Source organism: Nonomuraea sp. NPDC004354, from assembly GCF_053602555.1.
Map to the genome: position 1 here is coordinate 335,698 of NZ_JBSGDV010000004.1, position 54,703 is coordinate 390,400.

Annotated in this window: 54 protein-coding genes (2 of these 54 running past the window's edge); 18 read left to right on the plus strand and 36 right to left on the minus strand. The window is 71.7% G+C overall.

Annotated elements, in window-relative coordinates; all coding sequences use genetic code 11:
• From ACWENQ_RS16355 to ACWENQ_RS16370, 4 genes are all read right to left on the minus strand, one after another.
• Window positions 1-254, minus strand: partial view of an ABC transporter permease gene (locus tag ACWENQ_RS16355; protein ID WP_449919045.1) — the start only. The gene continues 697 nt to the left of window position 1, outside the view; the window shows 254 of its 951 coding nt (coding positions 1-254); it begins with the start codon at window positions 252-254; its stop codon lies beyond the left edge, outside the window.
• Window positions 251-2,251 carry an ABC transporter ATP-binding protein gene (locus ACWENQ_RS16360; RefSeq protein ID WP_452414828.1) on the minus strand — a complete coding sequence of 667 codons (2,001 nt, stop codon included), beginning with the start codon at window positions 2,249-2,251 and terminating at the stop codon, window positions 251-253. Before ACWENQ_RS16360 ends, ACWENQ_RS16355 begins: the two co-directional genes overlap by 4 nt.
• Before the next feature lie 262 nt (window positions 2,252-2,513).
• Window positions 2,514-3,899, minus strand: a complete 1,386-nt coding sequence (locus tag ACWENQ_RS16365) for a serine hydrolase domain-containing protein (protein WP_452414829.1) — start codon at window positions 3,897-3,899, stop codon at window positions 2,514-2,516.
• A 127-nt stretch (window positions 3,900-4,026) separates the two neighbouring features.
• A complete protein-coding gene (locus ACWENQ_RS16370; protein ID WP_452414831.1) occupies window positions 4,027-5,193 on the minus strand; it encodes an NAD(P)/FAD-dependent oxidoreductase in 1,167 nt (388 codons plus the stop codon).
• A gap of 151 nt (window positions 5,194-5,344) precedes the next feature.
• Here ACWENQ_RS16370 and ACWENQ_RS16375 point away from each other — a divergent pair, with 151 nt between their 5' ends.
• Window positions 5,345-5,554, plus strand: a complete 210-nt coding sequence (locus ACWENQ_RS16375) for a heavy-metal-associated domain-containing protein (protein WP_452414832.1) — start codon at window positions 5,345-5,347, stop codon at window positions 5,552-5,554.
• A gap of 307 nt (window positions 5,555-5,861) precedes the next feature.
• Window positions 5,862-6,833 (plus strand): C40 family peptidase, encoded by a 972-nt coding sequence (locus ACWENQ_RS16380; protein WP_452414833.1) that lies wholly within the window; start codon window positions 5,862-5,864, stop codon window positions 6,831-6,833.
• A gap of 138 nt (window positions 6,834-6,971) precedes the next feature.
• Here the strand turns inward: ACWENQ_RS16380 and ACWENQ_RS16385 are convergent, their stop codons facing one another.
• The 6 genes from ACWENQ_RS16385 to ACWENQ_RS16410 all read right to left on the minus strand — a co-directional run bounded on the left by ACWENQ_RS16385 (window position 6,972) and on the right by ACWENQ_RS16410 (window position 12,743).
• Entirely contained in the window at window positions 6,972-9,212 is a 2,241-nt protein-coding gene (locus ACWENQ_RS16385) for a heavy metal translocating P-type ATPase (RefSeq protein ID WP_354908221.1), read from the minus strand.
• A 28-nt stretch (window positions 9,213-9,240) separates the two neighbouring features.
• A complete protein-coding gene (locus ACWENQ_RS16390) occupies window positions 9,241-10,245 on the minus strand; it encodes a hypothetical protein (protein WP_449919032.1) in 1,005 nt (334 codons plus the stop codon).
• Window positions 10,242-10,451, minus strand: coding sequence for a heavy-metal-associated domain-containing protein (locus ACWENQ_RS16395; protein WP_354908218.1), 210 nt, complete (start codon window positions 10,449-10,451; stop codon window positions 10,242-10,244). The genes ACWENQ_RS16390 and ACWENQ_RS16395 overlap by 4 nt, the downstream gene beginning before the upstream one ends.
• Before the next feature lie 14 nt (window positions 10,452-10,465).
• Window positions 10,466-10,747, minus strand: coding sequence for a metal-sensitive transcriptional regulator (locus ACWENQ_RS16400; protein WP_449919027.1), 282 nt, complete (start codon window positions 10,745-10,747; stop codon window positions 10,466-10,468).
• A 61-nt stretch (window positions 10,748-10,808) separates the two neighbouring features.
• On the minus strand, window positions 10,809-12,197 hold the full coding sequence (locus tag ACWENQ_RS16405; protein WP_449919025.1) for an MFS transporter: 1,389 nt from the start codon (window positions 12,195-12,197) through the stop codon (window positions 10,809-10,811).
• A gap of 312 nt (window positions 12,198-12,509) precedes the next feature.
• Window positions 12,510-12,743 (minus strand): heavy-metal-associated domain-containing protein, encoded by a 234-nt coding sequence (locus ACWENQ_RS16410; protein WP_452414835.1) that lies wholly within the window; start codon window positions 12,741-12,743, stop codon window positions 12,510-12,512.
• 156 nt (window positions 12,744-12,899) lie between these two features.
• On the opposite strand from ACWENQ_RS16410, the gene ACWENQ_RS16415 reads away from it, so the two are divergent.
• Window positions 12,900-13,886, plus strand: coding sequence for a LuxR C-terminal-related transcriptional regulator (locus ACWENQ_RS16415; protein WP_452414837.1), 987 nt, complete (start codon window positions 12,900-12,902; stop codon window positions 13,884-13,886).
• 79 nt (window positions 13,887-13,965) lie between these two features.
• Here ACWENQ_RS16415 and ACWENQ_RS16420 read toward each other — a convergent pair whose 3' ends face one another.
• Window positions 13,966-15,825: a hypothetical protein gene (locus tag ACWENQ_RS16420; RefSeq protein ID WP_452414839.1), complete on the minus strand. Its 1,860-nt coding sequence runs from the start codon at window positions 15,823-15,825 to the stop codon at window positions 13,966-13,968.
• 214 nt (window positions 15,826-16,039) lie between these two features.
• On the opposite strand from ACWENQ_RS16420, the gene ACWENQ_RS16425 reads away from it, so the two are divergent.
• The 3 genes from ACWENQ_RS16425 (at window position 16,040) to ACWENQ_RS16435 (ending at window position 19,317) form a co-directional block, all read left to right on the plus strand.
• Window positions 16,040-17,038 (plus strand): hypothetical protein, encoded by a 999-nt coding sequence (locus ACWENQ_RS16425; protein WP_449919016.1) that lies wholly within the window; start codon window positions 16,040-16,042, stop codon window positions 17,036-17,038.
• Between the two features lie 180 nt (window positions 17,039-17,218).
• Complete coding sequence (locus ACWENQ_RS16430; RefSeq protein WP_449919013.1) at window positions 17,219-18,253, plus strand: hypothetical protein; 1,035 nt, start codon at window positions 17,219-17,221, stop codon at window positions 18,251-18,253.
• 476 nt (window positions 18,254-18,729) lie between these two features.
• Window positions 18,730-19,317: a hypothetical protein gene (locus tag ACWENQ_RS16435; RefSeq protein WP_452414840.1), complete on the plus strand. Its 588-nt coding sequence runs from the start codon at window positions 18,730-18,732 to the stop codon at window positions 19,315-19,317.
• A gap of 160 nt (window positions 19,318-19,477) precedes the next feature.
• On the opposite strand, the gene ACWENQ_RS16440 is transcribed toward ACWENQ_RS16435, so the two are convergent.
• Complete coding sequence (locus ACWENQ_RS16440; protein ID WP_452414841.1) at window positions 19,478-20,077, minus strand: PadR family transcriptional regulator; 600 nt, start codon at window positions 20,075-20,077, stop codon at window positions 19,478-19,480.
• Between the two features lie 58 nt (window positions 20,078-20,135).
• Between ACWENQ_RS16440 and ACWENQ_RS16445 the strand changes: the two genes are divergently transcribed.
• Entirely contained in the window at window positions 20,136-21,713 is a 1,578-nt protein-coding gene (locus ACWENQ_RS16445) for an FAD-dependent monooxygenase (protein WP_452414843.1), read from the plus strand.
• Between the two features lie 138 nt (window positions 21,714-21,851).
• The gene (locus ACWENQ_RS16450) at window positions 21,852-22,247 is read left to right on the plus strand and encodes a DUF4386 family protein (protein ID WP_452414845.1); all 396 of its coding nucleotides are present in this window, start codon (window positions 21,852-21,854) and stop codon (window positions 22,245-22,247) included.
• Window positions 22,248-22,292: 45 nt separating this feature from the next.
• Here ACWENQ_RS16450 and ACWENQ_RS16455 read toward each other — a convergent pair whose 3' ends face one another.
• A complete protein-coding gene (locus ACWENQ_RS16455; RefSeq protein ID WP_452414846.1) occupies window positions 22,293-22,496 on the minus strand; it encodes a hypothetical protein in 204 nt (67 codons plus the stop codon).
• A gap of 94 nt (window positions 22,497-22,590) precedes the next feature.
• Between ACWENQ_RS16455 and ACWENQ_RS16460 the strand changes: the two genes are divergently transcribed.
• The gene (locus tag ACWENQ_RS16460; RefSeq protein WP_452414848.1) at window positions 22,591-23,394 is read left to right on the plus strand and encodes a carbon-nitrogen hydrolase family protein; all 804 of its coding nucleotides are present in this window, start codon (window positions 22,591-22,593) and stop codon (window positions 23,392-23,394) included.
• A gap of 13 nt (window positions 23,395-23,407) precedes the next feature.
• On the opposite strand, the gene ACWENQ_RS16465 is transcribed toward ACWENQ_RS16460, so the two are convergent.
• The 3 genes from ACWENQ_RS16465 to ACWENQ_RS16475 form a co-directional block, all read right to left on the minus strand.
• Window positions 23,408-23,575, minus strand: a complete 168-nt coding sequence (locus tag ACWENQ_RS16465) for a hypothetical protein (protein ID WP_449918993.1) — start codon at window positions 23,573-23,575, stop codon at window positions 23,408-23,410.
• Between the two features lie 182 nt (window positions 23,576-23,757).
• Window positions 23,758-25,848, minus strand: a complete 2,091-nt coding sequence (locus ACWENQ_RS16470) for a hypothetical protein (protein ID WP_452414850.1) — start codon at window positions 25,846-25,848, stop codon at window positions 23,758-23,760.
• Between the two features lie 112 nt (window positions 25,849-25,960).
• A complete protein-coding gene (locus ACWENQ_RS16475; RefSeq protein WP_452414852.1) occupies window positions 25,961-26,659 on the minus strand; it encodes a hypothetical protein in 699 nt (232 codons plus the stop codon).
• Window positions 26,660-26,866: 207 nt separating this feature from the next.
• On the opposite strand from ACWENQ_RS16475, the gene ACWENQ_RS16480 reads away from it, so the two are divergent.
• Window positions 26,867-28,027: a sensor histidine kinase gene (locus tag ACWENQ_RS16480; RefSeq protein ID WP_449918985.1), complete on the plus strand. Its 1,161-nt coding sequence runs from the start codon at window positions 26,867-26,869 to the stop codon at window positions 28,025-28,027.
• A 38-nt stretch (window positions 28,028-28,065) separates the two neighbouring features.
• Here ACWENQ_RS16480 and ACWENQ_RS16485 read toward each other — a convergent pair whose 3' ends face one another.
• From ACWENQ_RS16485 to ACWENQ_RS16515, 7 genes are all read right to left on the minus strand, one after another.
• Window positions 28,066-29,184: an alcohol dehydrogenase catalytic domain-containing protein gene (locus ACWENQ_RS16485; protein ID WP_449918982.1), complete on the minus strand. Its 1,119-nt coding sequence runs from the start codon at window positions 29,182-29,184 to the stop codon at window positions 28,066-28,068.
• A 140-nt stretch (window positions 29,185-29,324) separates the two neighbouring features.
• A complete protein-coding gene (locus ACWENQ_RS16490; RefSeq protein ID WP_452414853.1) occupies window positions 29,325-30,191 on the minus strand; it encodes a DMT family transporter in 867 nt (288 codons plus the stop codon).
• 333 nt (window positions 30,192-30,524) lie between these two features.
• The gene (locus tag ACWENQ_RS16495; protein ID WP_354908194.1) at window positions 30,525-31,136 is read right to left on the minus strand and encodes a glycerol-3-phosphate responsive antiterminator; all 612 of its coding nucleotides are present in this window, start codon (window positions 31,134-31,136) and stop codon (window positions 30,525-30,527) included.
• Between the two features lie 16 nt (window positions 31,137-31,152).
• Window positions 31,153-32,715 (minus strand): FAD-binding oxidoreductase, encoded by a 1,563-nt coding sequence (locus ACWENQ_RS16500; protein ID WP_452414855.1) that lies wholly within the window; start codon window positions 32,713-32,715, stop codon window positions 31,153-31,155.
• Entirely contained in the window at window positions 32,712-34,385 is a 1,674-nt protein-coding gene (locus ACWENQ_RS16505; protein WP_452414857.1) for an FAD-dependent oxidoreductase, read from the minus strand. Before ACWENQ_RS16505 ends, ACWENQ_RS16500 begins: the two co-directional genes overlap by 4 nt.
• Window positions 34,382-35,950 (minus strand): FGGY family carbohydrate kinase, encoded by a 1,569-nt coding sequence (locus tag ACWENQ_RS16510; protein WP_452414859.1) that lies wholly within the window; start codon window positions 35,948-35,950, stop codon window positions 34,382-34,384. Before ACWENQ_RS16510 ends, ACWENQ_RS16505 begins: the two co-directional genes overlap by 4 nt.
• Before the next feature lie 39 nt (window positions 35,951-35,989).
• Window positions 35,990-37,426 carry an MFS transporter gene (locus tag ACWENQ_RS16515; RefSeq protein ID WP_449918970.1) on the minus strand — a complete coding sequence of 479 codons (1,437 nt, stop codon included), beginning with the start codon at window positions 37,424-37,426 and terminating at the stop codon, window positions 35,990-35,992.
• Window positions 37,427-37,619: 193 nt separating this feature from the next.
• On the opposite strand from ACWENQ_RS16515, the gene ACWENQ_RS16520 reads away from it, so the two are divergent.
• A complete protein-coding gene (locus ACWENQ_RS16520) occupies window positions 37,620-37,913 on the plus strand; it encodes a putative quinol monooxygenase (protein WP_354908187.1) in 294 nt (97 codons plus the stop codon).
• Here the strand turns inward: ACWENQ_RS16520 and ACWENQ_RS16525 are convergent.
• The 3 genes from ACWENQ_RS16525 to ACWENQ_RS16535 form a co-directional block, all read right to left on the minus strand.
• Entirely contained in the window at window positions 37,892-38,731 is an 840-nt protein-coding gene (locus ACWENQ_RS16525) for a rod shape-determining protein (RefSeq protein ID WP_452414861.1), read from the minus strand. The two genes, ACWENQ_RS16520 and ACWENQ_RS16525, sit on opposite strands and share 22 nt — an antisense overlap.
• Window positions 38,728-39,072, minus strand: a complete 345-nt coding sequence (locus ACWENQ_RS16530) for a hypothetical protein (RefSeq protein WP_452414863.1) — start codon at window positions 39,070-39,072, stop codon at window positions 38,728-38,730. Before ACWENQ_RS16530 ends, ACWENQ_RS16525 begins: the two co-directional genes overlap by 4 nt.
• Before the next feature lie 129 nt (window positions 39,073-39,201).
• Complete coding sequence (locus ACWENQ_RS16535; protein ID WP_452414864.1) at window positions 39,202-39,576, minus strand: hypothetical protein; 375 nt, start codon at window positions 39,574-39,576, stop codon at window positions 39,202-39,204.
• A gap of 135 nt (window positions 39,577-39,711) precedes the next feature.
• Between ACWENQ_RS16535 and ACWENQ_RS16540 the strand changes: the two genes are divergently transcribed.
• Window positions 39,712-40,380 (plus strand): hypothetical protein, encoded by a 669-nt coding sequence (locus tag ACWENQ_RS16540; protein WP_452414865.1) that lies wholly within the window; start codon window positions 39,712-39,714, stop codon window positions 40,378-40,380.
• 30 nt (window positions 40,381-40,410) lie between these two features.
• Here the strand turns inward: ACWENQ_RS16540 and ACWENQ_RS16545 are convergent, their stop codons facing one another.
• From ACWENQ_RS16545 to ACWENQ_RS16580, 8 genes are read right to left on the minus strand one after another with little or no spacing between them, the layout of a single operon-like run.
• Entirely contained in the window at window positions 40,411-40,821 is a 411-nt protein-coding gene (locus tag ACWENQ_RS16545; RefSeq protein ID WP_452414867.1) for an Imm10 family immunity protein, read from the minus strand.
• Between the two features lie 49 nt (window positions 40,822-40,870).
• Entirely contained in the window at window positions 40,871-41,797 is a 927-nt protein-coding gene (locus ACWENQ_RS16550) for an N-acetylglucosamine kinase (RefSeq protein WP_452414868.1), read from the minus strand.
• Complete coding sequence (locus ACWENQ_RS16555) at window positions 41,797-42,885, minus strand: hypothetical protein (RefSeq protein ID WP_452414870.1); 1,089 nt, start codon at window positions 42,883-42,885, stop codon at window positions 41,797-41,799. Before ACWENQ_RS16555 ends, ACWENQ_RS16550 begins: the two co-directional genes overlap by 1 nt.
• Window positions 42,882-43,628 carry a sugar isomerase domain-containing protein gene (locus tag ACWENQ_RS16560; RefSeq protein ID WP_452414872.1) on the minus strand — a complete coding sequence of 249 codons (747 nt, stop codon included), beginning with the start codon at window positions 43,626-43,628 and terminating at the stop codon, window positions 42,882-42,884. Before ACWENQ_RS16560 ends, ACWENQ_RS16555 begins: the two co-directional genes overlap by 4 nt.
• 10 nt (window positions 43,629-43,638) lie before the next feature.
• A complete protein-coding gene (locus ACWENQ_RS16565; protein ID WP_354908176.1) occupies window positions 43,639-44,457 on the minus strand; it encodes a carbohydrate ABC transporter permease in 819 nt (272 codons plus the stop codon).
• A complete protein-coding gene (locus tag ACWENQ_RS16570; protein WP_449918948.1) occupies window positions 44,454-45,347 on the minus strand; it encodes a carbohydrate ABC transporter permease in 894 nt (297 codons plus the stop codon). The genes ACWENQ_RS16565 and ACWENQ_RS16570 overlap by 4 nt, the downstream gene beginning before the upstream one ends.
• Window positions 45,338-46,609, minus strand: coding sequence for an extracellular solute-binding protein (locus tag ACWENQ_RS16575; protein WP_452414873.1), 1,272 nt, complete (start codon window positions 46,607-46,609; stop codon window positions 45,338-45,340). The genes ACWENQ_RS16570 and ACWENQ_RS16575 overlap by 10 nt, the downstream gene beginning before the upstream one ends.
• Before the next feature lie 14 nt (window positions 46,610-46,623).
• Window positions 46,624-47,517 (minus strand): MurR/RpiR family transcriptional regulator, encoded by an 894-nt coding sequence (locus tag ACWENQ_RS16580; protein WP_452414875.1) that lies wholly within the window; start codon window positions 47,515-47,517, stop codon window positions 46,624-46,626.
• A gap of 174 nt (window positions 47,518-47,691) precedes the next feature.
• On the opposite strand from ACWENQ_RS16580, the gene ACWENQ_RS16585 reads away from it, so the two are divergent.
• Window positions 47,692-49,332: a bifunctional metallophosphatase/5'-nucleotidase gene (locus ACWENQ_RS16585; RefSeq protein WP_452414877.1), complete on the plus strand. Its 1,641-nt coding sequence runs from the start codon at window positions 47,692-47,694 to the stop codon at window positions 49,330-49,332.
• Between the two features lie 64 nt (window positions 49,333-49,396).
• Here ACWENQ_RS16585 and ACWENQ_RS16590 read toward each other — a convergent pair whose 3' ends face one another.
• Window positions 49,397-49,867, minus strand: a complete 471-nt coding sequence (locus ACWENQ_RS16590; protein WP_354908170.1) for a MarR family winged helix-turn-helix transcriptional regulator — start codon at window positions 49,865-49,867, stop codon at window positions 49,397-49,399.
• Window positions 49,868-49,940: 73 nt separating this feature from the next.
• Between ACWENQ_RS16590 and ACWENQ_RS16595 the strand changes: the two genes are divergently transcribed.
• The 3 genes from ACWENQ_RS16595 to ACWENQ_RS16605 all read left to right on the plus strand — a co-directional run bounded on the left by ACWENQ_RS16595 (window position 49,941) and on the right by ACWENQ_RS16605 (window position 52,269).
• Window positions 49,941-50,720, plus strand: coding sequence for an SGNH/GDSL hydrolase family protein (locus tag ACWENQ_RS16595; protein WP_449918939.1), 780 nt, complete (start codon window positions 49,941-49,943; stop codon window positions 50,718-50,720).
• The gene (locus tag ACWENQ_RS16600; protein ID WP_449918936.1) at window positions 50,717-51,340 is read left to right on the plus strand and encodes an NAD(P)-dependent oxidoreductase; all 624 of its coding nucleotides are present in this window, start codon (window positions 50,717-50,719) and stop codon (window positions 51,338-51,340) included. Before ACWENQ_RS16595 ends, ACWENQ_RS16600 begins: the two co-directional genes overlap by 4 nt.
• Before the next feature lie 80 nt (window positions 51,341-51,420).
• On the plus strand, window positions 51,421-52,269 hold the full coding sequence (locus ACWENQ_RS16605; RefSeq protein ID WP_452414879.1) for a hypothetical protein: 849 nt from the start codon (window positions 51,421-51,423) through the stop codon (window positions 52,267-52,269).
• A gap of 23 nt (window positions 52,270-52,292) precedes the next feature.
• Here ACWENQ_RS16605 and ACWENQ_RS16610 read toward each other — a convergent pair whose 3' ends face one another.
• Window positions 52,293-52,718: a VOC family protein gene (locus ACWENQ_RS16610; RefSeq protein ID WP_452414880.1), complete on the minus strand. Its 426-nt coding sequence runs from the start codon at window positions 52,716-52,718 to the stop codon at window positions 52,293-52,295.
• Window positions 52,719-52,889: 171 nt separating this feature from the next.
• Here ACWENQ_RS16610 and ACWENQ_RS16615 point away from each other — a divergent pair, with 171 nt between their 5' ends.
• The gene (locus ACWENQ_RS16615; RefSeq protein ID WP_354908161.1) at window positions 52,890-53,489 is read left to right on the plus strand and encodes a dihydrofolate reductase family protein; all 600 of its coding nucleotides are present in this window, start codon (window positions 52,890-52,892) and stop codon (window positions 53,487-53,489) included.
• A 155-nt stretch (window positions 53,490-53,644) separates the two neighbouring features.
• Window positions 53,645-54,703, plus strand: partial view of a selenium-binding protein SBP56-related protein gene (locus tag ACWENQ_RS16620; protein ID WP_452414882.1) — the 5' portion only. Its footprint extends 330 nt past the window's final position; the window shows 1,059 of its 1,389 coding nt (coding positions 1-1,059); the start codon lies at window positions 53,645-53,647; its stop codon lies off the right edge, out of view.

The following is a 54,703-nucleotide window of genomic DNA, read 5'->3' on the forward strand; positions in this document are numbered from 1 at the left end:
TCGTTCAGCTTGTACGACCGGCCCAGGTCGCCCTGGAGCAGCTGGCCGAGGTAGCTGATGTACTGCACGACGACCGGGCGGTCGAAGCCGTGCTCCCGGTTGAAGGCCGCCACGGCCTCCGGCGAGGCGCGCTGCCCGAGGACGACACGTCCCGGGCTGTCCGACACCAGGTGCAGCATGAGGAAGACGACCGCGGAGATCCCGAGCAGGACGAGGAGCGAGACCGCCAGGCGGCGGAGCACGTACCAGGTCATGAGCGAGACTCCGCTCGGCGCAGTGGGTGGTGGCAGGCGACGTGGTGGGTGCCGGTGACCGGTGTCAAGGGGGGCTCCTTCTGGGCGCACAACTCGGTCGCCAGGGCGCACCGGGTGCGGAACCGGCAGCCGCTGGGCGGGTCGATGGGGCTTGGCAGCTCGCCGTGCACCCTCGCGGCCGCAGGGGGTCGCGGCGCATCGGGGTCGGCCTCAGGGATCGCGGCCAGCAGCCCCGCGGTGTAGGGGTGCGCGGCTGAGCCGTACACCTCCTCGGTGGTGCCGGTCTCGACCAGCTTGCCCAGGTACATGACGCCGACGCGGTCGGCCAGGTACCGCACCACCGCGAGGTCGTGCGAGATCACCACGCTGCTGAGCCCGCGTTCGAGCTGGATGCGGCGCATCAGGTTGAGGACCTGCGAGCGGATGGAGACGTCCAGGGCGCTGACCGGTTCGTCGGCGACCAGCACCTTCGGGTCCAGGGCGAGCGCGCGGGCCAGGCCCACCCGCTGCCGCTGCCCGCCGGACAGCTCGTAGGGGTAGCGCTCCAGCATGCTCGCCGGCAGGCCCACGTCCCGCAGGAGCTCGCGGGCGCGGGCGGTGCGCTGGGCGCGGGTGCCGATCCCCTGGATGGCCAGGGGTTCGCGCAGGATCGTGCCGATGCGCATGCGCGGGTCGAGGGAGGCGTTGGAGTCCTGGAACATCATCTGCAACTGGGTACGGCGGGGCCCCAGCGTCCGGGCGCTCATCCGGGTGACCGGTTCGCCGTCGAAGATCACCTCACCGGAGGTGGGCCGGTCGAGAGCCACGAGCATGCGGCCCAGGGAGGACTTGCCGCAGCCCGACTCGCCGACGAGCCCGAAGGTCTCCCCCGCCGCCACCTCGAAGCTCACGCCTGAGACCGCCTTGACGGTGCGGCGGCCGCCGAACAGGCCGGCCCTGCCCGCCGGGTGCTCGCGCCGGAGGTCGACCACGCGCAGGCGCGGCTCCGTGACGACCGGCGCCGGGACGACCAGCCGCGCGCGGGCCCTGGCGGCCGGGCCGTCGGCGGGGTGCCAGCAGGCGTAGACGTGGCCGTCGGCCTCGGTCGCGGGCGTCGGGGGCTCCTGGCGGCACCGGTCGGTCGCGGCGGCGCAACGCGGCGCGAACGGGCAGCCCGCCTGGGCCACGGTCAGGTCCGGGGGCGCCCCGGGGATGCTGAAGAGCTCCTCGTTGCGGTCCTGCGTGAGCGACGGGATCGAGGAGAGCAGCGCCTGGGTGTAGCGGTGCCGTGTCCGGGCGAACAGCACGGGCGTCGGCCCGGTCTCGGCCACGCGCCCGGCGTACATCACCCCGACGCGGTCGGCATGCCGGGCGATCACCCCCATGTCGTGGGTGACCAGGATCATCGACATGCCCAGCCGGGACCTGAGGTCGTCGAGGAGGTCGAGGATCTCCGCCTGGATGGTGACGTCGAGCGCGGTGGTCGGCTCGTCGGCGATGACGAGCCGGGGCTCGCAGACCAGCGCCATCGCGATCATCACGCGCTGCCGCATGCCGCCGGAGAGCTGGTGCGGGAAGTCGTCCAGCCGCTCGGCCGGCCGCGGCAGCCCCACGAGGGCCAGCATCTCCTCGGCGCGGGCGCGCGCCTCCCGCTTCGAGGCGCCGCGGTGCAGCCGAACCGGCTCGGCGACCTGCTCGCCGATGCGCTTGGTGGGGTTCAGCGCGGTCATCGAGTCCTGGAAGACCATCGCCACGTCGTTGCCCCTGATCGCGCGGTACTGCGCGGCGGGCAGCCCGACGAGCTCCCTGCCGTCCAGGTCGATCGAGCCGGCGGTGACCCGGCCGCCGGCCGGCAGCATGCCCATGATCGCCAGACCGGTCATCGACTTGCCGGACCCTGTCTCGCCGACGATCCCCAGCGTCTCGCCTCGGTCGAGCGTCAGGCTGACGCCGGAGACGGGGCGGACGACCCGATCGCCCCGCCGGATCTCGACCGACAGGTCACGGATCGTCAGCACGCGGCCGCCATCCGCCTTCGTGGAATCATCGGCCGTGCTCAAGGCAGTGCTCAAGGCAGTGCTCTCCCAATCCATTCGACGATAGTGGGACCCGATCCCCCTGGTGGTGTTCGTCACGTCGATCGAACCTTGAAGCCCGCGTTCGTCCACCGGGACGAACTGATCGCCGCGAGCCGTCGCGGCGGGGCGGGAATCGTGAACGGCCAGGCGTTCTGTCCCGCCGGTCGCGTACCGAACCTCGCGGGACAGAACAGCCAGGCGTTCAGGACGGCGCGCGCCGGTCGGCCCGGCCGGTGTGCAGGTAGAGGGCGCGCCCCTGCCCGTCGTCTCCGAGGAAGGCGAGCGGCGCGCGGACGCCCCGCTCGGGTTCGGTCGGGAGCACCGAGTCGCCGCGCCAGGCGACCAGTTCGGTGCGGTACGGCGCCTCGTCCAGGTCGGCGGTGACGCCAAGGGGTACGCGGTCCAGCCACAGCCGCCCTTCGGCGTCCCGGCTCACCGTGGTCCGCGAGGTGCTCGACAGGTAGGTACCGGCGTAGCGGGCGGCGTTCAACGGGGGCGCGGCCGGGTCCGGCCGGGGCGCCTCGCCCGGCTCGACGCCGGCGAGTTCGCCGAGCACGCGCCCGGCGAGCTCGCGGAAGACCGGCTTCGGTGTGCCGCCGTTGGTGAGGATCACCAGCGCCACGTCGCGCTCCGGGACCACGCGCAGGAACGCCGACTGGCCGATGGTGTTGCCGTCGTGGCCGAAGACCGCCCGGTCGGGGCGGTGGAAGAGCTCCCAGCCGAGGCCCCAGCCGGTGCCCTGGTCGAGATCCGGCTGGGTGACCTGCGGCTGCCGCATCGCCCGGACGCTCTCCTGGCTGAGCACGGCGCGGCCGTCCGGCCCCAGGCCGCCGGCCAGGTGCATGCGGGCGAAGGCCAGCAGGTCGCGGGCGCGCATCGCCAGCATCGAGCCGGCCGGCGCGTTCGATCGGGCCAGCGCCCAGACGCGGGTGGGTTCGAGCGGGCCACCGGGCTCCTGCTCGATGTGCCCGACCGCGGCGCGGTGGAGGATCGCGTCGTACGGGTCGTTCGCGGCGTGCGTCAGGCCCAGGGGCTCGAACAGGTGCGCCCGCATGCAGTCGTCGAACGGCCTGCCCCGGACGACCTCGACGATCCGGCCCAGCACGCAGAAGCCGGCGTTGTTGTAGGAGAACATCTCCCCGGGCTCGAACAGCTGCGGCACCTCGCGCAGGAGGTCGACGTACTTCTCGAGGCAGTCGTCGCCCTTGCCGGTGTCGGTGAAGATGTCGCCTTCGAAGCCCGCGACGTGACACATCAGCTGCCGTACGGTGATCCGCGCGGCCGCGCGCTCGTCGGCGATCACGAAGCCGGGCAGGTAGGCCCGCACCGGCGCGTCGAGGTTGAGCCTGCCCTCGTCGACCAGTTGCATGGCCAACGTCGTGGTCAGCACCTTGGTGATCGAGCCGATCTGGAAGAGCGAGTCGGCCGTGGCCTCGACGCCCGTGACGGTGTTGAGCAGCCCGGCCGCGGCGTCGGCCGTCCCGTCGCCGGCGCAGACCGCCACCGCCGCCCCTGGTACCTGGTTCTCCGCGAGCAGATCCGGCAGCCGGTGCCGCAACCACGCAGCGATCTCATCCAGTTTCGACACCGATTTCCCCTCTGGCTCGTTTCCGGGGGAGCATAGGGGCGGCGGACACGGTGGTGTTCGTCAGGTCGCACCACTGGCGGCCCGCCCGTTCGTGGGCTCGGCCAAGCGTCTTCCGGACTGCCGGGCTTCAGCGCCCGCCCGAGGCCGTGATCTCGCGCTTGAGCCGTATCCAGTCCTTGGGAGAGTTGACCGCCACGGCGCCCGTCGCCACGCCCCGCCGGGTGAAGGCCACCGCGAACCGGTCCTCCTCGAGCGATCCCGCGACGATCTGTGCCTCGTCCGCCAGGTGCGGGAGACCCGCGGTCTGGATCCTGGCGCCGTGCACGTGCGTGGCGAAGGACGGCACCTCGAGATAGGGCCTGGCGTCCTGCCGGCCGGCCAGGAGGTTCTTGGCGGCCACCCCGCCCTGGTCGTTGGCATTGGACCAGTGCTCCACGCGGACCAGCTCTCCGTCGTACATCTCGTGCGGCCAGCGGGCCACGTCGCCGGCCGCCACGATGTCGTCATGGCCGCGGGCGAAGAGCGTGGCGTCGCAGAGCAAGCCGTCGTCGAGCGCCAGTCCGCTGCCCTCCAGCCACTCGGTGTTGGGCGTCACGCCCGCCGCGGCCACCACGAGGTCCGCGGGAATGCTCCTGCCGTCCGTCAGCGTGACAGCGGTCACCCGTTTCGTTCCCCGCACGCCGGACACCCGCACGCCTGAGATCAGCTCGACGCCGTTGCGCTCGTGATGCGCCGCCAACCACTGCCCCGTCGCCGTCCCCAGAGTGCGGCTCATCGGGTACGGCCCCGCGTCGACGACGGTCACCTTCACCCCCAGCCCGCGGGCGGTTGAGGCGACTTCTCCCCCGATGAACCCGCCACCGATGATCACCAGATGCTCGGCGCCGGACTCCAGTTCCGCCCGCAGGGCCAGCGCGTCCTCGATGGTGCGGAGCGTGTGCACTCCGTCGAGCGGCCCAGGAACGCTTCGCGGTCTCGCGCCTGTGGCGATGACCAGACCGTCGTAGCCCACCTCGGAGCCGTCGTCGAGAAGGACCGTCTTGTCGGTGGTGCGCAGCCGTACCGCCTGCCGGCCGCGCAGCCAGTGGTCGTCCAGCTCCTCCGCGCCGGGCAACGAGACGTCGTCGTCCCCGCGAAGGACGCTCTTGGACAGCGGCGGGCGGTTGTAGGGCGTGTGCTTCTCCGCGCCGATCAGCGTGATGTCCCCGTCGAACCCTTCTCGCCGGAGACTCTGGACCGCGCGGAGCCCCGCGAGGGAGGCGCCGACGACGACAACTCTTCGTAGGTTTCTCATGGCCGACAACATACCCAAGGGGGGTATATGCAGACGATGTGATCTTCGTCTCATATACCCTCACCCGGTATGGGTTGCGACTTCGACCGCGGGCGCATATGGTGCAGGATGCCGATACCCGCCCGGGGTATTTGAGGAGAGGGTGAAAGTGATGACCACCAGTACGTTCGTTGTATCCGGAATGACCTGCGGACACTGCGTCGGCACGGTGAAGTCCGAGGTCGGCAAGGTCTCCGGAGTGTCCGCCGTCGATGTCGAGCTTGCCTCCGGCAAGGTGACGGTGACCGCCGACGGACCCGTCGACGAGGCCAGGGTGAGGGAGGCGGTCGAAGAGGCGGGATACGAGCTCGTCGGTAGCTGACTCGACCAAGCTCCCACCAGGCCGGTGCGCAGGCGGCGCGCCGGCCTGTTGTCATGTCCGAGCGCCGGCACCCTTCCTCCTGTCGCCGGTAGGGCCGGAGCCGGTCCGCGCGGGCGACAGATGACCGGAAGGGTGCCCACGGCTTGCCCACCACGGGTCCCGACCGAATGTCAGCCTGATGGACGAGCCACGATAGTAGGCGATCGATGCCCGTCTTCCCTCAGACAACCTGGCAAACCCGGCGAAATGGCTGCGCCACTTCTGTACCATTTCGGCCACGGCTACGCGAGTACGAGGGAGCATCGTAGTGGTGAAGTTGAGGTCGGCGGCTGTCGTGCTTGCTCTGGCCGCCCCGATCTCCGTACAGGGAGGCGCCCTCGCCGCGCCACCGCCCACCATCCCTGAGGCCCGAGCCCGGCTCGTGAAGCTCAACGAGCGCGCTGATCAGATGGTCGAGAAGTACAACCAGGCCACGGAGACGCACCGGAAGGCCAAGAAGAAGTACGACTCCCTCAACGCCGACCTCAAGGCGAAGGGAGCGCGCGTCGACGCCCTGCGCCAGAGCCTCGTCACGGTGGCGGTCAACCGCTACCAGTACGGCGACCCGACCGGCTGGGGGCATCTCTTCGTCCAGGGCGAACCACAGGCGATGCTGGGATCGCTCGCCTCGATCGAGCAGATGGCACAGACCAGCACAGCGGAGCTGGCCGCCTTCGAGGCGGCCACGAAGGAGCTGCGTGAGCAGCGGGTCGCCGCCAAGACCGCCCTGTCCGAGGCGGACGCCGCGCGTGACCGCGTCCGCGGTGAGAAGACGAAAGTCGACAGCCTGGTCCGCGACCAGATCAAGCTCCTGCGCAGACTGGGCGCCTTCAAGCAGGGCGACCCCACCAGCACGGGCGTCACGTACACCGGCTCCGCCTCGGGGAACGCGCGCCTGGCCCTCCAGTTCGCCTACGCGCAGATCGGCAAGCCGTATCGATACGGCGCCACCGGCCCCGGTTCCTACGACTGCTCCGGCTTCACCCAGGCGAGCTGGCGGGTGGCCGGTGTCGAACTGCCCCGCACCACCTGGGACCAGTGGAGCTGGGGCGCCGATCGCCGCGTGTCCCTGGACGAGCTGCAACCGGGAGATCTCCTCTTCAGCAAGGGCCTGGGCCATATGGGCATGTACGCCGGCAACGGAAAGATGGTCCACGCGCCCCAGACCGGGGACGTCGTCAAGGTCGTCGACCTGGACGATTACTGGCGCAACCGCCTGCTCGGAGCGGTGCGTCCTTGACGCGGCGCCACCGGGCGGCCGCGGCCAGGCGCCTCTGTCCTGCGCGTGTCCCCAGGGTCGTGCCTGAGGACGCCGGCATGGCCGGAGACGCCATTGTCTCCGGCCATGTCGGGGGTTCTTCTCCTCCTCGCCGCCGCCCTACTTGAAGCCGCGCAGCCTGAGGCTGTTGCTCACCACGAAGACGCTGGAGAACGCCATCGCGGCACCGGCGATCATCGGGTTCAGCAGCCCCATCGCGGCCAGCGGCAGGGCGGCCACGTTGTAGGCGAAGGCCCAGAACAGGTTGCCCTTGATGGTGCGGAGCGTCCGGCGGGACAGCCGGATGGCGTCGGCGGCCACCCGCAGGTCGCCCCTGACGAGGGTGAGGTCGGAGGCCTCGATGGCGGCGTCGGTGCCGGTGCCCATCGCCAGGCCCAGGTCGGCCTGGGCGAGGGCGGCGGCGTCGTTGACCCCGTCGCCCACCATGGCGACCGTCCGGCCCTCGGCCTGCAGTTCCTTGACGACGTCCACCTTGTCCTTGGGCAGCACCTCGGCGATCACCTCGTCGATGCCGACCTCGGCCGCGACGGTCCTGGCGACCGCCTCGTTGTCGCCGGTGAGCAGCACCGGGGTGAGACCGAGCGCGCGCAGCTGCCGGATGGCCTCGGCGGAGGTGGGCTTGACCACGTCCGCCACTTCCAGCACCGCGCGTGCCTTGCCGTCCCAGCCGACCGCGACCGCCGTACGGCCGGCGGCCTGGGCCGCCTCCAGCGCACGCTCGAGATCGACGGGCAGGTGCTGGGACCATTCGGCCAGCAGCTTGGGCCGGCCGACGAGGACGGCGTGCCCGTCGACGATGCCCTGGACGCCGAGGCCTTCGATGTTGGCGAAGTCCTCCGGGGTGGGCAGGCTGCCCACCTTGTCGGCGGCGCCGCGTGCGACGGCCTGGGCGATGGGATGCTCGGAGGCGTGCTCCAGCGCGCCTGCCAGGCGCAGGACCTCGTCGGCGTCCTCGCCGTCGGCCACGTGCGTGGCGACCAGCGTCATCCTGCCCTCGGTGACGGTGCCGGTCTTGTCCAGCACCACGGTGTCGACCTTGCGGGTGGATTCCAGCACCTCCGGCCCCTTGATCAGGATGCCGAGCTGCGCGCCCCTGCCCGTGCCGACCAGCAGCGCCGTCGGCGTGGCCAGACCCAGCGCGCACGGGCAGGCGATGATCAGCACCGCGACCGCGGCGGTGAAGGCCGCGCCCGCGCCGCCGCCGGTGCCCAGCCAGAAGCCCAGCGTGCCCAGGGCCAAGGCGATGACGATGGGGACGAAGATGCCCGAGATGCGGTCAGCCAGCCGCTGGACCTGCGCCTTACCGGTCTGCGCGTCCTCGACCAGCTTGGCCATCTGGGCCAGCTGGGTGTCGGCCCCGATCCGGGTGGCGCGCACGACCAGGCGACCACCCGCGTTGACGGTCGCACCGGTGACCGCGTCGCCCGGCCGCACCTCCACCGGGACCGACTCGCCGGTCAGCATGGAGGCGTCGACCGCGCTCGAGCCCTCCTCGACCACGCCGTCGGTGGCGATCTTCTCGCCCGGCCGCACCACGAACCGGTCTCCCACCGCCAACTGGCCGGTGGGGATGCGGACCTCGACGCCGTCGCGGAGGACGGCCACGTCCTTGGCGCCCAGTTCCAGCAGCGCCCGCAGCGCGGCGCCCGCCCGGCGCTTCGACCGGGCCTCGAAGTAGCGCCCCGCCAGGATGAACGCCGTCACGCCCGCCGCGGCCTCGAGGTAGATGTTGCCCGAGCCGTCGGTCCTGGCGATGGTGAACTCGAACGGGTGGGTCATGCCGGGGGTGCCGGCCGTACCGAAGAACAGCGCCCACAGCGACCAGCCCAGCGCGGCGAGCGTGCCCAGGGAGACCAGCGTGTCCATGGTCGCCGCGCCGTGGCGCAGGTTGGTCCATGCGGCCTTGTGGAACGGCCAGCCGGCGTAGACGACGACCGGCGCGGCCAGCGTCAGCGACAGCCACTGCCAGTTGGTGAACTGCAGCGGCGGGATCATCGCCATCGCGATCACCGGGATGCTCAGCGCCAGCGAGGTGAACAGCCGGTTGCGCAGCGGACGCAGCTCGTCCTCGGGCTCGGCTTCGGGGGCCGACTCGGCACGCGGCGGCGCGGGGAGCGCGGCGGTGTAGCCCGCCGACTCCACCGTGGCGATCAGCTCCTGCGGGTCCACTCCCTCAGGAAAGGTGACCTTCGCCTTCTCCGTCGCGTAGTTGACCGTCGCGGTCACGCCCTCGAGCTTGTTCAGCTTCCGCTCGATCCGGTTGGCGCAGGACGCGCAGGTCATGCCGCCGATCGATAGTTCGACCGAGCCTTGGGGCTTGTCGTCGGTGAGGGAGGACATCACCTCTCCTTTCTCAGGGTCCTGCGGATCAGTGCTTGTGGTCGCCGTGCCCGCCGGACTTCGCGGTGCTCGGCGTGGGCTTCGCGGTGGCGGTGGCGGTCTGCCCGGTGTTCACGGTGAAGTCGGCGGTGCGGACCTTGCCCTCGTGCTGGAAGTCCAGGAAGAGGCGGTAGTCGCCCCTGCTCGGCACCTCGGCGTAGAAGACGATCTCGGGGCCGGCCTTGGTCTTGCCGTCGCCGGGCTCGCCGTCGGGGTGCACGTGCAGGTAGGCCAGGTCGCTGCCGCGCAGGGCGACGAGGTGGCCGTAGGCGCCGAGGTAGGGCTGCAGGTCGGTGACCGGCTTGCCGTCCTTGTTCACCTTGAGGGTGAGCTTGCTCGCCTGGCCGGGAACCAGGTCGCCGTCCAAGGTGACGGTGTAGCCGTCCACGTCGGCCGTACGGCTGGCCGCCGGCAGCGCCTTGGGCGTGTAGTCGCCGGCCACGAGCAGATCCGCGCCGAGCGTCAGGGCGCTGCCGCCGGTGGGGGCGAAGTCGGCGAAGGCCCGGTAGGCGCCCGCCGCCGGCAGCGTCAGCTTCACCGACCAGACACCGTTGCCCGCCTCCACCGGGTGCAGGTGCTGGAAGCTGCCGAGGTCCCTGGAGACCACGATGAAGTGGAGCTTCTTGTCGTGCTGCACCTGGTAGTCGGTCACGGCGCCACCGTTCGGGCCCGTCACCGTGAACTGGAAGTCGGTCGGCTCGCCAGGCTTGATCGTGGTGGTGAGCGGGTTGAGCGTGTAACCGTTCTCGGACACTTGGAGCCCCCCGGGGGTATCTTCTGAAGCCGCCTCAGCGGGCTTGGCGTTCGTGGTGTGCGTTCCGCCGTCGTGTGCGCCTGTCGGCCGGCTGCTCGGGGTGTGGCCCGCGCCCTGGCTGTGGCTGTTCGCCTGGGGCGGCGCGCCGACCTCGCCGACCGCGTTGCCCACGCCCAGGGCCCCGCCGAAGACGACGGCAAGGCCCAGGACGTAGGCGCCGAGCTTGGCTGGAGTGTTCACTGGTTCGTCACTTCGTATCCGGCCGCCTCGACGGCGGCGACGATCTGGCCGGCCTCGACGGGCTGCTCGCTCTGGACGGTCAGCAGGCCGGTGGCCAGGTCCACCTCGACGCCTGTCACTCCCGTGACCTCGCTGACCTCTTCCTTGACCGAGCTGACGCAGTGGCCGCAGGTCATGCCCTTGACGGTGTAGGTGGCGGTGCTCATATCGATTCACTCCTTCAGGAACGGACGAGTCGTGCGATGGCGTCGGTGGCTTCCTTGACCTTGGCTTGCGCTTCGGGTCCGCCCTTGACGGTGGCCTCGGTGACGCAGTGGGCCAGGTGCTCTTCGAGGAGGGACAGAGCGAAGGACTGGAGGGCGCTGGTGGCGGCGGACACCTGCGTGAGGATGTCGATGCAGTACTTGTCGTCCTCGACCATCCGCTGCAGGCCTCTGGCCTGCCCTTCGATCCGGCGCAGCCGCCGGAGGTGGTCGTGCTTCGCGTCGGTGTAACCGGCCATCACCCGCTCCCCTCGCTCTGTCTCCTACGAGAACACCATACCCCCCTAGGGTATTCCAATGTCAAATTCGCGCGGGGTCGGGCTGCTCCTGCACGGCCGCCGGCCGGCGCATGAGCACCAGCGAAAGCAGCGCGCCGGCCACGGCGACGACCGCCGCCCCGATGAAGGCCGCTTGGAAACCCTCCGTGAGCTTGCCGAGGTCGCCCAGCTCACCGGCCCCCTGCGAGGTGGCGATGGCGGTCATGACCGCCAGGCCGAGAGCCGAGCCCACGTTGTAGGTGGTGTTGACGATGCCCGAGGCGAGACCGGCGTCCTCAGGACGCGCTCCCGACATCGCCGACATCATGGCCGGGATGTAGGCCAGCGACATGCCGACCGCGGCGATCAGGCTGGCAGGCAGCACGTCGGCGACGAAGGTGCCGTCAGGCCGGGCGAAGGACAGCCCCGCGACCCCCGCCGCCAGGACGAGCAGGCCGAGGACGATGAGCGGCTTGGCACCGAAGCGGCCGAGCAGCCTCGCGGTGATCCCGATCATGAAGATCATGATGGCGACGGTCATCGGCAGCAACGCCGCGCCGCTGGGGAAGGCGCCGTAGCCGAGCACCTGCTGCAGGTAGAGGTTCAGGAAGTACCACATCGGAATCCACGCCGCACCCAGCAGGGTCATCGCCAGGTTGGCGGTGGCCAGGCCCGGCGTCCGCCAGATCGACAGCGGCATCAGCGGCGCCTTCACCGTGCGCTGGATGACGAAGAACAGCGCGAGCAGTGCCGCACCGCCGAGGGCGACGGCCCAGTTCATGTCGACGATGGCGTAGACGACCAGAGCGACTCCCGCGGTGGCGGAGATGCCGCCGAGCACATCGACCGAGCCGCGCCTGCCGGGAGTGGCGGGAAGAAGGGCGGGGACGGCCAGCAGGGTGGCCACGCCGATCGGGATGTACACGATGAACACCCACGGCCAGCTGAGGTACTCGGTGATGACGCCGCCGAGGAAGACGCCGGCCGTACCGCCGGCCGGGGCGGCCGCGCCGTACAGGGACATGGCCTTGCCGAGCTCGCGCGGGTCGTGGCTGAAGAGCATCATCAGCAGCGTCATGGCTGCCGGGGCGATGAGCGCGCCACCGACACCCTGGACGGCCCGGCCGAGGATCTCGACCCACGCGCTGCTCGCGGCCGCGGCGACGACAGAACCGATGATCAGGATCGCCCAGCCCGCCGTGAAGATCTTGCGGGCGCCGAACAGATCGGACAGGCGACCGCCCAGCAGCAGCAGCCCGCCGAAGGCGACCACGTAGGCGTTGAACACCCACTGCAGGCCGCCCTGGGAGAAGCCGAGGTCGCGCTGCATGTCCGGCAGCGCCACTCCGATGATCGACGTGTCCATGATGACCATGAATTGCGCGGCGGCGAGCACGATGAGTGCCCACCACCGGCGCGGATTTGCTGACATGACGCTCATTCCTATACCTGGTAGGGGTATGTGTCTTCGACGGCAGGGAACGTAACATACCCCCATGGGGTTTGCAAGAGACCGGGTTTCCCGCACGTCCGCGTGAGGCGGCCCCCCGTTCGGCTCCATCGGCGCCAGGACCACGGAAAGGGGCTCCGGATCAACTCCGAAACCCCTTGCCGGAACCCCGCTCGGCGTCGATTCAGGTGGCGGCCGTCCTCGACGCCGGAGCCGCCCAGCCGATTTACTACTCATGCTAGTAAGTCATCCTGTCGGGCATCGCGACCTCGACGCCCGACCGGACCATGTGTGTCAGGAGCCGACGACATCGCAGCCGGCGGCGTCGATCGCCGCCCTGACGAGCTCCTCGTCCACAGGACCGTCGGTCAGGATGCTGATCTTCGCCTCCCTCGGGTTCATGTCCACACCGACGACACCCGGCACCTGGATGAGCTCGGACTTGATTCCGGCGAGACAGTGGCCGCAGCTGTCCGGAGACAGCCCCGTGACGATGTAGGTGATCAGACTGTAGGCAACGGTGATCATCCCGTTCCTCCTTGCGCTTCATGCGTACGAAGATCAGGCAGATGACTCGAGTCCGCCCTCGTGAGAGATCTTCGCGGAGTTGGAGCGCCTTGCGGAGCTGTGGAGGCTTCGGGGTCACGCCATGGCGAGAAGAGGACATCTCCTACTGTTGGTCGTATGTCCGACCAGACCGGCTCCTCCCCTGTGGACGACGATCGCCACGCCCAGGCCCTGTACCAGCGCATGCATGCCAGAGGCGAGTCGCTCGCCGCCGCGTCGGCCGCGCTCGCCCTGACCCCGGTCGAGGAGTCCCGCGCACGGAACCGACTGGTACGGCTCGGCCTGCTCAATCCCGAGTCGGAGCTGACCGTCGAGACGACGGCGGCCCTGATGCTCAGCCTGGAGCGCGGCCATCGGGCCCTGGACAAGCTGGTCCAGCAGCACGTCATGACAGCGGCCGTGGCCAGGAACTACCTGGGACTGGCTGCCGGGGACGGCGACGACGTCCATGTGGAGTTCTACGCGCGTGAGGAGCACACGACGCGGCTCGCCCAGCGGCTGGATGATCTGGCCACGACGGTACGGCACGAGGTCGTGGCGCTGCACCCGCCGGCCAACTGGGATCCCCGCAGGATGGGGGCCGTCTACGAGCGCGACAGGATCCACGTGACCAAGGGTGTCCGCGTGCGGTCGATGCACGCCCAGATCGCGCTGGCCGACCCTCCCATGCGGGAGCTCCTGCGAGCGCGGGCGGCGCGCGGGGTCGAAGTCAGGGTCGCCCCGGTCATTCCCACCAGGATGCTGGTCTACGACCGGCGTCTGGCGATCGTCCAGGCTGATCCGGACGACCTGGACGCGGGTGCGGTGCTGATCCGGAGCGCCAACGTGGTCAGGTCGCTGGCGGCGATCTACGACTACCTCTGGATGACGGCGTCCGAGCTCGATGACGTGCCCCGCTCGGCGGACGGCAGCACGCTGACGGAGCAGCAACGCGCGGTGCTCCGCATGCTGGCGGAGGGGGCGAAGGACGACGCCATCGCCCGGAGCCTCGGTGTGTCGACGCGTACGGTGACACGGGTGGTCGGCGAGCTTTCCACGATGCTCGGGGCGGGCAGCCGGTTCCAGGCAGGTGTGCGCGCCACCCGGCTGGGCTGGCTCGACTGACCGCCCGGAAGGAGGACGGAACCGCTGGTTACCACCGGCGGCAGGGGTAGTCGCGTTCCTGCCGAACCGGGCTCGCGCGTCACGAATCGTCGGCGGACAGCAGCCGGGCCAGGGTGTCCAGACCGTGGTGGAGCCGGCGGAAATAGGTGGCCCTGCTGATGTGGAGCTGCCGGGCGAGCTGCTGGTGCGTGCGCGGTCTGCCCAGGTAGTAGTGCCGCAGGATCCACCCCGCCTCGGTGTCCTCCGGTGCGTCGCCGTCCTCCAGGGTGCGCACCGCGTCGCGCAGCCACTCCTGCAGGTCCTTCACCGTCGCCGTGCGTGCGCAGGACAGCAGCGGGCTGTCGGCCAGTCTGGCCTGGTCACGGATGTGGGTCAGGGCCCAGCCCACCTCCCGGCCCGTCGGGCCCTGGGCGGCGCCCCCGTCCGGGGCGGGGACGAGCCGCTCCACCCAGTCGGACAGCGCGTCCTGGCCGAAGTCCTGGCTGTAGATCTCGGGCCTGCGTCCGCACCGGTAGATGTCGTCGGTGGTCGTGCCGTGCCGCCGGAACCGCAGACCGTGCAGGAGCCGCTGGTAGACGGGGTTCGGCGTGGAGACCGTCAGCAGGACGCCGCGGGAGCGGACCTGGTGCAGCAGGTGGCGCAGCAGGAAGGCGTGCAGGCCCGCCTCGGGGCAGTAGGCGGCCCCGAGGACCAGGCTGCCGGCGCCCCGAGGCCGGTCGAAGAGCCCGTCGGTGTGTTCCTGGAGCAGCGACTCCACGCTGGTCGCGGTGCGCTCGGTGACGTGGAGCAGGCCGATGAGGCCGGCGGACCGGCCGTCGCCGTCCTTCAGCAGATGGAAGCCCGAGGGGTCGTCGCGCAGCCATTGCTCCACCATGCGGTCGGTTCGCCGGGGGTCCAGCCCTCCGTGCCGGGCCCAGCGGTGCATCAGCTGCCCGATGTCGTCGGCGTCCCCGGGGTCGGCGGTGTGGACCAGACCCGTGGGCAGGCCGGCGGGGAACCTGGCGGGAAACAACGTCTCGCGCACGGCCGCGTCGTCGGACAGCGCCATGACGCCCTCGGCGAGGCGGCTGCGGTACTCGGCGCTCGGCTCGGTGGCCACCAGGCGCTTGCGGTAGGCCAGCGCCCGGGTCCGCGTGCCGCGGTGGGCGGCCGGTTGCCGCCACCGGTGCGCCAGCTCGATCACCGTGCGGAACGGCTCGGCCACGGCGAGCCCGAGCTCGGTGCGGGTGACGACGCTGAGCCCGCCGAGGGCGTCGAACAGCTCCGGGTCGACCTTCAGCAGCGCCTCGTCGCCCGACCACACGGTGGCCAGCCGGTCCAGTGCGCCCCGCCAGCGGGCAGCGGGCGACTCGCGCGACAGCCGTTCGACGATCTCCCGGGTGACCTGGTCGGCCACCGCCCCCGCAACGTGCGGGGAGGCGCCTGCGTGCAGCGCCCGGCATGCCGCGCCGGCGATCAGCGGGTTGCCTGCGGCGAGGCGGACGACCAGGTCCCGGCTTCGCGGGGCGTGCAGCTGCGCGTCGGCGGCCAGCTTCCTGATCCGCTCGTCCTGCCAGGCGGAGACCGTGAGGACCGTGACTCCCGACAGGGTCCAGGCCGGGTGGGCCAGCAGCGAGCGCCTGCTCACGATCAGAACCGGCCTGCCGTGCTCCGGCCGCCGGGTCCGCACGGCCTCCAGCGCGGACAGCGCTGCCTCGCTGTCGGCGCCGTCGAGGGCGAGCGGTGTCCTGGTCTGTTCGGCGAGCGCGGCCGGTACGGCCTGCCGGGTGCCCGGCTGCGACAGATCCAGCACCGGCACCGAGGTCAGGCTCGACACGAGCCGGGACTTGCCGATGCCGAGGGGGCCCGTGAGGTTGACGAGCGCGTGCCTCGTCAGTGCCTCCCGCAGGACGTCCGGGGTCACGCCCGGAGCGGGCCCGGCCTCTGGTGTCTCTGCCATCAGATCTCCTTGCACTCCTCGACGAACGGTCCGTCGCCGCACGTGGCGAACACCTCATCGACCCGGCGACGCGGCGAGGAACCGGGCTGCGGCCCTCGTGAGACTGTGAGACTCCCGTGAGACTTGGTTTGTTTGCTTCCCGACTAGTTTGTCCTCCGTGGTCACCAGGCACGCGGGACCGAACGCGCGGGGGGAAGACATGCAGGGCCACACCATGTCCGTACTCGGCCTGACCGGAACCGAGGAGGACGTGTACCGCCACTTCCTGCGCCATCCACGCACGCCCGCACGCGACATCCGCGAGGTGTTCTCCTTCGACGAGGAGAGCGCGACGCGGGCGCTCTCGCGCCTGCGCGACCTGCGGCTCCTGCACGGGGACGACGAGAGCACGTGGGCGTCGGAGCCCGAGGTGGCCGTGCCCCGGCTGATCGAGGAACAGCTCGAGGCGATGCACCGGACGATGCGCCGGCTCGTGGACCCCTGGCCCATCGTGCGTTCGCTGCAGCGCGACCGGCAGGACCCGGTGCCGGGGCTCTCCGGGACGGCCGACGGCGCGGGCGTCGCGCTCCGCCGGCTGGAAGACGCGCGGGAGGTACGCGCCCACATCGACCAGCTGGCCTTCAGCGCCCGGGACGAGGTACTGGCCGCCGAGCCCTACGACACGCTGTCACCGCGGGACATCGCGCACGGGCGGCCCGTCGACGCCCGCTGTCTGCGGCGCGGCGTGCGCATCCGGAACCTCGTGCGCGCCTCCGCCCTGGAGGATCCGGCGACCCTGGGCTATCTGCGGGAACTGCACGCCGACGGTGCGCAGATCAGGGTCGCGGACGAGTTGTCGGACCTGATGCTGGTCTACGACCGACGCACGGCGCTCCTCCCGATCGACCTCCACGACACCGGCAGGGGCGCCCTTCGCATCGAGGAGAGCACTCTGGTGGGCGGCGTCATCAGCCTGTTCGAGAGGCTGTGGGCGGCGGCGACGGACCTCGCCGAGCTGACGGCCCCCGACGCCGGGCGGGTCATCCAGCTCTCCGAGACGCAGCTGCGGGTGCTGACCTGTATGTGCACCGTGAGCAAGGACGAGGTGGGCGCCCGGCGGGCCGGCATGTCGCTGCGCACCTACCGCCGGCACATAGCGGATCTGCTGCGGGTGCTCGACGCGGGTAGCCGCGCGCAGGCGGCGTTGACCGCGCGCGAGCGGGGCTGGGTGTGACCGCGTGGTACGGCCCGCTCGATGGGTCTCACCGTTCGTGATCAGCGGATTCGTACGGCAAGGCGCGGGCCTGACAAGCGGTGCGAGGTTCTTTCACACAGATCGTCACCCGCGCACGGCCTTTCTCCGTTATCGTCACTCGCGCATCATCGGCAAAGTCCGTCATGATCGGGAGACTTCATGCGCGCGGTCCTCTCCGCTGCTGCGGCGGCCTTCACCCTCCTCCTCACCTGCATGGCCGCCCCTTGGCCTGCTGCCGCCTCCACCGCGGCCCTGCCGGGCGGCAAGGCGACCTATGTCGTCTCGCAAGGACACCTGAAGGCCGCATCCAGCCAGAACTGGGTACGGCTCGGCAGCTACCGCTTCGCCGCCGACGGCACGGTGACCGCGGCTCTGTATCTGTGGTGGCAGCGCCATCCCGAGGCCAGGCAGCCCACCGGCAACACCCCCGACTCGGGCTGCACCACCAGGGCAGGCGGTTCCCGCTCGCTCCCCCGTACCTGCGAGGTGCTCACCGCCGGGGGTTTCACCGGCTCCCCCGACGAGAACCGCACCGGAACGTACACCGTGTCGGGCAACGTGGTGAGCATCCGGTGGAAGATCGCCCAGACGTGGACCGAGCAGTGGTACGTGCGGCCCTCCCCCGACGGCGCTCTGGCCCGCCTGGACCTCAAGTCCAGCACGCTGGCCACCCACGGTTACGGCTACGGCAGCAACGCGGCGCTCGGCACCCGGCGCGCGATGAGTTCGGTGAAGGCGTTCGCCGGCACTCTCAGGCAGGACCTGACGAGCTGGGCGGGCGGCAGGATCGTCGCCACCGGTGGTCAGAGGTTCGCTCATTCCTCCTTCCGCGCCTGTGCCGACACCACCTGGTGCCTGACCTACCTGCAACCGTCGTCCGCGGGCGCCTGCCAGAAGTCGGGCGGATGCCCCAGGTACGGAGGCGGGACGAAAGCGAACGTGAGTTCCATCCAGTACTACCTCACGAAGATCTCCAACTCCGATCGCCGCGACACGTTGTGGCACTGGTGCACCTGTCTGGCGATGGAGCGCGGCGAGTTCTGCTACACCGGCAACTCCCACGTCAAGCCGCTCATGCAGATCATCGACGACAAGGGAGCCTTCCGCGGATGGGTCGGCGCGGAGGCCTCGTTCTCGACCGGTTCCAGGGGCGCGGACATGCTGGCGGTGTTCCGCATCACCGACTTCCGCTGACCGGAGGGAGCGGCCCGCACGATCTCCGCGTGACCCCTGGGGGCCGCCGTGGCCGCCGAGTAGGCTCGGGTCCAGCGGGTCGCCTCGCTGGCCGACGAAGGCCGCACCGAGGAGAGCCGCCGCACCTACGCGCGGGCGGCCGAGGTGTTCGAGGCGATCGGTGACACCGAGGCCGGAAGCCGCTGCCGCCACGCCGTCTACGTCTCCCAGCCGGCCGCGGTCGCCGACCTCATCCGCCAGGCCGCCGCCTGACGACCGGCGCACCTGGCGGGATCGCGCCGCCCGGACACCGGGTCATCACGATCGGGCGCGCGTCTCAACTCTGTTTTCTCGCCGGTCAGCCGCTGTCCAGACCTGTCCGGTGTCCGGTCGTTGTCCGCATCCGCCGTCCACGGGTGGTGGACACCCCGCCGGCCTTCCGAAAGTGATCTCACGCCGATCAAGGCACACCGTCCCGACCCGACAGGAGTCACGCAGTGAGATCTCTTCAGCGCATCGCCGCCCTGGCGAAACACGCAAGGGCCGCTCATGCCGTGCCGGCAACGATCAAGCGAGACGAGAGGAACGGAGGAACGAAGCGCGCTTTCGCCGTCCTGGCGGCCGTCTTCGCGATGACGCTGGGGCTCGGAGCACCCGCCCAGGCCGAGAGCGTCACAGCCGCACCGGACGCCTCACACCAGTACTGTGCGGCCACGACGGACGATCTCTCCAAGGTCAGGTGCTTCACATCCGCCAAGGCCCTCAAGGCCGCCAAGGCGGCTGAAACCATCTACGGCGAAGTCCTGTTCGACAAGTTCAACGGCGGCCAGTTCTACGTCTGGGCCAGAAACCCCTGCTACACGCTCAACCAGGGCCCGGTGCAGGATGTCAACCTCGCTACGTGGGACAACAACACGGCCTCCCGAGGGCTGATGACGGCGCTGTCCGGGCCGAACACCTGTAACCGGTGGATGGCCTGGAGCCTGCCCGGATGCGGCGGCACCTCGCTGGGATGGGGCTCGCCCGGCGTCTGGGCATCCGCCGGGATCAATCGGATGATGTGCGTCCGCTTCTGGCGGGCCTAGAACGCGGAGGGGTGGTCGCCCGCCGTCCGGTGCCTTCCACCCCCGGCTGACGACCACCTGGCCGGCGCCGCCCTCGGCGGCGCCAGGCTGCTGCCCGAACGGATCTGGCAGTCGGTTCGCGGCCCGAACTCCTGACGGGCGGGTCGACCGCGCCTGAGGCTCAGCCCTCGGGCGGGGCGGCGAAGGGGGCCAGGTCGGCAGGGGTCACCGCGGTCAGGCGACCGGTGCGCACGTCATCCAGGACCGAGGCCACCCAGCCGGCCTCCGCGGCGGCCATCGTGCGGAGGTACTCGATCTCGATCACCGTGATCCGGGGCAACCGGCGCGCGGCATCCGAGCCCAGGCTCGCGTCCAGGGCCGCCAGCCGTTCGGCCAGCGCGACGGCCCGTTTCTCCAGCACCGCCGTCATCTCCGCCGGCGAGAGCATGAGCAGGTGCGCCAGGCCCACGGCGAACTCGGGGAACTCCTGCCTGGGCACGCCGAGCATCTCGTGCAGCCACCGGCGCGTCGCCTCCCGCCCCGCGTCCGTGATCTCGTAGACGGTCCGCTCGGGGTAGAGCTGGTCGCGCTCGGTCTCCTTGACGGTGACCAACCCGCCGGCGAGCAGCCGGTCGATCGTGCGGTACAGGCTCGACCGCTGCCCGACGTTGACCACCTGGTCCTTTCCGTACTCCTTCAGCAGCCGCTGGATCCGGTACGGGTGCAGCGGCCCGCCGTGCAGGAGCGCGAGCACGGTCAGACCGAGTGGCGAAGACTTCATGGCCCTGATCTTAGCAACTAGTTGACGTGAAACTAGTTGCACTGCAACTATCAGAGCCATGGACACCCAGGTACTGATCGTCGGAGGCGGCTACGCAGGCCTCGCCTCCTCACTGTTCCTGTCCCACCAGGGAGTGCGTTGCCTCCTGGTGGACCGGCATCCCGGCGTCTCGATCCTCGGACGGGCACGCGGGATCAACCCCAGGACCACGGAGATCTACCGCCCCCTCGGCCTCGGCGCGGCGATCAAGGCCGCGGGCAGGCCGTTCGACGAGGAGTCGGGCGTGGCCCGCTGCACCACGCTGGCGGACGAATGGCACTGGATCTCCGACGAGAAGTCACCGCGCGCGCTGCCCGAGCTGACGGCCGGCGAGTTCGGCATGGCCGACCAGAGCACGGTCGAGCCGATCCTGGCCCGGGCCGCCCGCGACAGGGGCGCCGACCTCCGTTTCAACACCCGGTGCGTCTCGGTCGAGCCGGACGCCGACGGGGTCACGGCCGTCATCGAGGACCGCGCCACCGGCGAGCGGCAGACGATCAGGGCCGGCTACCTGATCGCGGCCGACGGCTATCGCGGGCGGATCAGGGAGCAGCTGGGCATCGAGCGCACCGGGCTGGGCGTGCTGCGCCATTACCTGTCCTTCGTCGTCAAGGCGGACCTGTCGCAGATCATCAGGAAGCGCGCGCTGTTCTGGATCATCGGCGGTCCTGGCGCCGCGGCCTCCGGAGCGTTCGCCGGCCACGCCGTGCCCGGCCAGTGGGGTATCGGGCTGACCTACGACCCCGCTGTGGAGTCGCCCGACGACTACCCGGACGAGCGGCTCGCGGCCACGGCCAAGCAGCTGATCGGCCGCGACGTCCCCGTCGAGATCCTGGACCGGGCAGCCTGGGTGGAGGCGGTCGGCGTCGCCGACCGGTACCGCCACGGACGGGTCTTCCTGGTCGGCGACGCCGCGCACGTGTGGCCGGCCGCCCAAGCGATGGGCGCGAACTCGGCGGTGCAGGACGCCCACAACCTGGCCTGGAAGCTCGCCATGGTCCTCGCCGGCGACGCGGGTGACGAACTGCTCGACACCTACGAGGCCGAGCGCAGGCCCGTCGCGCTCGAACTGGCCGACCTCACGGTGCGCAGCCAGGCGGCCAGGTTCGGGCCGAACCCCGAGGACGATCCGGTGGACCCGATCATGTGCGTGCTCGGGCAGCGCTACCGGTCCACCGCGATGGTCGGGGCCGAGCACGGGTCGGTCTTCGGCGAGAGCGTCGAGCAGTACGCCAGGCCGGGCACCCGTGCTCCGCACCTCTGGCTGGAGCGGGACGGCCGCAGGATCGGCGTGCACGACCTGTTCCACGACTCCTTCGTCCTGCTCACCGGGGCGGAGGGCGAGCAGTGGACGCGAGAGAAGGCGCACGTGCCGGTGCGCGCCTACCGCGTCGGGGTCGACCTGCTCGATCTCGACGCGGCCTGGCAGTCACGGTACGGCCTGGGCGAGAGCGGCGCGGTGCTGGTGCGTCCCGACGGCTATGTCGCGTGGCGCAGCGACTCCTCCGCCATGAGCCCCGCCGACGCCCTCCGTCAGGTGCTGGCCGCGGACAGGCGTGGCGGTCGCCAGTCGGCGGCGACCCCGACGCCGGCCTGAGCACCCCTGGCCGGGCCGTCCGGTCCGCCGCCGCCCGGACCAGCCGGTCCAGGCGGGCCCTCTCCGCGGTCGCCGCCCGATGCGTCGCCGGGTGGGCGACCTGCGCTGCTTCCCGCCGCCGTCGGTCCGCTCCTGCTGGTGGCGCTGGGCACCACGCCGGACGCCGGCACACCTGACGGTGCGGCGCGCCTGGACACCGTCCGGGCACTGACCCAGACGTACGACAGGTGGGGGCACGCCAGTGCGGTCTTCTTCTGCCTCAGCGTCCTGCTCCTCAACCACCTGCTGTACCGGTCAAGGCTCGTCCCTCGGTGGGTGTCCGGCTGGGCGCTCGTCGCGGTGGCACCGTACCTGGCCGGAAGTCTCCTCGTCATGTTCGACCTGCTCGCCGCGTCCTCGGCGGCCTACGCCGTTCTGGTCGTCCCCCTGGCGCTGAACGAGATGGTGCTGGCGGTCCGGCTGCTGGCGAAGGGGTTCAGCACGCCGTCGTCGCCGCTCACCGCCCAGGTCGCCGGCACCGGCGGCGCCGCGTGACGTGGTGCGGAGGAGGGTGTCCGCCGGGGGCGGGCACGGCTGCCGTCAGCGCCAGAACCTCGCCTCCGGGTAGCGGCGCGAGGCCCGGTCGAGCAGCGGCCGCGACTGCTTGCGCAGGTGCAGGTCGAAGAAGGCGCCGACGTACGTGCGCAGGACCTCCACGGTCCGCGGACCCGAGAGCGAGGAGTCCAGCTTGAGTCCGAGCTGCTGGGCGAGGAGCGGATAGTCGCAGAACGACCGGTGTTCCATGCCGTCGAAGGTGATCCAGCGCTTCCAGCCGGGAACTGCCGCACTCCCCGGGCGAGTCCGGCGCTGGGTGCCACGCGGACGCTAGGATGCCGCCGTGTCCCAAGAGACGTTGATCGTGGCGGTCGCCCAGACTTCGGCCCGCCTCGGTGACGTGACCGCCAATGCTCACGCGGCGGCCACGTCAATCCCCGTGGCCGTCGAATCCGGGGCGAAGCTTCTCATCTTCCCCGAGCTCTCCCTCGTCGGCTACGACCTCGACCTCCTGGACGACCCGGCGGCGTGGGTGACCGAGGACGACCCACGACTCGACGTCGTCCGGCAGGCCGCGCGGGACTGCGGGGTGACCGCGGTGGTGGGCGCGGCCTACCGCCGGGCCGACGGCACGGCGTGGATCGCCTCGCTGGCGGTGCGTCCGGACGGAAGCATCCATGCCTACGGCAAGCAGAACCTGCACGGCCGCGAGCGTGATCTCTTCCAGCCCGGTGAGCCGGGTGCGCTTCTCGACGTCGACGGCTGGCGGGTCGCCCTCGCCATCTGTTACGACGCCGGCGTGCCGGCCCACGCCGAGGACGCGGTCCGCCGAGGTGCGGAGGTCTACGCCGGATCGGTCCTGTACACGCTCGCGGAGGCGCGGCGGCTGGACCTCCATTTCGGGGCACGCGCCATGGATCACCGCATGTTCGCGATCGCCGCCAACCACGCCGGCACGGGGCCGGGCTGGGTCTCGTGCGGTGGCAGCGGGGTCTGGCACCCGGACGGGACCCGGCTGACGCAGGCCGCGACCGGCCCGGGGCTGGTCACCGCGGCGCTGTCGCGCGGCGAGCTGCTCGCCTTGCGCGACAGGGACGCGCTGGCGGGCTACCCGCGCGGCACGGTTCCCGACGCCTCGCCCGCGTAGGGGGCCGAGATCGTCAGCGGCCGGCCGAGCGCCGCAGCTCGTCGAGGATCTCGAACTCCTCCGCCGTCAGGTCGGCGGCCACGCTCAGCCTGCCCGTGGACGTCTCGAGCTCGATGGGCGGCGGCCGCTCGGCGTTCTCCGGCACGACCTCGAAAAGCGGCTTGTGTTCGGGGTTGCTCACTGTCCCAGCATGCCACGGGATCACTGACGGGGTCGCCGGCCGGCCGGGCCAGGGAGCCGCGTGATGGGGACCGTCGGACGGCACCGCCCCGCCGCCGCACTCGATGTGATCAAGGCAGGGCGAGGCGGTGAGGGCATCTCCTGACGGCGTCCGTGGCGGCCGGGCCAGGCGGGCCGGATCCGTCAGGTGCAGGTGACGCTGTACGTGACAGGTTCGGAAACCGCCGTGTTGGGCGCGACGACCTGAAGGTAGCCGGTCACTCTTCCGCCGGTGGACTGGACGGCGCGCCAGTCCTTCCACTCCACCGTCCTGGTGAGCGGGCCGCCCTCGGGGAAGGCGATCCGCTCGGTCGGGCTGCTGGTGTTGTTCTCGAAGCGCCAGGCGTACTCGACCGGCACCGACGTAGGCGCGGACACGGTGATCGTCGCGGTGGCCTTCAGGTCGACGGGGCAGGCGCCCGTGTGGTTGGACGGCGTGATGGCAGGGTTCGTCACCGACGTCACCTTCCCGCCGGTGTTGGGCGCGGGCGGCTTGCCGTTGCAGGTCAGGGAGTACTCGCCGGGCTCGCCCTGAACCTTGGCGGGGCCGGTGACGTCCAGCCATACCTTGGCCGCGTGGCTCTTGGAGGTCATCCAGGAATGGGCGGCACGCTGTGTCCCCGGCTCGGTGAACCGGAGCTTCTCCTCCTGCCAGTAGCCGCCGTCGTCCCAGCGCCACCGGTAGGTCACGGTCAGCGGGTAGGTCAGGCCCTTGGGGGCGGTGACCGTCGCCGCTGCGGTGAGCTGGTAGGGGTTGGCGGTCGTGCAGGCGCCCGGTTCGCGGCTCCACGTGGTGACGGCCGCCTTGGACACGGTGAGCTGGGCCGGCTCCTCGCCCTTGCAGGTGACCGACCAGGTGATCGGCGCCGAGTCCTTCCAGTGGCCGTAGTCGTCGCCGGTCGCGACGGCGAACGCGGTCGATCCCGTTGTCGTGCCGTTCTCGACCCAGTCCCTGGTGTAGGTCCTGGTCCCGGAGATCCTCTCGGAGGTGGCGGCCGTGCCCGGGTACTTCCAGTAGTGCCAGACCACCGCCGGCCCGCCCGTCACGGTGATCGTCGCCGTGGTCCGCACCGTCACGGGGCAGGCCCCCGTGTACGGCTGGGCGGGCGAGGCCACCTTGGTCTCGGAGAAGCTGATGTCGACGCACGCGATCGTGAACTTCACCGGTTCGGTGCGGGCCAGAGCCGGCGAGGTGACCTCGACCCAGGCGGATCCGCCGCTCGTCCTGGACGGATCGGCGACCGGCCAGGCGAGGGTGAGGTCCCTGGTGAGGTCGGTGCCCTTGATCTCGATCTCGCCGGGGACCGTGGTCCCGTCGCTGCGGACCCACCTGTAGGTGACCTTCGCCGGCTTCGACACCGCGAGGGTCGCGTGGAAGGTGAACTGCAGGGGCCTGGTGCAGGAGCCCTGGTAGCCGGCCGGGCTCACCCACGGGTTGGCCGCCTTCACGACGACCGGGGGCGGCGTCGGGTCGGTCGCGCAGGTGACGCGGTACGGGGCCCTGTTCGAGGTGCTCAGCACCCTGCCGTCCGGGCCCAGGATCTCGATCCAGCGCGTACCCGACTGACTGGTCAGGAAGGTGCGGCTGGAGGTGACCGTACGCGTGGAGGCGTCGGAGAACCACAGCCGCTCGGTGCCGAGCGCGCCGCCGTCGCTGTCCACCCATCGGTAGGAGACGGCCGCGGGCACCCGGGAGACGGTCAGCCTGCCGGTGAAGCGCAGCGTTCCGCCGCCGACCGGGCACTTCCCTGCGTAGTCGTCGCCGGTGGCCTCGGCCGACGCCGTGGGCGCCGGCGGCGCCTGTCCTGGTCGCCCGGAGACGCCGACGTCACGCAGGCCGGCGCCACAGGAGACCGTGTAGTAGGCGCGCTTGGAGATCAGCTTCTTCGGGCTGAGCACCTGGACGGCCTGCCAGCCCCGGGCGCTGCCGGTGAAGGAGCGCCGTTCCCGCAGCGTCACCTTCGCTCCCGCGCGGACGGTCTTCACCGCGCTCTTGCTTCCGTCGCTGCGGATCCAGCGGTACGTCAACCGGTCGGCCCCCTTGACCGTGACGGCCGCGGAGAACACGGTCGAGACCGGGCACTGCTCGCCGCCACGGGCCGGGGAGGCCTTGACCGCGGCGATCCTGACCATGGGGTCCGCCGCCGCGTTCGCGGGAGCGGTGAATGTCCCCGCCGACAGGCAGAGAGCGGCGGCCGTCGCCACGGCACTCCGCCACCATAGGTTCTTCCTCACGCAAACTCCGATTCAGTGATGTAGCGCGCGTAGTCTGGTCAACGCGACTTGCGGGAGAGTGGGAAACGGCTGCAAACGTCACCGCCCCGCCGCCGGCGGCCTGCCGCCGGGATCACGCCGCGGCGCGCACGCGCTGCAACGTGCGCACGCCCGCGACCGCGAGCGGCAGGAACAGCAGGCTGAAGGCGCCGCCCACCACATACGTCAGGTCGATCGGGATGAACATCATCGCGACGAAGGCGCCGAGGTAGACGGCGGTCAGCCACCAGCCGACGACACCGGCGCGGGCGAGCCCGGCGCACACGGCGAGCAGGCCCAGGAAGGCGAACATCTCGGTGCCGCTCCACAGGGGCATGAACGCCGACCCGTCCACGGTGTCCGAGATCCGCACCGCGACGTCGAGCGGGAGCTGCCGGCCGAGGACCATCCGCCACCAGTCGTCGCGCACGGCGCCGGACACGTTCAGCAGCCCGAGGGCGGCGGCCAGCGCGCCGAACAGGGTCAGCCACCGCCCCTTCCTGCCGCGGACGAGCCCGGGCACGACCATCGCGCCCAGCGCGCCGGTGATCAGGCCGTAGTGCAGCAGGATCGCCGACAGCTCCGTCAGGAAAGCGTCGCGGGCCAGCGAGGTGATGTAGTCCATCGTCGAGTCGGAGTCCTGCGGCGGGCAGGTCATCATGCCGGCGAGCATGAGCAGGGGGCAGGCGATCAGGGCGGCACCGCCGGCGCGTCGCAGGAACCGGCCGGCTCGATCGGCGGGCTCGGCAAGCGCGGGCCCGGCGGCCGTCGCGCTGTGGGCAAGGGGGGTCATGTCGTACCTCCGGGCTTCGGTGTCGTTGGCGAAGGAACTCTCTCGCCGGGACGCCAGGCGGCGCGTCAGCCATTGCGTATCGTGACGGGTCCACGCGTCGGTGGACCGGCTCTGACGCGGGTCCACCGTTCGAGGGACCCGGTGAGCGGCAGCGGTCCGCCATCCGGCGGACTCGGCGGCCATCGGGCGTGATTACCATCTGTAGCCATGACGATGACCCGGCTGAGGGACGCCCGCCTCATCCCGCTGGTGTTCGGCCCGCTGATCGGCGTCCTGTCCGTCGTGGAGACGAAGCTCGACGACTTCTTCGGCGCCAGCGCCGCGGCCACCTGGGTCTCGGGGATCGTGCTCGGCGTCGGCGTGGTGCTCGCGACCTGGTATCCGCTCGCCGGTGCGGCCGTCGCGGCCATCTGCTTCCCGGTCGGCGTGGTGGCCTTCGACGCGCCGGGTGCCGGCGGTGCGGCGATGATCGGCCTCATCGGGGCGGTCGCCTGGGCCGGATGGCGGGAGCCGCCGCGGCGTTCGGCCGTCGCGCTGTGCGTCGCGGCCGTGTCCTTCGCCGGCACGTCGGTCGTCGGCGGCCAGTCGGTGTGGGAGCTGTTCTTCGTGCCGGCGATCCTGCTGCCGGGCTGGTACATGGGGCTGCTCGCGCGGCGCAACGGCGAACGCGCGGTGAAGCTGGCCGAACTGGCCGCGGCGCTGGACGCCGAACGGGAGGCCAACGCCCAGGCCGCGGTCGCGCAGGAACGCACGCGCATCGCACGGGAGGTGCACGACGCCGTCGCGCACTCGGTCAGCGTGATGACCCTGCAGCTGGGCGGCTTGCGCCGGCTGCTGGCCGATCGTCCCTCCGAGCAGGAGATCGTGGTCGGGCTGGAACGGCTCGGGCGGCAGACGGTCGAGGAGATGCGCGGCCTGGTCGGCATCCTGCGCGAGCGTCCCGACGGTGAGCGGCCGACGCCCGTCCCGTCGCTGTCCAGGGTCGACGAGCTGATCTCCGACGTCCGCGCCGCCGGCCTGGAAGTGCACCTGGACTCCCCCGCCGACCTGCCGCGGCTGCCGCCGGTGCTGGATCTCACCGCCTACCGGGTCCTGCAGGAAGCACTGACGAACGTGCTACGGCACGCCGGCGCGGCTCCGACCGCGGTCGCCATCGGATACACCGAGCAGGCGCTGACCCTGGAGGTGCGCAACGAACCCGGGCGGGCGGCGCGCGCATCCACCGCATCGCCCGCGAAGCGCGGCGGCCACGGGCTGGTCGGCATGCGCGAACGGCTGGCGATGGTGCACGGCAGCCTGCACGCCGCCCCCGAACCGGACGGCGGTTTCGCGGTCCGTGCCCGATTCCCGCTTCCCCGAACCCGGTAGGGACAGGCTCGGTCGCGCCCGTCCTTCCCGCTCGCCGTTCAGGCCTGCTCCTCGCCGAAGAGGATGACCTGCCGGACGGCCTTGCCGTCGGCGAGCTGGTCCATCGCCTCGTTCACCGCCGAGAGCCCGATCCTCGCCGACACCAGCGCGCCGACCGGCAGCCTGCCCTCGCGCCACATCCGGGCGAAGACGGGAATGTCACGGGAGGGGACCGCCGACCCGAGATAGCTGCCGATGATGGTCCGGCCCTCCGCCACGAGCTTGAGCGGCGAGATCGACGATCGGGCGTCGGGCGCCGGAAGTCCCACGGTGACGGTGCGGCCGCCGGGGGCGGTCGCGTCGACCGCGCTCTCGAAGGCGCGAGCGTTCCCGGCCGCCTCGATGACGACCGGCGCCTTGATACCGAGCGCGGCGACCTCGGCGGGACTGTAGGTCGCATGGGCGCCCAGGTCACGGGCGGTGGCGAGCTTGTCCGGATTGCTGTCGACGCCGACGACCGTGACGCCGTCCAGGGCACGCGCGGTGATCAGCGCGGCCATGCCCACGCCGCCGAGCCCGACGACCATCACCGTCTGGCCGGCGGCGGGTTCGCCGGCGTTGATGACCGCGCCGCCACCGGTGAGCACGGCGCAGCCGAGGATCGCGGCGACCTCGGGAGGGACGTCGTCGTCCACCGGGACGACCGAGTGCCGGTCCACGACCGCGTGCGTGGCGAAGGCCGAGACCCCGAGGTGGTGCAGGACCCTGCCGCCGTTCCGGTGCAGGCGGACGCCACCGGTCAGCAACCTCCCCTCGTTGTTGGCCGCGCTGCCCCGGACGCAGGGCGTCACGCCGTCGGTGGCGCAGCCCTCGCAGGCGCCGCAGCGGGGCAGGAAGGTCATGACGACCCGCCGGCCGACGGCGATGTCGTCGACACCGGCGCCGGCCTGCTCGACCACGCCGGCCGCCTCGTGTCCCAGGAGCATGGGTACGGGGCGCACCCGGTTCCCGTCGACGACCGACAGATCAGAGTGACACACGCCGGCCGCCTCGACCCTGACGAGGAGCTCGCCGGGGCCGGGCGGGTCGAGGTCGAGATCGCAGATCGTCAGCGGACGGGACTCGGCGTACGGGCGCGCCCGGCCGATCTCCTCGAGAACGGCTCCGCGGATTCTCATCACATCACCTCTCAGAGGCTCCAAGGTTGTCTTCACGATAGGTTCGGCGTGCGGATACGGCCCGGCCGGAGCCGCCGGCCGGACGCCGGGCGGCTTCCTGCCACGGCGGGGCTTCCCCACGCGAGGCGGCGCCGTGACTCTCAGGACGGGGCGGACCGGTGGTTGGCCAGCAGGACACCGGCGCCACCGAGAACCAGACCGACAACGGCGAGCGGATGCAGCACCTGGCCCACCAGGAGCCAGGCCAGCACCGCCGTCACCGAGGGAGTCAGGAAGAACACCGTGCTCACCCGGCTGGCGGACCAGCGGAGCAGCATCATGTTGAGCAGGATGAACGACGCGATGGAGTTGACCAGCACCATCCACGCGACGGACGCGCCGAACGTCGTCCAGTCCGACACCCGCGGCGTCTCGACCGCCAGGCAGGCCAGCCCGACGGCGGGGGCGCTGACGAGAAGCTGCACCGCGGTTCCGGCCCGCACGTCCATGTCGGGGACGAACCGCTTCTGGTAGAGGGTGCCGGCGCTCAGCCCGAGCAGCCCGACCAGGCACAGCGCCACGCCCCAGCCGGACAGGCTCACCCGGTCGGCCACCGCGAGGACGACGCCGGCCGCGCCGAGGGCGAAGCCGAGCCCCTGCCGCCTGGTGACCGTCTCGCCGAGCAGGCGCATGGCCAGCACGATGACCACGGGGCTGAGCCCCTGGACGAGGGAGACGACCGCGGCGGGGAAGCCCATGCCGAGCGCCGTGTAGAAGCAGCCGAACTGCAGGGCCTGGATCAGCAGCCCGGAGACGGCGATGTGCGCCGCGGCCCGGCCGCGCGGCCAGGGCGCGCGGGTGATCAGGGCGTAACCGGCGAGCAGCACCCCGGCCAGGGCGAAGCGCGCGAACATCAGCAGCAGCGGCGGAGCCGCCGCGACTCCCGGGATGCCGGCGATGAAGGCGCTGCTCCAGAGCAGGACGAACACGGCTGGCGCGACCGCCGTCAACCGCGGACCGCCGGACATCCTCCCTGCCGCCCCGCCACCCGGGCCCCGGCCCGTACCGCCGGACGTCCCCACGGGTGCCGCGTCACCGAGGCCGCGGGCCGTGCTGACCGGTGGCGGGCCAGGGGTCGCCGCCGGGGGTCCGGGCGGCGCACCGGACGGCGGCCCGGGTGGCAGTCCGGGCAGGTCCGGGGTGACCGGCGTCATCGAGTCGTCCTTCCGTGCGAAGACCCACCGGTGGGGACACACGCGGCGGCCGAGGGGCGGCTGAGGGATGGCTGCGCCCGCCCCGCACGCCCGGCGCAGCGAACGGCGGGACGGCGGGACAGCGGACGGCGGGAGGCGGGAGGTGGTTCAGGAGGCGCGCAGGGCCGACCGGCGTAGCTCCCACAGGGCCTGCTCCGAGGTGCAGACCCCGGCGGCGCCGTGGCGGAGCGCCTCGGCCACGTCCGCCTCGCCCTGGACGAACCCGGCGGCCAGGTACGGCACGCCGAGCTCCCTGGCCTGCTTCTCCACGTATCGCAGCACGACGGCGGGCATGAGCTGGACCAGATCGGGACGGGACCGGGCGATGGCCTGGACGCTGCGGTGCAGGTTGGAACGGTCGGTCACGAACACCTTCTGCATGGCCAGCAGCCCCAGGCTGCTCGCCCGCTCGACGATCGCCGCGCGGGTGGAGCAGATCCCGACCGCCCCGATCCCCTTGAGGTAGGTCAGGGCGCCGGGGTCGTGGCCGAGGCCGGGGGTCGAGTCCATGTTGACGAACACGATCTTGTTCGCGGCCAGGGTCCGCCGGACGGTCGCCTCGAGATCGCCGAGCGGGACCGAGGCGAGGATGCCCAGCGGGGTCGAGGTGGTGGTGAACCGGTCCGCCATCTCCACGCCGACCAGCGACGCCATCACGGGGTGTTCCGCGAGCGAGGCCAGCAGGCGCCGGTCAAGGGGACGTTTCGGACGAGGGTTCACTGCTCCACCTTATGCGTCAGCCGTGCGCGGTTGTGTCGGCCTGGAACCGGCTGGGCAGCCCCAGCTTCCCCGGGTTCATGATGCCCTCGGGGTCGAGGGCCTGCTTGACCGCCACCAGGGTGCCGAAGCCGCCGGCCAGCGATCGTTCGACGTACGGCGAGCGCAGCAGTCCGACGCCGTGGTGGTGGCTGATGGCGGCGCCGTGCCGGATGAGCACCTCGTTGGCGGCGTCCCAGGCGGCCCGGTACCACTCGCGGCGGCGAGCGCGTTCCACGTCGCCGCGCAGCGAGAAGTACAGGCAGGCGCCGTCGGTGTAGGCGTGCGACTGGTGGGCGGAGGCGCGCAGCGTCCCGGGGACCGCCTCGATGGCCGCCACCACCTGGTCGTAGATGGCCGTCAGCGACGACCACGGCGCGGCGATCTCGCAGGTGTCGGCGACGAAGCCGGGGCCCTTGGCGAAGCCGTCGCCGGACTTGCCGACGACCATCCGCTCGTCGAGCCACCGCGCGAGGACCGCGTCGCCGTCGAGCGTGACCGCCGCCCGCTCCTTGCAGACCTCCTCGACCACCGCCATGGTCGCGTCGACCAGCGCGGGGTCTCCCTCGTCGGCGATGAGCAGCAGATTGGTGTCCCGCTCGCCGAAGTGGGTGCCGCTCTCGTGCGCGTCGTACAGGCGCAGTACCGCGGGGGTGGCGCCGCGCTGGAGGATCTCCCTGCACGCGTCGAGCCCGGCCGCGAAGGTGTCGAAGCCGTACGCGAGCCCCACCGCGTAGCCGGGCAGCCGGTGGGTGCGCAGCCGCAGCCGGGTGATCACGCCGAGCGTGCCCTCGGAGCCGATGAACAGCTGGCGCAGGTCAGGCCCCACGGCGGCCCTCGGGTAGGTGCCGTAGCTGGCGGTGCTCCCGTCGGGCAGCACCACGTCCAGCCCGACGACCATGTCCTCGATCTTGCCGTAGCGGGTGGACAGCTGGCCCGCCCCCCGGCAGGCCGCCCAGCCGCCGACCGTCGAGATGGCGAAGGCGGACGGCCAGTGCCCGGTCGTGGCGCCGTACGTCTCCTGCAGTTCCTTCTCGAACAGGTCGCCGAACATGCCGGCCTGCACCTCGACGATCATCGACTCGGCGTCGAAGGAGATGATGCTGTTGAGCCGGCAGACGTCCAGCACGACCCCGCCGAACACCGGCAGGGCGGCGCCGAGGACGTTGCTGCGGCCCGCCGAGACCGTCAGGGGGATGCGGTGCGCGTGGCAGAGCCTGACGATCGCGGCCACCTGCTCCTCGTCGGCCGCCTCGACGATCACGGCGTCCGGCGTGGCGGGGTGACCGTCCGTCTCGCCGATGGAGGTGCCCGCCCACCAGTCGCGGGTGCGCGTGATCACCTCGTCCCGCTCGGTGTGGACGGCGGCGGCGATCGCCCGCAGCTCGGCGACGACCGTGGCGGGAACCTCGACCACGGCGGCCTGCAGGCTGGCCCGGCCCGCGCCGGGCGGGCAGTCGGCGGCCCAGCGCGGCGGGGTGGGCGCGCCGACGACGTAGTCACCCCGGTTGAACGGGTGGGTGATGGTCTGCCTGCTGATCATGAATGTGCCTCCATCAGTACGGTCTTCTCGCGCTCGATGCCGGAGATGTAGTCGTCGACCTGCCGGGCGACCTCGTCGTCGGACAGCCCGAGCTCCCTCTGGAGCAGCCGGCCGACCTCAGGGGCGGCCTTGACCGACAGGTCACGGGCGAACACCCGCATCCGGGTGCGGCGCGACAGCACGTCGTCGACGCTTCGCGCCAGCTCGCACCTGGCCGCGTAGACCACCTCGGCCCGCAGGTGGGCGCTGCCCTCGATGATCGGCTCGGCCAGGGTGGGATCCTCGCCGAGGAGGTCGGCGACGAAGCGGGCCTCGGTGCCGTAGCGCTGTCCCAGGTGGGCGCCGAGCCCTCCGGTGGCCGAGGTGGCCTCGGCGTCGTAGCCGGCGCCGCCCAGCAGGGGGAGGCGTGCCGTACGGCAGCGGGCCCTGCGGCCGAGCACCTTCAGGGCCGCGTCGACCACGAGCTCACCCATGTGGCGGCTGGTGGTGAGCTTTCCGCCGGTGACGGTGACGAGCCCGTGCGCGTCGGTCGAGACGCGGTGGTCGCGGCTCATGTCGAGCGTGGCCCCCTCCTTGCCGCCGACCAGGGGACGCAGCCCGGCGATCGAGCCGACCACGTCCTCGGGGCCGAGGTCGGCGTCGAAGGCGGTGTTGGCCCCGTCGAGGAGGTACTGCATCTCCTCCCTGGTGCACAGCACCTCATCGAGGGATCCGTCGTAGTCGGTGTCGGTCGTCCCGACCACGACCACGTCCCCCCAGCGGGTGCAGGTCGCGCGGCGGGCCCGTCCGGGGATGGGCACGGTCACGGTGCCGTCGATGGGCAGCCGCGTCCAGGGCACCACGATGTGCACCCCCTTGGCCGGACGGATCCGGGGCCGGTGGCCGGGATCCGACAGGGCGTCGAGCGCGTCCGACCAGACGCCGGTGGCGTTGATCACGACGCCCGCCCGCACGTCGATCTCGCGGCCGTCGACCTCGATCTTCGCGCCGCGCACCCGGCCGCCCTCGCGGACCAGGCCGCGGCAGGCGGCGCCGTTGATCACGGTCGCCCCGAAGTGCGCCGCGGTCCGCGCGATCGTCAGGGTCAGGCGCGCGTCGTCGGTGCGGCTGTCGTAGTAGAGCAGCCCGCCCTTGAGCTGTCCTGCGCGCAGCCGCGGGGCGCGGGCGAGGACTTCGGCGGCGCTGAGGCGCTGGTGCAGCCTGCCGATGCGCCATCCTCCCGCGAGGTCGTACGTCCACAGCAGGCCCTCGAAGGCCTTGGCGATGCGCGCGTCGAAGACGCCGTCCTGGGCGAGCACGGGGAAGACGAACGGCAGCCGCTGCACCAGGTGCGGGGCGTTGTTGCGGAACCGCTGCCGCTCCAGCAGCGAACGCCGTACCAGCGGCAGGTTGCCCTGCTCGATGTAGCGCAGGCCGCCGTGCACCATCTTCGACGACTTGGAGGACGTGCCCGACGCGAAGTCGTCCCGTTCCACGAGCGCCACGGTCAGGCCGCGGGTGACGGCGTCCAGCGCGGTGTAGCAGCCGGTGATGCCGCCGCCGACGACCAGGACGTCCACGGGCCGGGCGGCGAGCCGTTCGATCTGTTCCCTGCGGTCGAGCGCGAGCGCGGTACGGCGGATGGCGCTGTTCGTCTCTGACCTCGCCTTGCGTGCGGGAAGCCGGATCACGAGGGTGATTCCTCCTGTGCGTCGGGTTCGGAACCGCGGGAGCCCGGCGCGCCGGGGCCGGCGGTGGCGGTGTGGCGAGCCAGCAGGTCGCGCCATGCGGCGCGGGCCGCCACCCGCTCGCTCTCGGGAAGGGTGGGTTCGAAGACGGGGGCAGGCCGGAGGCCGGCGACGGCCGCCGAGACGTCCGGCCACAGCCCGGCGCGCACGCCTCCGAGGTAGGCGGTGCCGCGGAGGCTGGCGGTCTCGTGGTCGCGGGCCCGCCGTACCGGCCGGCCGATCAGGTCGGCCTGGCTGGACATCAGCACGTCGCTGCCGGCCAGCCCGCCTCCGCAGAACAGGTCGGTGACCGGCCTGCCCATGACGTCCTCCACGCCTTCCAGCAGGTCGCACACCGAGTGCGCGAAGCCGTTGAGGACGCCGCGGGCCAGCTCCGCCCTGGTCGTGGACAGGCTGAGGCCGGTGAGGACCCCCGTGGCCTCCGGCGACCAGACCGGGGTGCGCAGTCCCGCCAGTGCGGGCAGGAACATCACCCGGGTCGGCCCGGTGTGCTCGCGGGCGAGTTCGGCCAGCTGGGCCGGCGAGCCGAACAGCCCGATCTCCTCGCACAGCCAGCGCATCGCCGAGCCGGTCGTCGAGGCGTAGCTCTCCAGGCTGAACACGGAGGTGCCCCGCGACCGCCAGCCGACGAGGGTGAACACCCCCGGCACCTGGCGGCCGGGAGCGGGCGGCCGGTCGCCGGCGACGGCGTCGAGGAACGTTCCGGTCCCGTGGACGCTCGTGGCCTGGCCGGGCCGGTGGGCGCCGAGCGCGATCATCGCCGCGTGCTGGTCGCCCATGACGGACAGGATGGGCAGCCGCACGCCGAGCACGGACGGGTCGGTAACACCGAAGTCGCCGTCGTCGTCGACGATCTCCGGCAGCAGGTCGGGCGGGCAGCCGAGGAACTTCACCCACGGCTCGTGCCAGCCGCCCGTCCGCAGGTCGTAGGCGCCCACGGCCACGGCGTTCGTGGCCGACATGACATGGCGCGCGCCCCCGGTCAGCTTCCAGACCAGCCAGGTGTCGACCGAGCCGAAGGCCAGCCTGCCCTCGTCGTGGGCCCGCCGGAGGGCCGGGTCGCCGGCGACCTCCTCGGCCGCCCACAGCAGCGGCGCCCGGGAGCCGACCGGCCGGCCGGTGTGCTCGACCAGGTGCGCGTCCCACTCCGGCTCCCACTCCCGCAGCCGGGCCGCGTACCGGCGGTCCTGCCACACCACGGCCTGGCTCAGCGGGGAGCCGGTCACCGTGTCCCACAGCAGCACCGTGGCGCGCTGGGTGGCGATCGACACCCCGGCGAGCTCCACCCCGTGCGCGGTCGCCCACTCCATCGCCTCCCGGCAGACCCGGACGGTGTCCGCCCAGATCTCCGTCGCGTCCTGCTCGACCCGCAGGTGGTCGGGCGAGCGGACCGAGAGCGGCAGGTAGGCGGCAGGTGCGGCGGTGCCGTCGTCGAGGACGACGGCGGCCCTGGTGCCCGTGGTGCCCTCATCGATGCTGAGCACGCCGCGACGGCGTTGCCTTGTCATGCGCGAAGGTCCTTTCATCGTGTCCGTACCGGACACCGTTCAGGCCGACACCGTCGTACGCTGCCGGAGGCTGATCGCCTCTTCCTCCAGGTTCACCGCGACCCGGGTGGGGTCCCACTTGATGGCCAGGCAGGTGAGCAGGCCGACCAGCGGCACCACCGACAGGACCATCAGGCTGTTGCCCACGCCGATGCCTGCCTGGAGCTGCGGGAACAGGTACAGGCCCGCCACCGAGCCGAGGCTGCCGAGCATGCCGGTCACGCCGGTGCCCAGCGTGCGGATGTCGCTGCGGTACGAGAGCGCGGCGATCGACTTGCCGTTGGGGCCGGGCCCGGCGGAGTGGAAGAAGATGAACAGCACCGGCAGCAGCGCGGCCAGCGCGACGGGCAGTTGCTTGAACGTCGCGCCCATGACCAGCAGGGCGACGAACACCATGGCGTAGCCGGCCATGGAGCTGACCCGCAGGCCGAAGCGGCGCCCCGCGTAGGCCGACAGGCAACCGCCGACGATGCCGACCGCGTTGAAGGCCATGGAACCCAGCGTCGCCTTCTCGAACTCGCTGCCGAACAGCTCGAGGCTGATCACCGGCAGGTACCAGCCCACGGCGAAGTACTGCATGGCCTGGGTGAGGGAGATGGCGGTCGACAGCACGGTCCTGGGCAGGTAGGGCTTGCGGAACAGGACACCCGCCTCACGGAACCCGACCGGGTGGGCGCCCTCCTGGGCCGGCCCGGTCTCCCGCGCCCCTTCCTGTACGGCGAAGCCGTACATCCGGCGCAGGTTCGCCACGGACTCCCCCAGCCTGTTCTTGGCGGCCAGCCAGGTGGGGCTCTCCACCAGGAACAGGCGCTGCAGGACGAGCAGGACGAGCGCGAAGGCCGCCGACGAGCCGACCGACCAGCGCCAGATGTCGGCGCCGACGTCGAAGTTGTAGAACAGCAGGGTGAGCAGGAGGTTGGTGGTCGTCGCGGTGTACCAGACCCCCTGCCAGAAGTTGAGTCTGCCCTTGAGGGAGGCGGGGGTGTACTCGGCGAGCAGCGCCATCGCCACGGCGAAGTCGACGCCGTAGGCGACGCCCACCAGGGCCCGCCCGGCGAAGACGGTCTCGAAGTCGGAGCCGACCGCGGTCAGCAGCGCGCCGCAGGCGAAGACGACCTTCGTCATCAGCAGCGGCTTGACCCTGCCGATCCGCGCGGCGAGCCAGCCGCCGAAGGGGTTGGAGATGATCGCGATCGCGGGGGCCATGGCGGTGAGCACGCCGACCTGCGTCGGCGACAGGCCCAGTTGCTTCACCATGGGCGACAGGCCGGCCCCCAACGCCGCGTTGGAGTAGGCGTCGAGGAACAGGCCTGCCAGGGCGAGGAACCAGATCCAGTTCGCCCGGCCGCTCAGGCGCTTGAGAGTGTCGATGAGGTCGGCCGCGTCTCCCGCGTTGCGGATGACCGCTGGTGCCGTGTTCGCAGAGCCGTCGTTCATGCTCAGCCGCCTTTCGGGGGGTGTCCCTTGCCAGCGGTCCAAGAACGACAAAAAGCACAGACGAAGACCACTGACAGGGATGTCTTCGTCTGTGCCTGTCGGTTAGCGGGACGTTAATCGCGTAGTGTCCGATATGTCAAGCATGATGGGCCGGGTGTGAGAGGTTCCGGCACCCGTCCTACAGTCACCCGTCATGGCATATGTTGTGCAAGCCGTGTGGACCGCGCGCGACGGCGAGGAGACCGCCGTCGCCGACATCATCCGGACCATCACCCCGCTGTCGCGCCAGGAACCGGGCAACCTCTCCTACCAGGCCCACGTCGCCGTCGACGACCCGCGGCGGTTCATGATCTACGAGCGGTACGTCGACGCGGCGGCCTTCGAGGCCCACCGCGCCTCCCCGCATTTCCAGAAGTACGTCGTCGGTGACTGCCTGGCCCGCCTCGCCTCCCGGGAGGTCGTCGCCTACGAGCCCCTCGACCCCTGAGCGAGCCGGGCGGTCAGGCCGGGTTGCCGGCACAGGTGGGTCAGGCCGTAGACGGTGGCGTGCGCCGGTTCGGACGCCACGCGTACGGGCATGCGGAGCGTGCTGCGCAGCCGGTTCAGCAGCCGCGTCTGCCCGGCGCCGCCGCCGGTGACGATCAGGCCGCCGTCGCGGACCGTCGCACGCAGGTGGGCGGGCATGCGGTGCAGCAGACCAGCTGTCATGCGGACCACGCTGTCCACCGTGGGCCAGGGCAGGCCCGCGCGCGTGGTGGCGCTCAGCTGCAGGGCCACCGCGTCGGTGATGGCGCCGTCGTGGATGACGACGGCCTCCACGACGCCCGCGCCCACGTCCAGCAGCAGGCACGGCCGGGGATCGGTCACATCGAGACCGGCGCCGACGGCGGCCGCCAGGGGCTCCTCCACCAGCACCACCGGGCACTCGGCCGCCTCGATGACCGCCGTGCGCAGCGACCGGCGCTCGCTCGCCGTGGCGGCCACCGGCACGCCGACCAGTATCCGCTCCAGCGGCCAGGCTCCGGCCAGCCGCGCGTCGTAGAGAACGATGTCGACCAGCCGCCGGCAGGCCGCTGGATCGGCGACCACGCCGTGCCGGATCGGCCAGCGCAGTCCGGAGGGCGCCGTGGTCCCCGGCGCCCCCGCGGGGACCGCCGAGAGCCGCTCGGCGATCGCGAACGTTCCCGAGGTCAGCGACCTGGTGCGCACGGTTCCGAGGTCCAGGACCGCGTAACCGCCCATGTCACGGCGGCGCCGTCCGGTCTGCTCGCCGGTGCGTGCGGTGGTCTGGGGGGAGGTGCTCATGCCGACGCCTCCCTCTGCGGAGGTACGGCGCAGCCGTCGCAGGCGAGCCGGTGCGGCGCGCGCAGCAGCTGCTCGTACGGGATGAACGACGCGCAGTCCGTGCACACGCCGTAGCGCTCCCGGTCCATGCGGTCGAGTGCGGCCTCGATGTCGCCGACCTGCCGGTCCGCGCGCGAGGCACGCCCGCCCGTCGCGGGCGTGAGGGCGGCGAGCTGGTCGTGCAGCAGCCGGCGCAGTTCCTCCAGCTGCGCCAGGTGCCGGTCGTAGTGCTGGAGGTGAACCTGGACTGATCTGACGTCGGCCATGACGATGATCGGCTCCTTGCTTGCGGGAAAGGCCACGCCGCGCTGGACGTGGCGATGCCGAGCTCCCGGCGGCGCCCGCGACGCGGGCCGCGCGTGCACACCCGGGCATGCACAGCGGGCCTCCCGGCGTGCGAGCGGCCGGAGACAGGAAATCGAAGGACGCGACTAGATCAGCGGAGGACTGCGCGAGCCGGCGGCGCGGTGCGCCTCCTGCTGAGGATGGCGGATGGCGCTGGCACCGGGTTCCGGCCCTCCCGGCGACGGGACCTGGCCGGTCTCCGGCCGCCGTTCGGCGCGCAGCGCCGTCCACAGCGACGACACATGGCGCGTGGTGACCCCGGAATTCCGCGGCGGCAGGCTGGACAGCAGAGCGTCCTCGGCGCCCGGCGCCCAGGACTGGCCGGAAGCGTCGGCCGGCCGCAGCGCCACGCCGTGACCGGCGGGAAAGGAGCCGGCCAGCAGTAGAGACAGCAGGATCAGGCCGATCACGCCGGTGAGCGCGACGGCCGCTCGTGGTGTCCTCCACGGCCCCCTTGTCATGCCCCCGACCCTAGCCCAACCTGCGCGAAAACCGGCATCCGGGCGAAACGGGCACCAGGTGCGGCACGCCGATCTTTGCAATTCCTCCACATCTCCTGAGCCATGCCTGCACACGACCTTCCTATCGTGAGGCCGGTGACGGTCTTCGAGACGGGCCCGTCCGGTCGCGGGCGACCCGGACGGCGGCTCCCCATCTGGATTCCGCTGCTGTTCATGGGCGTCGTGACGGTGGCGCTGCCGGTGATGGAGCTGCACATCGGCCGGCTGTCGACGGCGCTGTGGATCCTCACTCCGGTGGTGACGCACGGGGCGTACGGCGTGGCGCTGCTCGTCTACGTGCTCGGGATGAAGTCCCTCGCCAGACGGGGCGCGCCGGCCGGTGCCGTGGGTCTGCTCCTGGTGGTCATCGGCATCGCCGGCCCGGTGACCCTGCGGTCCTTCCCCGAGTTGCGCATCCAGGCCCGTTTCCTGTTCGAGCGGCCGGCGTTCGACGAGGTGGCCGCCCTGTCGGACAGCGGACGGCTGCCCGCGTCGCAGCTCGGCGGCTACATGGGCGCGCGGCTGCCCGACCGCCTGTGCTTCGTCTCGGCCACCTGCCGGGTCAAGACGATCGGCACCAGCGGCGGGCGGCCCGTGCTGTTCGTGCCGGACTGGCTCGGCATCCCCGATGACGCCGTCGGCTACGCCCGTTTCGCGGCTCGTCCCGGCGGCGAGACCTTCGACGGGTACGGCATGCGCATCTGCCCGACCGTCGAGCTCCCGGACGGCTGGTGGTGGATGGGCCGCTGCCCACCAACTCGCTGACCGCCGCCGCTCCCCTCGGGCGCGGGCGACTCACAGCTCCATGCGATGGGGGACCGCATCCGGCCGGCCGTACGAGAGGATGCGCCGGAGAGCGCCGCGCAGTTCCTCGCGCGCCTGAGCCTCGATGTCCAGCGTGACGTCGATGATGTGGTCGTCGACGTGCAGGCCGGCCGCCGCGGCGGCGTCGAGGACGACCGTCAGCCGCGGGCCGTCCAGGACGATCTCCGTCACACAGCCGTAGGCGACGGCCGCGTTCTCCAGGACGAGGCAGTGGCTGTAGTCGTCGCCGGCCTCCTCGTCGTCCTCGAACTCGTCGAGCGAGCACTGGAAGACGAGACTGCGGCCGGTTCCGTCGAGGTTCTCGGCGACACCGGCCGACAGGGACTCCAGCTCGGGATCCTCGTCGACCCCCACGACGCGAGCGGTGAAGGCGTGTGGCATGCCGGGAGCCTAGTCACCTTCTTCCCGGCGCGGTGGAAGAGCGGCGCTGCTATGTCGCCCCGGTGAAGCGCGCATGGGTGGTGGTCGCGGCGTCCTGTCCGGCCAGGTCCAGGGCGGCGAGCCAGCACGCCGCCCCCGCCGTGTCCCGTGCGGTGCTGACGCGGTGTCCACGCAGCAGTTCCATGACGGCGTCGCGGACGGCGCCTTCGCTGGTCAGGACGCTGCCCGCCAGCACGATCGGCCCCTCGCGATGCAGCCGGGAGACGGTGGCCACCAGGCGGGCGGCGGCGGCCTGGACGATCCGCGCGGCCGCCGGGTCCCCCAGCGCGGCCGCCTGCCCGATCAGGGGCGCGGCGGCGGCGAGCGTCATCCGGTCGGCCTGCGCCTGCCGGACGATGCGGTCGGCTCGCCGCCGGGGCGGGCCGGTCACGCCGAAGTGCCGGCTGACCAGGTCGACCAGGGGTCCCGGCGGCGTGCCGCCGTCGAGGGCGTGGACGGCCGCCCGCACTCCGGCACGTCCGAGCCAGAAGCCGCCGCCCTCGTCGCCGAGCAGCCAGCCGAGGCCGTCGGCGACGGCGTCGACGGCGCGGCCGGTGAAGCGGGCGGCGGCGGCCCCGGTCCCGGCCAGCAGCACCGTGCCCGAGGGGGCGGGCGTGCCGGCGGCGTAGGCCACGTCCACGTCGCTGACCAGCCGCGGAGCGTGGGCCAGGCCTTGCTCGGCCCAGACCTGCCGGAGCACGGCGGCGAAGGAGCCGTCCGAGCCGGCCACCCCGGCGACGGACGCGGTCACCGCCGACGGGTCCAGACCGCCCATCGCCTGGCGCAGGGCGCTCGCGATGGCCGCGGCCGCCGCGGCGTCGCCGTGCGCGGCCGGGTTGCCGCCGCCGGCCGTGCCGTAGCCGGCTCTGGCGCCGGACAGGGTGTGGACGGCGACGCGGGTGGAGGTGCCGCCCGCGTCGACACCGGCGACGAGCATCAGCGCACCAGCCGCGCGGCGCCGGGCGCGAGGACGAACGTGGCGCCGATGGGCTCGTAGGACCCGGTGGCGGGGTCGAATGCGGCGGCCGGGCGGGCGAGCGTCACCTCGGTGGGCCGGTCGTGGCGGGCGTTGCACACGAACAGGTGCCGCTCGCCGTACCGGCCGACCACGACGTCACCGGCCGGCACCGCGCCGTCGGCGGCCGGCGCCGCGCCACGTGGCACCGGGCCGGTGTGCCCGGCCGACCGCCACGGCAGCCGCGCCAGCTCCTCCCCCACCGGCCGCAGCCAGCCGGTGTTGAGGTCGCGCACGATCCCGTAGCGCTCGGTGGACTGCCCGCCGTCGACGAGGGCCGGCTGGAAGCCCTCGCCGCGCGCCGGATCGGGCGTCCAGTAGGTGAAGTACTGGATGCCGGTGTAGCCGTAGGCCAGCGCGGTGTTGACCTGCCAGGCCAGCTCGGCGGCCGTCGGCGTACGGTGCCCGTCGTAGGCGAGCGTCTGGACGTACATCCACGCGGGCAGGCCGGCCCGTCGCGCGTGCGCGCGGATCAGCGCCAGGTCGGCGAAGTAGCCCTCGTCCTCGCCGGTGGACAGGAACGGATAGCGGTCGAAGGAGACCACGTCGGGACGGACGGTGTCGACGAAGCCGCCGACGTAGGAGTCGTAGGACCCGGTGACGTGGCTGGGGAACAGGTTGACGTAGGCCAGGTGCCCGCGGGCGCGCACGGCCGAGACCCCGGCCGCCAGGCGCGGGAAACGCTCGGGCAGCGGTTCGTCCATGAGGCTGATGCCCCGGAACGACGGGTGCCCCGCGTAGTCGTCGATCACCCGGCCGATCAGCGCCCTGGTCTGCTCCTCGCCGGGGTCCAGGTCGCGCATGAGCACCTCGACCCGCGGGTCGGAGGCCACGAGCACGCCGAGGCCGGTCTCGTCCGCGCAGGCCAGGGCGTGCCGCAGGATGACCGTGTCATTGAGGTAGTTGCCGGTGATGACCAGGTCGATACCCGCGTCGGCGATCTCGCGGTACCTGGCCACGGTCGTCTCGTGCGGAGGCGGCGGCCAGAACGCGGCGATCGTGAGGCTCACAGCGCACCGGTCCTAATCCGCCCCGCGTAGCGCGCGGCCAACGCGTCGTTGTGCGCGTCGGCGCCCGGGATGTTGGCGGACAAGTAGGTGGGCGGGACGGTGCCGGCCGCGCCGATCAGGCCGATCGCCTCGGCGACCATGAGCTGGACGGCGGTGGCCGAGGTGATCGAGGAGATGCCGCACACCGGCCCGTGCTCGGCCTCCAGGACGGCGTCGCCGTACGGGGCGAGGTTGTCGATCACGACGTCGGCCAGCTCGAACAGCCGCTCGCCCGAGGGGTGGCGGGAGGTGATGGCGGTGGTGTGCGCCAGGGAGGTGATCGCGATCAGCGGCAGCGAGCGCTGCTTGACCAGCCTGGCCATCTCCACGGTGGAGCCGTTGCCGCCGGAGTTGGAGGCGATCACGAAGACGTCGGCCGGCTCGATCCTGTGCAGGGCGAGCACCTGGTGGGCGGTGTGCGGGTCACGCTCGGCCAGCGGGTCGAACTCCTTCGGGGAGGCCGCGCCCAGCACCACGGGGTCGCGCAGGGTCAGCCGGTTGGTCGGGATGAGACCACCGGCCCGGCCGGCCACCTCCAGCGCCACGGCCTCCGAATGGCCGGTGCCGTAGGCGTGGACGACGCCTCCGGCCCGCACCGCCCCGGCGATCAGCGCCCCCGCCCGCCTGATGGCGGGCAGCTGGCTCCTCGTCAGCTCGTCCAGGCGCCGGCGCGCCTCGTCGGCGAAGGCCATCACAAGATCCATGAAGGGTTCCTCAACGGTTCATGCCGGCGGTCAGGCCGGCGACGATCTGGCGCGTGGCGATGACGAACAGCACGACCAGGGGGATCGTCGTCATCACCAGTCCGGCGAAGAGCGTTCCCCAGTCGTTCTGGAACTCGCCGAAGAAGTGGGTGAGCCCGACCGGCAGCGTCAGCCTGCTCTCGTCGCGCATCAGGACCAGAGGGTAGAAGAAGTCATTCCACAGCGGCACGAACTGGAAGACGACCACGGTGGCGACGGCCGGCCGTACCAGCGGCAGCATCACGTGCCAGAAGGTCGCCAGCGGGCCGGCGCCGTCCAGCGCGGCGGCCTCGTCCAGCTCGTGGGGCAGCTGGCGGAAGAACGCCGTCAGCACGAAGACGTTGAACGGGATCGAACCGGCCGCGTAGACGAGGATCAGCCCCAGCAGCGTGTCGACCAGGCCCATGCTCTCCATCAGGTAGAACAGCGGCAGCACGCCGAGGTGCGCGGGCAGCGTCATGCCGGAGATGAAGTAGGCGGTGAACAGGCCGCGCCCGCCGAAACGGCCGCGGCCCAGCGGGTAGGCCGCCAGCAGCGACACCGCGGCGCCCAGCAGCACCGCGCAGACCACGACGATCACCGAGTTGCCGACGTAGGTGGAGAAGGAGGCCTCGGTCCACGCCTTGGCGTAGTTGCCGAACCACGATCCGCCCGGCAGGCCGAGCGGGTCGTCGAAGATCTCGCCGGTGGGCCGGAACGAGCTCAGCACCATGACGATCAGGGGCGTCATGGAGAAGACGGCGTAGCCCCACAGCAGCAGCCTGATCCACAGGCCCTGTGCCCTGGTCATGCCTTCCTCCTCAGCACCCGTTCGAGCAGCAGGGTCGAGCCGAAGACGAAGGTGAACATGAACACCGCCAGCGCCGAGGAGGTGCCCAGCGCGTTGACGTCGCCCGAGGCGAAGGCGGCCCGGTAGAACAGCAGGCCGAGCACGTCGGTCGCGCCCGCCGGGGCGCCGTTCGAGCCGCCGAGGGCGTAGACGAGCGCGAAGGTGTTCATGCTGCCGATGAAGCTCAGGATGGTGACGGTGCCCATCGCGGGGCGCAGCAGCGGCAGCGTGATCCGCCGGAACACCTGCCACGAGCCGGCCCCGTCGGTCCTGGCGGCCTCGCCGTACTCCTGGGGGATGCCGCCGAGCGCGGCGCTGAACAGCAGCATCGGGAAGCCGACCCACTGCCAGGTGGTGATCAGGATGACGGTGGGCAGCGCCGTGGCGGGGTCGCCCAGCCACGGGACGGCCAGCTGCTCCAGTCCCGCCCCGCGCAGCAGCGAGTTCACCGGCCCGAAGGTCGGGCTGAGCAGCAGCGTCCAGAGGTAGCCGATGACCAGCGGGTTGACCAGGTACGGCAGCGCGAACATGGTCTGCAGCGCGCGCTTGCCCCGCCGTACCCGCGACAGGGCGAGGGCGAAGGCCAGGCCGAGCGTGTTCTGGACGAGCACGCTGCCCGCGAACAGCAGGGCGTTGTGGCCGAGCGCGGGCAGGAGCTGGTCGAGGAAGGAGCCGGACAGCAGCCCCGCGTAGTTGGCCAGGCCGGCGAAGCCGTCGCGCAGCGTGCCCTTCCAGGTGAACACGCTGTAGCTGAGGGCGGTGAACAGCGGGTAGACGACGAAGAGGGAGTAGAGGAGGAGGGCGGGGACCAGGAACAGGTACGACGATCCCCGCCGCGGGCCTACAGCCATGTGGACACGCTCTTGTCGAGCTGCTCGGCCGCCTCCCGGGCGGTGATGCGGCCCAGCAGCATCTCCTGCAGCGACTTGGAGAAGACGACCTGCGAGGAGGGGTTGCCGTAGGCGAACTCGTTCATGAAGTAGGCGGCCCCCTGCTGCTCGAAGGTGGTGGCGACCTGCTTGAGCAGGGCGTCCTTCGGGGTGACGCCGGGGACCGCGGAGAAGATGCGCAGGGTGTCGGTGAAGAGCTGGCCGTAGTCCTTGGAGGCCAGCCAGGCGGCGAACTTCAGCGCCTCGGCCCTGTTCCTGCTCTTGGCGTTGATGCCGTACGAGCCGTCGGTGAAGCCCGGCATCAGGCCCGGCCCGTTCGGCGCGGGCGGCGTGAAGACGCCCAGCTCGATGTCCTTGGCGTGCTGGCCGAAGAAGTTCAGCTCCCACAGGCCGCCGGGGAACATGGCGGCCTTGCCCGAGGAGAACAGGATCTGGGCGTCGGTGTAGGACACGCCGGCCACGTCGTCGGGGAAGTACGGCTTGAGCTTGTTGAGCTGGTCGATGCCCTCGACGAACGCGGGGTCGGCGAACTTCTTCTCCTTGGCCTTGACCGCCTTCAGGAAGTCGTCGCCGCCCCAGTGGGCGGTGCCGAAGATGCCGGCCACGACGGGCAGCATCCAGTCGTCCTTGCCGCCGAAGGCGAACGGCACGATCTTGGCGGCCTTCAGCTTCCCGGCCGCGGCGATCATCTCGTCCCACGTCCGGGGCGGGGAGATGCCGTGGTCGGCGAAGATCTTCTTGTTGTAGATGACCTGCAGCGTCTGCACGGCGAACGGCACGCCGTACACCTTGCCGTCCTTGTCGCCCTTGGCGGCGCGCAGCACCTTCTCGTCGTAGGCGGCCAGCCCCGGCACGTCCTTGACGTCGAGCGGCAGCAGGCGGCCGGCCTCGACGAGGGGCTGCAGGTTGGCTCCGGGGCGCAGCCAGGCCAGGTCCGGTCCGCTGTCCCCGGCCAGGCCGGTCGACAGGATGGTGTCGTACTCGGTGGCGGTGGTGAAGGAACGGGCGTCGACGTCGACGCCGGGGTGGAGTTTCTCGTACTCGGTGAACATCTTGTCGTAGTCGGCGTCCGGTCCCCACCCCCAGACCGACAGGGTGACCTTGCCGCCGGGCGCGGTGGCGGTCGAAGGGGAGGTCGAGGTGGAGGTCGAGGGGGCGCAGGCGGTGGCGGACAGGAGGGTGAGGGACAGCAGGACGGCGGCCGTGCGGGGGGCCAGGCGCATGGGGGGCTCCTGAGTCAGCGTTGGGGCAGGCGATGCTTGGCGACCGCGTCCGTCGCCGCGGTCAGCAGCTGGTTGCTGGTCTCGTGGGTGCGCTGGACGACGCCGATGTACAGGCAGTCGAGGACCAGCATCTGGGTGTGGCGGGCGGCCACGCCGCCGGCGCGGAAGGGGGTGTCCTGCGCCGCGGTCGTCAGCACGATGTCGGCGGCCTCGGCCAGCGGGCTGCGCGGGAAGTTGGTGACCGCGACGGTGGTGGCGCCGCGCTGTCCGGCGATGGCCAGCGGTTCGACGACCTCCGCCGTGGTGCCGGAGTGGGAGATGCCGATGGCCACGTCGCGGTGGTCGCGCGCGTTGGCGCTGCAGACGGCGCTGTGCACGTCGGTCCACAGCGCGCACGGCCGGCCGATCGCGTGCAGCCTGAGGTGCAGGTCCATGGCCACTCCCGCGCTGCCGGAGACGGCGAAGAAGTCGATGAACCTGGCCCGTACGAGGGCGGAGACCGCCCGTTCCACGGCGGTGACGTCGAGCTGCGCGGCGGTCTCCTCCATCGCGCGCATGTCGCTGGCCAGCAGGCTGCGCAGCACCATGCTGAGCGGGTCGTCAGGGGAGAAGGCGATGACGCTGTCACGCGGGCTGGCGTTGGTACGGCCGAGCTCGGCGGCCAGCGCCAGCCTGAGCTCGGGGTAGCCGGCCAGGCCCAGCTCGCGGCAGAAGCGGGTGATCGTGGTCAGTGAGGTGGCGCAGCGTTCGGCCAGCTCGGTGATGGTGGAGGCGGCCACGGCGGCGGGCTCGGCGAGGATCGTCTCGGCGATGCGCTGGTGTGCGACGGTGAGGGTGGGCGCCACTCCCCTGATCCGGGCCAGGATCCCGGTGGCGGTAGGTGAATTATTCTCCGTGGACGTGGCCATGGGAGGAAATTTCCCGTACTGACTGTCGCAATGTCAAGAGTTCACCTCGATGCCTCGGTGTATCCACCTGCCTGATGTGAATAATTCCCTTCGACGATCTCTTGTCAAGAGAGTCTTTACTTCGCCCTGAATGCGTGTCTACGCTCGCCCCGACCAAGCCCTGAAGGGACGCACATGCGCAATCTCTTAGCCGCGCTGGTGCTGGGCGGCGCCACCCTGCTGCCCGCCCACGCCGACACGGTCGACATCCAGCTGCTCGGCATCAACGACTTCCACTCCGCCCTGCCCACGAGCTTCGCCATGACCCCGGACGGCCCCGTCGAGGCGGGCGGCGCCGAATACCTCGCCGCCCATCTCGACCGGCTCCAGCGGGACAACCCCCAGGGCACGCTGCGGCTGTCCGCGGGCGACAACATCTCCTCCAGCACGCTGGCCGCCACCGCGCTGCACGACGAACCCGGCATCGAGGCGCTGTCCATGATGCGCCTGGACGCCTCCAGCGTGGGCAACCACGAGTTCGACGAAGGACTGGCCGAGCTGCGCAGGATGGAGGAGGGCGGCTGCCACCCCATCGACGGCTGCGCCCTGCCCGGCTTCAAGGGCGCCGCCTTCCCCTACCTGGGCGCCAACATCGTCGACACCACCACCGGCAAGCCCGCCTTCCTCCCCTACGTCGTCAAGGAGGTCAAGGGCGTCAAGGTCGGCGTCATCGGCGTCAGCTACACCAACACGCTCAAGGAGGCCCCGGGCCCCACCGCGCCGCTCGAGGCCCGCGACGAGGCCACCGCCGTCAACGCCTACACGGCCGAGCTCAAGGCCAAGGGCGTGCGCACCATCGTCGTCGTGATCCATCAGGGCGGCGGGCAGACCGGCGGCGGCCTGCCCAACCAGTGCAACAACCTGGTCGGGCCGATCAAGGACATCGTGCAGAGGTTCGACCCCGAGGTCGACGCGGTGATCTCCGGACACACCCACAACGCCTACAACTGCGTGGTCAACGGGATCCCCGTCACCCAGACCTCCGGCCACAGCCGCGAGGTCACCCGCATCGTCCTCACCGTCGACCGCGCCACCGGCGATCCCACCGCCGCCAAGGCCGACAACATCACCGTCACCCACGACATCAAGCCCGACCAGCGCATCGCCGAACTGCGCCGCAAGAGCGACGAGCATGCCCACCGCCTGCTGGACCGCCCCGTCGGCATGCTCCACCGCGACCTGACCGCGGTCAGGAACGCCGCCGGCGAGTCCACCCTCGGCCACGCCCTGGCCGACGCCCGTCTGCACGCCACCTCCTCCCCCGACACCGGCGGCGCCCAGATCGCCGTCCAGCCCCCCTACGGCGGCGGCATCGCCGGCGACCTGTGGGTCTCGCCGATCGGCAACGACATGCCCAACCTCGTCACCCACGGCGAGGCACTGCGCGTGCAGCCGTTCAGCAACATGCTGGTCACCATGACGCTGACCGGCGCCCAGGTGGAGCGGCTGCTCGAACAGCAGTGGTGCGGCCAGGGCACCCAGCGCGTGCTGAGCGTCTCCCAGGGCCTCACCTACACCTACGACAACGCCAAGCCCGCCTGCGACAGGATCGACCCGGCCTCGATCAGGCTCAACGGCACCGTCATCGACCCGGCGGGCAGGTACCGGCTGACCGCCAACTCCTTCATCGCCTCCGGCGGCGACGGGTTCACGGTGCTGACCGAGGGCACCGAACGGGTCGAGAAGGTCCGCGACATCGAGGCCTTCGAGTCCTACATCCGGGCCGTCAGCCCGCTCCAGCCGCCCGCGCTGGGCCGCGTCACGCGGGTCAACTGACCCTCGGGACGGCCGCGCCGTGGCGGGACGCCACGGCCGGCCGTTCCTTCGTTCCCTGGTCGCGCTACAGGCCCCGGTATCCGGGATGGACGCCGGGGGTGAGCCCCTGCTGGGCCGCGACGGCCTCGAGCATGGCGGTCAGCGCGGCGCGCTGGTCGTGGTCGAGGGCCGCCAGCAGGTCGTCCTGGTGCGCGGCGCCCAGCTCGCGGACGGCCCCCATCAGCCGCAGCCCCTCACCGGTCAGGTGCAGGGCGTAGTTGCGCCGGTCGGCGGGGTTGCGCCGCCGTTCGACCAGCCCCTTGCCCTCCAGGGCGTCCAGCAGCGTGACCACCCTGCTGGGCACGACGCCCAGCTCCTCGGCCAAGGACTGCTGGCTGCGGCCCGGCGCCGTGATGATCATGCGGAGCAGGCCGATGTCGGCCGGGACCACGCCCAGCTCGGCCACGCGCTCGGCGAACCGCCTGGCGGCGTGCGCGCCCACCTGGGCCAGGAGGAACGCCGCGCCGGACGGCGGCCTGTCGTCAGCGGTCGGCATGACGAACACGATAGCGCGTCACGAAAATAGTTCTGTGCTATAAACGATTCATCTAAGAGAACGGATTCGTGACATGACCTTCCCCACGCCCGAACGGCTCATCCGCTTCCAGCACCCCGAGAAGGTGCTCGGCTACCTCGGCCCGCTCGACGAGGACCGCCTCGGCCCGCTGTTCGGGCTGCCGGCCGAGCGCTTCGGCGCGATCCGCCGTGAGCACGCCGCGCACGCCCGGCGGCTCGCCGAAGACCTGCTCGCCGACGACGACTTCGCCGCCGCCGTCGACCGGCTGCCCTTCGCCGCCGGCCAGCGGGTGGTGGCCGTCGGCGAGAGCACCACCGCCGACCTGCTGTCCTGGTTCGAGATCCTGCGTCACCTGCTCGACCTGCGCCGCCCCGGCCACGGCAGCACGCTGGTCAACCTGGCCGTCTCCGGCCAGAGCACCACGCAGGCGCTGGGCACCCTGCCCGCGCTGGCCGCCCAGCGGCCCGACTGGGTGCTGTGCATGCTGGGCGGCAACGACGCCATGCGCGTCGGCGGCACGAAGGACACCCAGGTCAGCCTCCCCGAGACCGAACGCAACCTGCGCCTGCTCCGCCAGGCGGCCCCGGCCGCCACATGGCTCTGGCTGGCGCCCACGTCGGTGGACGAGGCTCGCGTCACCGCCTACCAGCCGTTCCAGCGGGCACGCCTGAGCTGGGCCAACGAGGACCTGCGGGCGATCGGCGAGGTGCTGGCCGCCATGCCCGAGCAGGTGGTGAGCCTGGCCGAGCCGGACCACGAGGACGACGGACTGCACCTGTCGCCGGCAGGCCAGCGGGCGCTGGCCGCCGCGTTCGTCGCGAGCCTGGCATGAGGATCCTGCTGTTCGGGGCGAGCGGCGGCACCGGCGCGCAGGTTCTGCGGCAGGCCACCGAGGCCGGGCACGAGGTCACGGTCGTCGCCCGCGACCCGGCCTCGGTACGGCACGACACCGTGGTGGCCGCCGACGTCCTCCGGCCGGAGACCTGGCGGGCGAGCCTGGACGGGCAGGAGGCCGTCGTGTCCTGCCTCGGCACCAGGGACCGCCGCCGCCCGACCACGGTCTACTCCGAAGGCACCGCCAACATCCTGGAGGCGATGGGCGAGTACGGCGTGCGCCGCCTGCTGTGCCTGTCGTCGGCCGGGCTGGACATCCCGCCGGACCTGCCGCTGCCGCAACGGCTGGTCGTCAAGCACGTCATCCAGCGGCTGTACCGGTACGCCTACGCGGACATGGCCGAGATGGAGCGTCTGGTGAAGGACAGCGCCGCCGACTGGACGATCGTCCGGCCGCCGATGCTGACCGACGGGCCCGCCACCGGCGCCTACCGCTTCTCGACCGACGGCGGGCTGACCGCGGCCAGGAGCGTGTCCAGGGCCGACCTGGCCCACTTCCTGCTGCACCACCTGGACGACGCCGCGTGTGTACGCCGCGTCGTGGACATCTCCTCGTGAGCCGTCTACCACGACGGGCGTACCCCGGCCGCCTCTCCCGGGCGGATGCCCCGGGGGGCGGCCGCGGCGAGGCTGGATCCATGTCCAACCCTCAGCGCTTCGGCTACGGCGTGGCCGCGCTCCTGCTGGCCAGCAGCGCCTTCCACCTGCTGGTGTACGCCGTCGACGGCGGCGGATGGGGCGGCCCGGTGTCGTGGCGCAAGCCCATCCTGTTCGGCTTCTCCTTCGGGGTGACGCTGATCAGCCTGGTCTGGATCGCCGGACGGTCGGGGCTGAGCCCCAGGGCGAGCCGGCTGCTCGTCGGCACGCTCGCCGTGGCCAGCCTCGTCGAGACCGCGCTCATCGATCTTCAGCGCTGGCGCGGCGTGCCCTCGCACCTCAACTTCACCACCCCCTTCGACGCGACCGTCTCGGCCGCGCTGGCCGCCTTCGCGATCGTGGGCCTGATCCCGTCGATCATCGTGATCATCGTGGTGGCCTGGCGGCGCTTCGACGGGCCGCCGAGCATGCGGCTGGCGGTGCGGGCCGGACTGGCGGTGCTGTCGCTGACGCTGGTCTCGGGGGCGGCGCTCATCGCCAACGGCCGGGCCATCGGACTGCCGCCCCAGGCCACCGACCTGTCGATCTTCGGGGCGGCGGGGCAGCTCAAGGTGCCGCACGCGGTGACGCTTCACGCGGTGCAGGTGCTGCCGGTGCTGGCCTGGCTGCTCACCCTGACCGCCTGGAGCGAGGCGGCCAGGGTGCGTCTGGTGGCGGTGGTGGCCGCGGGCTACGGCGGGGTGGTGCTGGTCTCCGTGCTGCAGGCGGCCGCCGGGCTGGCCCCGGCCGACCTGACGGTGGCCTCCGGCGTCCTGCTGGTGGCCGCGCTCGCGGCCATGGCCGGCGCGGGGACCGCCACGCTCGCCCGCCTGCGCCCGCCTGGCCGGTAGTCCGGTCGGCGGGACCGGGCTGTTCAGCGCACCGGTTCGCCGACGCCCAGCAGGTTCCCCTCGCTGTCACGGAACCAGGCTCCGCGTTCGCCGCGCGCGCCCTTGCTCGGATAGTTCCCGTCGATCTCCGCGATCCCGTCCCTTGTCCGGAACCCGGGGACGTCGACCTCTTCGAACACCACGCCGCGCCGTCTGAGTTCCGAGACCGCTGTCTCGATGTCGTCGACCTCCCAGGCCATCTGGGTGAAGGTGCCCGGCGAGGATCCCGTCGACTGGAACACGACGAACTCCGCGCCTTCACACCGGTAGAGCAGCCCGCCGGGCCGTTGGTCGACGGGCTCCAGACCGAGCCGCTCGGAATAGAACCGCCGCGCCCGGTCCAGGTCCTGGGCTGGAAGCCTGGTCGCCACGCGTGCCCGGGACAGCACGTTCCTGTCATCCGCGTTCATGTCTCCACTGTTCCACGGGCGACGCCCGGAGGAGTGGAGGCGTCCCGCCGTCGCGGCGCGGACATGGCGTGCCGAGAAGCTCAGCAGGCGATCACCTCGAGCGGGATGTCGAGAACCCGTCGGCGGCTCCGACGAGTGCGTGAGAGACACCCGACGACAGGAGTTGCACAGATGGGCAAGGTCACCTCTGACATGGCGATGTCCGTGGACGGTTACGTCGCGGGCCCGAACCAGAGCCTGGACAACCCGTTCGGCGAAGGGGTCGAGGAGCGCCTGCACCGGTGGATGTTCGAGGAGCCCGAGGCGCACGCCGAGGTCATCGAGGCCATCACGGCGGCGGGCGCCTACATCATGGGCCGCAACATGTTCGGGCCCGGCCGGGGCGACTGGGACCTGGACTGGAAGGGCTGGTGGGGTGACGAGCCGCCGTACCACGGCCCGGTGTTCGTCCTCACCAACCACCCGCGCGAGCCCTTGGAGATGAAGGGTGGCACGACCTTCACCTTCGTGACCGACGGGATCGAGCCGGCGCTGGCCATGGCGCGCGCGGCCGCGGGCGACGCCGACGTCGCGATCGCGGGTGGCGCCCACACGGTCAACCAGTACCTCGCGGCGGGCCTGATCGACGAGCTGCGCCTGCACATCGCGCCGGTGATCCTCGGCGCCGGCGAGCGCCTGCTCGAGGGCGCAGGGAGCGTCGACCTCGAACCCGTCCACGTCTCGGGCACCGGCCTGGTCACCCACGTGACCTACCGGGTGGTGCGCGGCTGAGCGCGTGACCACGGAGAGGCGGGACCGGTCCCGCTTCGCCTCTCCACGTACGGCCGGCGCCCAACGCCGGGGTCGGTCCACGGGGGGTCAACATTCGGCCACCAGTTGCTCCGGCCTCTTGACCGGCCAAGAAAAGCGACGGAGAGGATGAGAAGGTGACACTCTGGACGCCGGACCCGACCTTCTATCCGTCGCCGCGCGACGCCGCGGCCGCGCCGGCCGAGCGGTACGCCTACGTCGCCGCCTTCGACCGTCAGGCGGCCAGACCCGACGCGATGGCCGTCATCGACGTCGATCCCGACTCCCCGGGGTACGGCGGCGTGGCCGGCTGGACGGACCTGCCGTACACGGGCGACGAGCTGCATCACTTCGGGTGGAACGCCTGCAGCAGCGCGCTGTGCCCCAACGCGCCGCACCCGCACGTCGAGCGCCGCTACCTCGTCGTGCCCGGCCTGCGTTCCTCACGCATCTACATCCTGGACACCAAGGACCGCGTCAGCCCCGAGATCGTCAAGGTGATCGAGCCGGAGGAACTGGCCGCGCGGGCCGGCTACTCACGGCCGCACACCGTGCACTGCGGGCCCGACGGGCTGTACGTCTCCGCGCTCGGCGGGTCGAACGGCGCGGACGGCCCCGGCGGCATCGCCGTCCTCGACCACCAGACGTTCGAGGTACGCGGCCCCTGGGAGGCCGACCGGGGCCCGCAGCACCTCGCCTACGACTTCTGGTGGCACATCAACCACGACGTACTGATCAGCTCGGAGTGGGGCACCCCCTCCATGATCGAGAACGGCGTCGTCGGCGAGCTGCTGCTCGGCCGGAAGTACGGTCACCACGTGCACTTCTGGGACCTGCGCAAGCGCCGCCACCTCCAGGCGGTCGACCTCGGCGACCAGTACCAGATGACCCTCGAACTGCGCCCGGCCCACGACCCGCGACGGACCTACGGCTTCGCCGGCGTGGTCGTCAGCGTCGAGGACCTGTCGGCCTCGGTCTGGACGTGGTTCCAGGAGGACGGCCGCTGGCAGGTGCGCAAGGTGATCGACATCCCCGCCGAGCCGGCCGACCCGGCGGATCTGCCCGACCTGCTCAAGCCGTTCGGGGCGGTGCCGCCGCTGGTCACCGACATCGACCTGGCCGTGGACGACCAGCGGCTGTACGTCTCCTGCTGGGGCACGGGCGAGCTCAAGCAGTACGACGTCAGCGACCCGTTG

What these genes read in the sequence shown, in the direction of transcription:
- ACWENQ_RS16480 (WP_449918985.1), top strand. Translation starts at nt 26,867, where the DNA reads ATGACGATGACCCGGCTGAGGGACGCCCGCCTCATCCCGCTGGTGTTC.
- ACWENQ_RS16430 (WP_449919013.1), top strand. Translation starts at nt 17,219, where the DNA reads ATGCGCGCGGTCCTCTCCGCTGCTGCGGCGGCCTTCACCCTCCTCCTC.
- ACWENQ_RS16420 (WP_452414839.1), bottom strand. Translation starts at nt 15,825, where the DNA reads ATGGCAGAGACACCAGAGGCCGGGCCCGCTCCGGGCGTGACCCCGGAC.
- ACWENQ_RS16370 (WP_452414831.1), bottom strand. Translation starts at nt 5,193, where the DNA reads ATGAGAAACCTACGAAGAGTTGTCGTCGTCGGCGCCTCCCTCGCGGGG.
- ACWENQ_RS16595 (WP_449918939.1), top strand. Translation starts at nt 49,941, where the DNA reads ATGACCTTCCCCACGCCCGAACGGCTCATCCGCTTCCAGCACCCCGAG.
- ACWENQ_RS16610 (WP_452414880.1), bottom strand. Translation starts at nt 52,718, where the DNA reads ATGAACGCGGATGACAGGAACGTGCTGTCCCGGGCACGCGTGGCGACC.
- ACWENQ_RS16405 (WP_449919025.1), bottom strand. Translation starts at nt 12,197, where the DNA reads ATGTCAGCAAATCCGCGCCGGTGGTGGGCACTCATCGTGCTCGCCGCC.
- ACWENQ_RS16535 (WP_452414864.1), bottom strand. Translation starts at nt 39,576, where the DNA reads ATGACAAGGGGGCCGTGGAGGACACCACGAGCGGCCGTCGCGCTCACC.
- ACWENQ_RS16575 (WP_452414873.1), bottom strand. Translation starts at nt 46,609, where the DNA reads ATGCGCCTGGCCCCCCGCACGGCCGCCGTCCTGCTGTCCCTCACCCTC.
- ACWENQ_RS16415 (WP_452414837.1), top strand. Translation starts at nt 12,900, where the DNA reads ATGTCCGACCAGACCGGCTCCTCCCCTGTGGACGACGATCGCCACGCC.
- ACWENQ_RS16545 (WP_452414867.1), bottom strand. Translation starts at nt 40,821, where the DNA reads ATGCCACACGCCTTCACCGCTCGCGTCGTGGGGGTCGACGAGGATCCC.
- ACWENQ_RS16445 (WP_452414843.1), top strand. Translation starts at nt 20,136, where the DNA reads ATGGACACCCAGGTACTGATCGTCGGAGGCGGCTACGCAGGCCTCGCC.
- ACWENQ_RS16385 (WP_354908221.1), bottom strand. Translation starts at nt 9,212, where the DNA reads ATGTCCTCCCTCACCGACGACAAGCCCCAAGGCTCGGTCGAACTATCG.
- ACWENQ_RS16560 (WP_452414872.1), bottom strand. Translation starts at nt 43,628, where the DNA reads ATGGATCTTGTGATGGCCTTCGCCGACGAGGCGCGCCGGCGCCTGGAC.
- ACWENQ_RS16520 (WP_354908187.1), top strand. Translation starts at nt 37,620, where the DNA reads ATGGCATATGTTGTGCAAGCCGTGTGGACCGCGCGCGACGGCGAGGAG.
- ACWENQ_RS16615 (WP_354908161.1), top strand. Translation starts at nt 52,890, where the DNA reads ATGGGCAAGGTCACCTCTGACATGGCGATGTCCGTGGACGGTTACGTC.
- ACWENQ_RS16590 (WP_354908170.1), bottom strand. Translation starts at nt 49,867, where the DNA reads ATGCCGACCGCTGACGACAGGCCGCCGTCCGGCGCGGCGTTCCTCCTG.
- ACWENQ_RS16410 (WP_452414835.1), bottom strand. Translation starts at nt 12,743, where the DNA reads ATGATCACCGTTGCCTACAGTCTGATCACCTACATCGTCACGGGGCTG.
- ACWENQ_RS16585 (WP_452414877.1), top strand. Translation starts at nt 47,692, where the DNA reads ATGCGCAATCTCTTAGCCGCGCTGGTGCTGGGCGGCGCCACCCTGCTG.
- ACWENQ_RS16565 (WP_354908176.1), bottom strand. Translation starts at nt 44,457, where the DNA reads ATGACCAGGGCACAGGGCCTGTGGATCAGGCTGCTGCTGTGGGGCTAC.
- ACWENQ_RS16605 (WP_452414879.1), top strand. Translation starts at nt 51,421, where the DNA reads ATGTCCAACCCTCAGCGCTTCGGCTACGGCGTGGCCGCGCTCCTGCTG.
- ACWENQ_RS16400 (WP_449919027.1), bottom strand. Translation starts at nt 10,747, where the DNA reads ATGGCCGGTTACACCGACGCGAAGCACGACCACCTCCGGCGGCTGCGC.
- ACWENQ_RS16425 (WP_449919016.1), top strand. Translation starts at nt 16,040, where the DNA reads ATGTCCGTACTCGGCCTGACCGGAACCGAGGAGGACGTGTACCGCCAC.
- ACWENQ_RS16515 (WP_449918970.1), bottom strand. Translation starts at nt 37,426, where the DNA reads ATGAACGACGGCTCTGCGAACACGGCACCAGCGGTCATCCGCAACGCG.
- ACWENQ_RS16510 (WP_452414859.1), bottom strand. Translation starts at nt 35,950, where the DNA reads ATGACAAGGCAACGCCGTCGCGGCGTGCTCAGCATCGATGAGGGCACC.
- ACWENQ_RS16525 (WP_452414861.1), bottom strand. Translation starts at nt 38,731, where the DNA reads ATGAGCACCTCCCCCCAGACCACCGCACGCACCGGCGAGCAGACCGGA.
- ACWENQ_RS16570 (WP_449918948.1), bottom strand. Translation starts at nt 45,347, where the DNA reads ATGGCTGTAGGCCCGCGGCGGGGATCGTCGTACCTGTTCCTGGTCCCC.
- ACWENQ_RS16455 (WP_452414846.1), bottom strand. Translation starts at nt 22,496, where the DNA reads ATGGAACACCGGTCGTTCTGCGACTATCCGCTCCTCGCCCAGCAGCTC.
- ACWENQ_RS16395 (WP_354908218.1), bottom strand. Translation starts at nt 10,451, where the DNA reads ATGAGCACCGCCACCTACACCGTCAAGGGCATGACCTGCGGCCACTGC.
- ACWENQ_RS16375 (WP_452414832.1), top strand. Translation starts at nt 5,345, where the DNA reads ATGACCACCAGTACGTTCGTTGTATCCGGAATGACCTGCGGACACTGC.
- ACWENQ_RS16600 (WP_449918936.1), top strand. Translation starts at nt 50,717, where the DNA reads ATGAGGATCCTGCTGTTCGGGGCGAGCGGCGGCACCGGCGCGCAGGTT.
- ACWENQ_RS16485 (WP_449918982.1), bottom strand. Translation starts at nt 29,184, where the DNA reads ATGAGAATCCGCGGAGCCGTTCTCGAGGAGATCGGCCGGGCGCGCCCG.
- ACWENQ_RS16440 (WP_452414841.1), bottom strand. Translation starts at nt 20,077, where the DNA reads ATGAAGTCTTCGCCACTCGGTCTGACCGTGCTCGCGCTCCTGCACGGC.
- ACWENQ_RS16500 (WP_452414855.1), bottom strand. Translation starts at nt 32,715, where the DNA reads ATGATCAGCAGGCAGACCATCACCCACCCGTTCAACCGGGGTGACTAC.
- ACWENQ_RS16550 (WP_452414868.1), bottom strand. Translation starts at nt 41,797, where the DNA reads ATGCTCGTCGCCGGTGTCGACGCGGGCGGCACCTCCACCCGCGTCGCC.
- ACWENQ_RS16490 (WP_452414853.1), bottom strand. Translation starts at nt 30,191, where the DNA reads ATGTCCGGCGGTCCGCGGTTGACGGCGGTCGCGCCAGCCGTGTTCGTC.
- ACWENQ_RS16475 (WP_452414852.1), bottom strand. Translation starts at nt 26,659, where the DNA reads ATGACCCCCCTTGCCCACAGCGCGACGGCCGCCGGGCCCGCGCTTGCC.
- ACWENQ_RS16580 (WP_452414875.1), bottom strand. Translation starts at nt 47,517, where the DNA reads ATGGCCACGTCCACGGAGAATAATTCACCTACCGCCACCGGGATCCTG.